General features: G+C 49.3%; 47 protein-coding genes, 1 tRNA gene and 1 riboswitch. Of the genes, 18 read left to right on the top strand and 30 right to left on the bottom strand.

Translation table 11 applies throughout. The features are described from left to right. The first annotated feature begins 160 nt into the window (after positions 1–160). The 3 genes from A3GK_RS0102480 (at position 161) to A3GK_RS0102470 (ending at position 3,349) form a co-directional block, all read left to right on the top strand. Positions 161–469, top strand: coding sequence for a DUF4286 family protein (locus A3GK_RS0102480; protein WP_018027954.1), 309 nt, complete (start codon positions 161–163; stop codon positions 467–469). Beyond that, entirely contained in the window at positions 466–1,407 is a 942-nt protein-coding gene (rsmH, locus tag A3GK_RS0102475; protein WP_018027953.1) for a 16S rRNA (cytosine(1402)-N(4))-methyltransferase RsmH, read from the top strand. The genes A3GK_RS0102480 and rsmH overlap by 4 nt, the downstream gene beginning before the upstream one ends. Before the next feature lie 375 nt (positions 1,408–1,782). Beyond that, a riboswitch (cobalamin riboswitch) is annotated at positions 1,783–1,981 on the bottom strand. A 153-nt stretch (positions 1,982–2,134) separates the two neighbouring features. Then, a complete protein-coding gene (locus A3GK_RS0102470; protein ID WP_026161668.1) occupies positions 2,135–3,349 on the top strand; it encodes an L-serine ammonia-lyase, iron-sulfur-dependent, subunit alpha in 1,215 nt (404 codons plus the stop codon). Positions 3,350–3,411: 62 nt separating this feature from the next. On the opposite strand, the gene A3GK_RS0102465 is transcribed toward A3GK_RS0102470, so the two are convergent. The 6 genes from A3GK_RS0102465 to A3GK_RS0102440 form a co-directional block, all read right to left on the bottom strand. After that, entirely contained in the window at positions 3,412–4,020 is a 609-nt protein-coding gene (locus A3GK_RS0102465; RefSeq protein WP_018027951.1) for a lysine exporter LysO family protein, read from the bottom strand. Next, the gene (locus A3GK_RS0102460; RefSeq protein WP_155799413.1) at positions 4,017–4,286 is read right to left on the bottom strand and encodes a LysO family transporter; all 270 of its coding nucleotides are present in this window, start codon (positions 4,284–4,286) and stop codon (positions 4,017–4,019) included. The genes A3GK_RS0102465 and A3GK_RS0102460 overlap by 4 nt, the downstream gene beginning before the upstream one ends. Before the next feature lie 223 nt (positions 4,287–4,509). Next, positions 4,510–6,729: a HEAT repeat domain-containing protein gene (locus A3GK_RS0102455; RefSeq protein WP_018027949.1), complete on the bottom strand. Its 2,220-nt coding sequence runs from the start codon at positions 6,727–6,729 to the stop codon at positions 4,510–4,512. A 19-nt stretch (positions 6,730–6,748) separates the two neighbouring features. Further along, a complete protein-coding gene (locus A3GK_RS0102450) occupies positions 6,749–8,305 on the bottom strand; it encodes a DUF6850 family outer membrane beta-barrel protein (protein WP_018027948.1) in 1,557 nt (518 codons plus the stop codon). Between the two features lie 4 nt (positions 8,306–8,309). Further along, positions 8,310–9,575 (bottom strand): DUF4876 domain-containing protein, encoded by a 1,266-nt coding sequence (locus A3GK_RS0102445; RefSeq protein WP_018027947.1) that lies wholly within the window; start codon positions 9,573–9,575, stop codon positions 8,310–8,312. Between the two features lie 9 nt (positions 9,576–9,584). Continuing rightward, a complete protein-coding gene (locus A3GK_RS0102440; protein ID WP_026161666.1) occupies positions 9,585–12,395 on the bottom strand; it encodes a TonB-dependent receptor in 2,811 nt (936 codons plus the stop codon). Positions 12,396–12,558: 163 nt separating this feature from the next. Between A3GK_RS0102440 and A3GK_RS0102435 the strand changes: the two genes are divergently transcribed. Continuing rightward, positions 12,559–13,677 (top strand): 4-phosphoerythronate dehydrogenase, encoded by a 1,119-nt coding sequence (locus tag A3GK_RS0102435; protein ID WP_018027945.1) that lies wholly within the window; start codon positions 12,559–12,561, stop codon positions 13,675–13,677. Continuing rightward, positions 13,677–14,879, top strand: coding sequence for a glycosyltransferase (locus A3GK_RS0102430; RefSeq protein ID WP_018027944.1), 1,203 nt, complete (start codon positions 13,677–13,679; stop codon positions 14,877–14,879). Before A3GK_RS0102435 ends, A3GK_RS0102430 begins: the two co-directional genes overlap by 1 nt. Positions 14,880–15,252: 373 nt before the next feature. Here the strand turns inward: A3GK_RS0102430 and A3GK_RS0102425 are convergent, their stop codons facing one another. The 15 genes from A3GK_RS0102425 to A3GK_RS0102355 all read right to left on the bottom strand — a co-directional run bounded on the left by A3GK_RS0102425 (position 15,253) and on the right by A3GK_RS0102355 (position 29,770). Next, positions 15,253–16,098, bottom strand: coding sequence for a 3-hydroxybutyryl-CoA dehydrogenase (locus A3GK_RS0102425; protein ID WP_018027943.1), 846 nt, complete (start codon positions 16,096–16,098; stop codon positions 15,253–15,255). A 32-nt stretch (positions 16,099–16,130) separates the two neighbouring features. Then, positions 16,131–16,898, bottom strand: coding sequence for an enoyl-CoA hydratase-related protein (locus tag A3GK_RS0102420; protein ID WP_018027942.1), 768 nt, complete (start codon positions 16,896–16,898; stop codon positions 16,131–16,133). A 1-nt stretch (position 16,899) separates the two neighbouring features. Beyond that, a complete protein-coding gene (locus A3GK_RS0102415) occupies positions 16,900–17,907 on the bottom strand; it encodes an electron transfer flavoprotein subunit alpha/FixB family protein (protein ID WP_018027941.1) in 1,008 nt (335 codons plus the stop codon). A gap of 9 nt (positions 17,908–17,916) precedes the next feature. Beyond that, positions 17,917–18,705, bottom strand: coding sequence for an electron transfer flavoprotein subunit beta/FixA family protein (locus A3GK_RS0102410; protein ID WP_018027940.1), 789 nt, complete (start codon positions 18,703–18,705; stop codon positions 17,917–17,919). Between the two features lie 25 nt (positions 18,706–18,730). Then, positions 18,731–19,870, bottom strand: a complete 1,140-nt coding sequence (locus A3GK_RS0102405; protein ID WP_018027939.1) for an acyl-CoA dehydrogenase — start codon at positions 19,868–19,870, stop codon at positions 18,731–18,733. A gap of 39 nt (positions 19,871–19,909) precedes the next feature. Continuing rightward, positions 19,910–20,578, bottom strand: coding sequence for a 3-oxoacid CoA-transferase subunit B (locus A3GK_RS0102400; protein ID WP_018027938.1), 669 nt, complete (start codon positions 20,576–20,578; stop codon positions 19,910–19,912). A gap of 37 nt (positions 20,579–20,615) precedes the next feature. Continuing rightward, positions 20,616–21,410, bottom strand: a complete 795-nt coding sequence (gene kamE / locus A3GK_RS0102395) for a lysine 5,6-aminomutase subunit beta (protein ID WP_018027937.1) — start codon at positions 21,408–21,410, stop codon at positions 20,616–20,618. Then, positions 21,407–22,975, bottom strand: a complete 1,569-nt coding sequence (gene kamD / locus A3GK_RS0102390; protein ID WP_026161664.1) for a lysine 5,6-aminomutase subunit alpha — start codon at positions 22,973–22,975, stop codon at positions 21,407–21,409. The genes kamE and kamD overlap by 4 nt, the downstream gene beginning before the upstream one ends. Positions 22,976–22,977: 2 nt before the next feature. Next, on the bottom strand, positions 22,978–24,360 hold the full coding sequence (gene kamC / locus A3GK_RS0102385; protein ID WP_018027935.1) for a lysine 5,6-aminomutase reactivase ATPase KamC: 1,383 nt from the start codon (positions 24,358–24,360) through the stop codon (positions 22,978–22,980). Further along, positions 24,347–25,375 (bottom strand): lysine 5,6-aminomutase reactivase subunit KamB, encoded by a 1,029-nt coding sequence (gene kamB, locus A3GK_RS0102380; RefSeq protein WP_018027934.1) that lies wholly within the window; start codon positions 25,373–25,375, stop codon positions 24,347–24,349. Before kamB ends, kamC begins: the two co-directional genes overlap by 14 nt. Positions 25,376–25,414: 39 nt before the next feature. Then, entirely contained in the window at positions 25,415–26,680 is a 1,266-nt protein-coding gene (gene kamA / locus A3GK_RS0102375) for a lysine 2,3-aminomutase (protein WP_018027933.1), read from the bottom strand. A gap of 91 nt (positions 26,681–26,771) precedes the next feature. Further along, positions 26,772–27,818, bottom strand: a complete 1,047-nt coding sequence (gene kdd / locus A3GK_RS0102370) for an L-erythro-3,5-diaminohexanoate dehydrogenase (RefSeq protein WP_018027932.1) — start codon at positions 27,816–27,818, stop codon at positions 26,772–26,774. Between the two features lie 53 nt (positions 27,819–27,871). Beyond that, positions 27,872–28,699, bottom strand: coding sequence for a 3-keto-5-aminohexanoate cleavage enzyme (gene kce, locus A3GK_RS0102365; protein WP_018027931.1), 828 nt, complete (start codon positions 28,697–28,699; stop codon positions 27,872–27,874). A 6-nt stretch (positions 28,700–28,705) separates the two neighbouring features. Further along, a complete protein-coding gene (gene kal / locus A3GK_RS0102360; protein WP_018027930.1) occupies positions 28,706–29,107 on the bottom strand; it encodes a 3-aminobutyryl-CoA ammonia lyase in 402 nt (133 codons plus the stop codon). Positions 29,108–29,125: 18 nt separating this feature from the next. Beyond that, positions 29,126–29,770: a CoA transferase subunit A gene (locus A3GK_RS0102355; RefSeq protein WP_018027929.1), complete on the bottom strand. Its 645-nt coding sequence runs from the start codon at positions 29,768–29,770 to the stop codon at positions 29,126–29,128. 804 nt (positions 29,771–30,574) lie between these two features. On the opposite strand from A3GK_RS0102355, the gene rpmH reads away from it, so the two are divergent. Both rpmH and A3GK_RS0102340 read left to right on the top strand, forming a co-directional pair. Next, positions 30,575–30,715 carry a 50S ribosomal protein L34 gene (rpmH, locus tag A3GK_RS11165; protein ID WP_021903222.1) on the top strand — a complete coding sequence of 47 codons (141 nt, stop codon included), beginning with the start codon at positions 30,575–30,577 and terminating at the stop codon, positions 30,713–30,715. Between the two features lie 150 nt (positions 30,716–30,865). Then, the gene (locus tag A3GK_RS0102340; protein ID WP_018027927.1) at positions 30,866–32,191 is read left to right on the top strand and encodes a DUF2130 domain-containing protein; all 1,326 of its coding nucleotides are present in this window, start codon (positions 30,866–30,868) and stop codon (positions 32,189–32,191) included. Positions 32,192–32,553: 362 nt separating this feature from the next. Here A3GK_RS0102340 and A3GK_RS0102335 read toward each other — a convergent pair whose 3' ends face one another. Together A3GK_RS0102335 and A3GK_RS0102330 are read right to left on the bottom strand one after the other, a co-directional pair. Then, positions 32,554–33,045 carry a hypothetical protein gene (locus tag A3GK_RS0102335; RefSeq protein ID WP_155799412.1) on the bottom strand — a complete coding sequence of 164 codons (492 nt, stop codon included), beginning with the start codon at positions 33,043–33,045 and terminating at the stop codon, positions 32,554–32,556. A gap of 183 nt (positions 33,046–33,228) precedes the next feature. Next, positions 33,229–34,071, bottom strand: coding sequence for a class I SAM-dependent methyltransferase (locus A3GK_RS0102330; protein ID WP_018027925.1), 843 nt, complete (start codon positions 34,069–34,071; stop codon positions 33,229–33,231). A 141-nt stretch (positions 34,072–34,212) separates the two neighbouring features. Between A3GK_RS0102330 and A3GK_RS10955 the strand changes: the two genes are divergently transcribed. After that, the gene (locus A3GK_RS10955) at positions 34,213–34,926 is read left to right on the top strand and encodes a hypothetical protein (RefSeq protein WP_155799411.1); all 714 of its coding nucleotides are present in this window, start codon (positions 34,213–34,215) and stop codon (positions 34,924–34,926) included. A 333-nt stretch (positions 34,927–35,259) separates the two neighbouring features. On the opposite strand, the gene nifJ is transcribed toward A3GK_RS10955, so the two are convergent. Next, positions 35,260–38,823 carry a pyruvate:ferredoxin (flavodoxin) oxidoreductase gene (gene nifJ, locus A3GK_RS0102320; protein WP_018027923.1) on the bottom strand — a complete coding sequence of 1,188 codons (3,564 nt, stop codon included), beginning with the start codon at positions 38,821–38,823 and terminating at the stop codon, positions 35,260–35,262. A gap of 46 nt (positions 38,824–38,869) precedes the next feature. Then, complete coding sequence (locus A3GK_RS10295; protein ID WP_162138130.1) at positions 38,870–40,072, bottom strand: AAA family ATPase; 1,203 nt, start codon at positions 40,070–40,072, stop codon at positions 38,870–38,872. 238 nt (positions 40,073–40,310) lie between these two features. Between A3GK_RS10295 and A3GK_RS0102310 the strand changes: the two genes are divergently transcribed. Further along, positions 40,311–40,997: a Crp/Fnr family transcriptional regulator gene (locus A3GK_RS0102310; protein WP_018027921.1), complete on the top strand. Its 687-nt coding sequence runs from the start codon at positions 40,311–40,313 to the stop codon at positions 40,995–40,997. A gap of 83 nt (positions 40,998–41,080) precedes the next feature. Here the strand turns inward: A3GK_RS0102310 and A3GK_RS0102305 are convergent, their stop codons facing one another. Continuing rightward, complete coding sequence (locus A3GK_RS0102305) at positions 41,081–43,081, bottom strand: LTA synthase family protein (RefSeq protein WP_244860714.1); 2,001 nt, start codon at positions 43,079–43,081, stop codon at positions 41,081–41,083. Positions 43,082–43,302: 221 nt separating this feature from the next. Here A3GK_RS0102305 and A3GK_RS0102300 point away from each other — a divergent pair. The 8 genes from A3GK_RS0102300 (at position 43,303) to A3GK_RS0102265 (ending at position 53,390) form a co-directional block, all read left to right on the top strand. Then, positions 43,303–43,389, top strand: a tRNA-Ser gene (locus tag A3GK_RS0102300). Between the two features lie 109 nt (positions 43,390–43,498). Then, positions 43,499–44,779 (top strand): serine hydroxymethyltransferase, encoded by a 1,281-nt coding sequence (gene glyA / locus A3GK_RS0102295; protein WP_018027919.1) that lies wholly within the window; start codon positions 43,499–43,501, stop codon positions 44,777–44,779. A gap of 656 nt (positions 44,780–45,435) precedes the next feature. Then, a complete protein-coding gene (locus A3GK_RS0102290) occupies positions 45,436–46,590 on the top strand; it encodes a 1-deoxy-D-xylulose-5-phosphate reductoisomerase (protein WP_018027918.1) in 1,155 nt (384 codons plus the stop codon). Between the two features lie 10 nt (positions 46,591–46,600). Then, positions 46,601–47,920, top strand: a complete 1,320-nt coding sequence (gene rseP / locus A3GK_RS0102285) for an RIP metalloprotease RseP (RefSeq protein WP_026161663.1) — start codon at positions 46,601–46,603, stop codon at positions 47,918–47,920. Between the two features lie 9 nt (positions 47,921–47,929). Further along, positions 47,930–50,320, top strand: coding sequence for an endonuclease MutS2 (locus A3GK_RS0102280; RefSeq protein WP_018027916.1), 2,391 nt, complete (start codon positions 47,930–47,932; stop codon positions 50,318–50,320). Positions 50,321–50,355: 35 nt separating this feature from the next. Then, positions 50,356–50,922, top strand: a complete 567-nt coding sequence (locus tag A3GK_RS0102275; RefSeq protein WP_018027915.1) for a DUF4924 family protein — start codon at positions 50,356–50,358, stop codon at positions 50,920–50,922. Then, positions 50,912–51,823, top strand: coding sequence for an SDR family oxidoreductase (locus tag A3GK_RS0102270; protein WP_018027914.1), 912 nt, complete (start codon positions 50,912–50,914; stop codon positions 51,821–51,823). Before A3GK_RS0102275 ends, A3GK_RS0102270 begins: the two co-directional genes overlap by 11 nt. After that, on the top strand, positions 51,810–53,390 hold the full coding sequence (locus tag A3GK_RS0102265; protein WP_018027913.1) for a peptide chain release factor 3: 1,581 nt from the start codon (positions 51,810–51,812) through the stop codon (positions 53,388–53,390). Before A3GK_RS0102270 ends, A3GK_RS0102265 begins: the two co-directional genes overlap by 14 nt. Before the next feature lie 80 nt (positions 53,391–53,470). Here the strand turns inward: A3GK_RS0102265 and A3GK_RS0102260 are convergent, their stop codons facing one another. From A3GK_RS0102260 to A3GK_RS0102245, 4 genes are read right to left on the bottom strand one after another with little or no spacing between them, the layout of a single operon-like run. After that, positions 53,471–54,349, bottom strand: coding sequence for a nucleoside phosphorylase (locus A3GK_RS0102260; protein WP_018027912.1), 879 nt, complete (start codon positions 54,347–54,349; stop codon positions 53,471–53,473). A 54-nt stretch (positions 54,350–54,403) separates the two neighbouring features. Then, positions 54,404–55,435 (bottom strand): flotillin-like protein FloA, encoded by a 1,032-nt coding sequence (gene floA, locus A3GK_RS0102255; RefSeq protein ID WP_018027911.1) that lies wholly within the window; start codon positions 55,433–55,435, stop codon positions 54,404–54,406. Continuing rightward, positions 55,432–55,917 carry an NfeD family protein gene (locus A3GK_RS0102250; RefSeq protein WP_244860713.1) on the bottom strand — a complete coding sequence of 162 codons (486 nt, stop codon included), beginning with the start codon at positions 55,915–55,917 and terminating at the stop codon, positions 55,432–55,434. Before A3GK_RS0102250 ends, floA begins: the two co-directional genes overlap by 4 nt. 35 nt (positions 55,918–55,952) lie before the next feature. After that, positions 55,953–57,239 carry a hypothetical protein gene (locus A3GK_RS0102245; RefSeq protein WP_018027909.1) on the bottom strand — a complete coding sequence of 429 codons (1,287 nt, stop codon included), beginning with the start codon at positions 57,237–57,239 and terminating at the stop codon, positions 55,953–55,955. A 193-nt stretch (positions 57,240–57,432) separates the two neighbouring features. Here A3GK_RS0102245 and A3GK_RS11575 point away from each other — a divergent pair, with 193 nt between their 5' ends. Next, on the top strand, positions 57,433–57,603 hold the full coding sequence (locus A3GK_RS11575; RefSeq protein WP_018027908.1) for a hypothetical protein: 171 nt from the start codon (positions 57,433–57,435) through the stop codon (positions 57,601–57,603). Positions 57,604–57,671: the final 68 nt, after the last annotated feature.

Raw genomic sequence — 57,671 nt, 5'->3', positions numbered from 1 at the left:
AACTTTTGCTCCTCTCGGGCCTTGTTTTTTTGGTGGTAAGGTACAGGGAGAATAGTCCTCCACTTTCACTCTCTATTGTGTCGAGCAGTATATCGCTTGTGATTCCTATTTGGAGGTTACTAGCGAGTTGGGATTGTGCTTTTTTTGGTACCTTTGGGCTATGAAAGGATATCTATATAATGTGACTATTAGCGGTGATCGTAGTTGTAGTGGCGACCTACTCTACTACGTGGAGCACCGCCTTTTCCCCGCTTGGTCGGAGCGAGAGGGCTGGAGTGCAGCCAAGCTACTCAGGATCCCTACTCCGGTGGAGGATGGTATCTCTGTTGCCCTCCAATTTGAACTCACTTCCCCCGCATTACTTGAGGGGTTTGAGCTAGTTGAAGACCCACTCGTGACCCGTGTACTAGAGTTATATGGTGAGAGGGTTGGATTTTTCCCCACCCTTATGGAGATTATAGGTCGATGAAGAGCGAAGAGGTGATACGGGCGGAAGGGTACCATGTCCCAGTGCTGTGCGAGGAGAGCGTCCAGGCATTAGTCACCGACCCCAATGGTATCTACATTGACTGTACCTTTGGTGGCGGTGGACACTCACGTCGCATCCTAGAGGCACTCTCCCCAAAGGGGCATCTCTTCGGACTAGACCGCGACCCCGATGCAGCCCGCGAGTGCCACATTGAGGATCCACGCTTTACTTTCGTCCGCACCAACTTCCGCCACCTCCGCCACTTTATGGACTTCTACGGTATTGAGCAAGTAGATGGCATCTTAGCCGACCTTGGGCTCTCTAGCCACCACCTAGATGATGAGCAAAGGGGATTCTCCTTTCGCTTCGATGGTCCCCTTGATATGCGAATGAATAGCAAAGGGGGGCAAACCGCTGCAGAGCTGATCACCGCCCTTGATCGCGACCAGCTTGGGGCTCTCCTCGCCACCTATGGCGAGCTCAAGGGGAGCTACCGTATCGCTACACTTCTCAAAGAGGCCTCGGAGCGTGGGCAGCTCTCTACTATTGGAGAATTACTCACCGCAGTGGCACCAGTAGTGCCAGAGAGAGATAAGCAGTCGCTAGCCAAGCTATTCCAAGCTCTCCGAATCGCTGTCAATGATGAGATAGGGGCACTCCACCAGTTACTCAGCGATGGCTGCCAGCTGCTAGCACCAGAGAGGCGATTTGTGGTCATCACCTATCACTCACTCGAGGACCGACCCGTTAAGCACTTCTTCCGCACTGGAAATATTGAGGGTATCCGCCAAACAGACACCTTTGGTGCTCCCATCACCCCCCTCAAACCACTACAAGCCAAGCCCATCCTCCCCTCCCAAGAGGAGATCGCCCTCAATCCTCGTGCACGTAGTGCAAAGCTCCGCATCGCCATTAAGCAAGGGGACTCGGAAGATTAAGCTATTGCCCTAAGCCGCCTCTACTTTTCTTGTAAAACATCTCACACCCACACTTGAGAAAATCGTGTGGTTGAATGACATCTACCCAATAAAAGGAAATGGGCAAATAAAAAGGAAGTGGATGCGAGGCGATGATTGCAAAACCACGACATCCACTTCCAAGAGTGGCTTGAGTGGACACTAAAGGCAGAAGTGTACACTCTCTGCTGCTCCATTGCTGTGCATATCAATGTCGTGAAGCTTCACAGATTCACGCTCATCTTCCTGATCAAATCACCACATCAGCAATCTTAGCCCTCTTCGTGTTGCGGTCAAAGAAAGGGAATTGACTAGACTAAGTCGTTCTGTGGCACCTCTCCAACCCTCGAGAGAGATACAAAATGCACATTGAAGGCAGGTTTTCTGACTTGTCTCCGTCTCCAGCTCCTTCCCATAAGAGACTACTCTCACAGTGGTTTACGCTAGAGCGTTTGGTAAGACTTACAGCAGCGGGACTGTACAGGACTTTCACCTGTTTCCCTTTTAACCTTAATGGTCGAATAACCACCAAAGCACCTTCATACGGCAAAGATAATAACAATTGCTAAATCTACCAAATCACCACCCGCGAATATCTTGGAGTTCTCCTCCTCCCAACCTGACAGAAAAAGCGAATAGGAAGTCACAACAAAAAGTGGTACCTTTGCAGGAAGTTTTCGCATACGAAGAAGCGGTTTATAAAGACAATATGGAGACAATAAAAACAATATATAAGATAGGACACGGGCCATCGAGTAGCCATACTATGGCACCAAGGCGAGCAGCAGAGATGTTTGCCAAGCGATTTGAGGGTAGCCTTCCCAGCCGTTTTAGAGTCACCCTCTACGGCTCTCTTGCCGCCACTGGAAAGGGGCACATGACCGATGTAGCGATCCTCGATGTGCTAGAGCCACTAGCACCGACTAAGATCCTTTGGGAGCCCACGATTGTGCCAGAGTTCCACACCAATGGAATGCTCTTTGAGGCACTCGATGAGAGTGATAAGGTACTCGACGAGTGGAAAGTCTACAGTATCGGCGGTGGCTCATTGGCCAATGAGAGCTTTGATGAGAGCCGCCATGATGAGATCTACCCTCACCACACCCTCACAGATATTATGGTCTACTGCCAGCAGCATCGGATTAACTTTTGGGAGTATGTGGAGCGGTACGACGATCCCTCCGTATGGGATCACATTGCCGAAGTATGGCAAGTGATGAGAGAGGCTGTCCAAAGAGGGCTAGAATCCGATGGAGTACTTCCAGGAGGGCTCAACCTGCGTCGCAAAGCTGGCGAGTACCTGATTCGCGCCAAAGGCTATAAGAGTAATGTCAGTAGCCGTGGACTAGTTTACTCATACGCACTCGCCGTTTCGGAGGAAAACGCCTCCGGTCACGTGGTCGCCACCGCCCCCACCTGCGGTTCGTCGGGTGTGGTACCAGCGGTACTCTACCATCTACAGACCTCCCGTGAGTTTCCCGATCGTATGATCCACCGAGCTCTTGCCACAGCCGGACTGATTGGCAACCTTGCCCGTACCAATGCCTCCATCTCTGGTGCCGAAGTGGGTTGCCAAGGTGAGGTGGGTGTAGCGTGTGCTATGGCAGCAGCTGCCGCCAACCAACTTTTCGGAGGGAGCCTCAATCAGATAGAGTATGCAGCCGAGATGGCGCTTGAGCATCACTTAGGTCTCACCTGCGACCCCATCTGTGGTTTGGTGCAAATCCCTTGCATCGAGCGCAATGCTTTTGCTGCCGCCCGTGCATTGGATAGCAATACCTTCTCCGCCTTCTCCGACGGGTTCCACCGAGTTACCTTCGACCAAGTGGTAGAAGTGATGAAGCAGACAGGGCACGACCTCCCAAGTCTCTACAAAGAAACTTCCGAAGGCGGACTTGCCACCAACTACTGCATCATTCCCTAAGCGGAAGCACACTTAACACATATATATAAGGCGTATCTGGGTCTCCAGGTACGCCTTTATTTTTATCCTAAAGCTAGTTCAATGAAGAGTGTCACCAAGATCGGCACACTAAAGTCACAGACAAAGCCATGGTAAATGGCAGGCACCAAGTACTCCTTACCCGAGGCGTTGAGAATGGCTGGAAGTGTCACATCCATCGTCGTGGCCCCGCCAGCAGCAATAGGGGCAAGAGGACCGAGGTATTTTACCAAGAGCGGAGCCAAAAGGAGTGTCAAGAGCTCACGAAACACATTGGAAAAGAGGGCAATAGCACCTAGCGTAATCCCCAGCTTCTCCGTAATAAGGATACTCGAAAGAGAGTAGTAAGCCAACCCTTGCGATACCGCCAGCATCTCATAGAGCGATTGCCCAAGGAGCAAAGCAGCCACTACCCCACCACACATACTTCCAATGATTGTCAGAAAAGGCAACACCAGTAGACGAGGAGATAGCTGCCTAAATCCCCTGATCGTATCACGATCATTTCCCACACTCAAGCCAACTAAAAACAGGAGCAGATAGAGCAGATAATTCCCCAAGTCCGACTCCACAATAGCAGTAGGAACTAAATCAATGCCCCCCAAGGCGAGCCCGAGGAGAAAGGAACCGAGCAATATAAGATTGGACTTCATACCTCCCGATCCTTTTTAGGACGCCCAAAGAGCCACGCCATCAGTACACTACCTGCAGTAGAGCACAAAGCTACCACCAGAGCAATCCCTACCACCACCAGTATATTGGCCATCTCACTCTGCGAGTGTGCCACCTCCAGCCCCAGCACAAAGAGTAGCAGACAGATCACCACCATCAAAGCAGTGCTAAGTCCCCTAATCCGTCTCCTCCTCAAGAGCCAACCACATACCACCCCCAGTAAAATACAACTAAATAGCTTCCACATCTCCTCACTCACCAATATCAATAGCTCCCCCTTGCAAATCTACCAAAGATTACCCTACCCTCCGCAACCCCATCCAGCCTTTCCTAAAACGCCAGAGGTCTACACCCCACTGTTAGGATCCTATCTTGTGGAAAGTGGTAGCAACCGAAATAAGTATGGTCCCTTGTGGCAGGACAAAAGTGTCGCCACAAGGGATCATAACTATTAGGATACAGCAAAGTACTTAACGAGGAGAGAGCCGCTTGATACTCTTTGCCGCCTCGCGCGAAACGAGCTGTGAAGAATCACCCAGCAAGGTAGAAAGGTGCTCTTTGATTTCTGCAGCTTTGCACGAATAATTATACCAGCCTAGTGCCTCAATACTAGCTACTCTCACCGTCTCGCTATTGGAGGCGTCAAGAGCAATCTTGATCAAGGCTTCAGCTACCCTCGCATCTGGAGAGTTACGGCAGCTACGTATCGCAAATAGCTGTTCTTTCACAGACTTCGCATCCTTGCTCTGAGGCAATAGCTCCTGTAGAAGACGCTCCCGTGCACTCTCAGCTGCCTGCATATCAGAGAGTAGCTTCTCCACCTGACTTGTAGGATATATAGGTGTGCGTGCCACGATGCTACGAAGCTCTTGAGAGAGCCTATTACCATCCATCATTTTGAGAGCACCGCTCTGCTTGAATACGATTCGCTTACAGTGGCTATCCTGCAACAAACTTTCTACTAGCGCTGGAGCCAATGCGTCCGAACCATTCTTTCCTAAAAGCTCAACGCTCATCCTCCGAATAAGTTCGTAGCTATCATGCACCCCCTCCTTGAGCACCTCCACGAAGTTGGCATCATTTATCTCACTCAATAACTTCAGTGCTTCTGTCCGTACAATCAGACTATTTGAGGTACGATAGGCATTGAGGAGCAGATCCGACACTTGTGGGTAATCCATTCGGTATAGCATCTTGAGTGCCAAAGCCTGCAAATCTCCCGATGGCACACGTAGCTGTTGCAACCAGTAATTGGCATCCCTAGCTCTTAGCACCAATTGCTGGCTAAGGTTACTTGGCACTAGCTGGCTATCCGATACGAACCTAAAGGTTGGGTCACCGATAAGGTGGGTTTCAAGGTACATTACCTGCTGATGCCACGAGCCCAACCGCATCCCATTTGCGAGGAGCCCAAGTAGCTCATCTGGCCACTTATCTTGGATCACGTTGACCGAATTGGCTTGGACTGCAAGAGTAGTTCCTTCATTAAAGATATATTCTGCCGAAACGTTTTCATCAAGATGAAATGATCCGTTATAGCATGCATCGAGCATCACAAATCTCGCCGCTGGCGCAATGGCACGGAGGTCATCAATATAGATATCTAGGCTTCTATTGAATAGAGAGTCGGCTGCTTCCTTCTCGGGAGTAAAGGTATCACTGATCCAAGAGATGGGGATATCTAGCTCCTTGGCAACCCTCTGAATCGCTTCATCAGGAGTCTCCCCTTTCCTTAGTCGCCTAGCTCTAGCACGTGCAAATAGCATTATATTCTCCTTAGAGATATCCACACTGCTCCCCTCTCGATATCCATTGATGTATTGATTTTGGGGGGCTCCGTGATGATGAAAGAGCATCACATCGAGATCAGGCTGCTGCACCTCGGTTAGGTAGTAGTACTTTGCGGGGAACTTATCATCATAGTCGATGGCCTTAAAGCGCCCAGTGGGCAGAAACACACCCTCCAGTTGCTCCCTTAGTGCGATTTGCTCTCCTGCCCACGCTTGCTTAGACTCCGAGTTGTAGCCATGGCCACGAGCCATAGTAAGGTGGTCAAGCTTATTCCGAGAGTGGTTAGTTCGCTCCCTCACCACCTTTTGTAGATACTTCGTCAATGACTGGTACTTCGTCTCACCCTCTCTATCATAGGGTCGGATACGTGCCGAATAGATATCGGCCTCTATCCTTTGTGCCCCTTCGCTCGAAAGGGAGTAGAAAAAGAGACCCGGTTTTGCCCCATCATACGGCAGTGGGACAAACTTTAGCCCAAAGCAATCATAGAAACGATCACTGGGCACACTTGAGCGCTCCCAAGGATACCTATTGGGATCCATCTTGAATGCCGATGTGAGATGATGAGCATCTCGGATCATCGCTACAGGTATATCCCCGATCAAGACACACCCCTCAAGTGGAGAGGAGGGGTCTTGATGAAGCTGTTGGAGAAGTGCTCTGATCTCATCAGGGCTACTCCAGTCATGAATAAGGAGATAGGTGCCAAGCCCATCTTGCTCCACCACATCTCGATAGGCATCAACTGCTGCCTTGGCGTTAGCATAGCTCTTACTATCTATCACAATGGCAAATGAAGTGGGAGTGACCACCCTAGGGGTCTCCACCACCTGTGCCATAAGTGATAGTGCACTAATCAATAGGGCGGTTATGCCCAATAATATTCTATTGTACTTCATGTTGTAGGTGTTATAAGTGTTAGAAAAAACAGCCCAAAGAACAAAGTGCAGAGGTACGGTGACCTAGACTTGAATTCAATGGGTGAGAATACCCCAATCTTGCCTTGAGGTATAGCATTGCACGGCTAGAGGATACTGGCTTTTGAGCATAGGAGATAGAAAGAGCCCCCTTCCACAGGTCCGCCACCATATAGTGATAGTCGGGCAGAGTGATATGCTCAGCCACAAATGAATTGACATACTGCCCATTGAGCTCTATATTAGAGTCGAATGCCCAAAGACGACCACCAGTAAAGGAGAGGTCGAGAGTGGGTGTAGAGGGTCTATCAAATACAAATACCTTGCGCACCTCTCCCATAATTGATGCCATTGAATACCCATACTCCGAGTGTGGTAAAATATACTGCTCCGAAGTTTGAGTAACCGCTCCATTCAATCCCAACAACCACTCGTAGGGGTGCTGACTATTCCACGACCATTGATAGGAAGCCTCTAAGTGATTGCGGTGCTTCAAATACCTACCGCTACGAGACAGCTCAATATAGCCTTTAAAGGCTTCTGTATTATCATACTTTACGATGTACTGTATTCCTTTGTGCTTACTCACATCGTAACGCAGAGAGAGAGTATGCTGTGACGGGCTCCCCTTGCTCTGTAGAGTGAGGCCCGCGAAAGAGGCATCTGCAAGGAGAGAACCGGTACGCTGAGGGACGGTAAAGCTAATCTCTGCATCTTCTACAGAGCTCTCAAAACCAAGATAAAACATAGTGCGCCAATCAGTATCAATATTGTACTGCAACTCACCACCCACAGTATTTCGGATGTAATTAGTGACCCGCCCAGAACCGATACGTGCCGTAGCACCCCCCATTCCGAACATCTCATAATAGGGTTGCTCCACATATATATTGATGTTTTGCATCCGGCTCTCCTCTTTGTACGACGCATACTTTAGGAGGAGTGAAAGCTGTGTTTCCTTATTGAAAAAGAGTAGGAGTGATGGCTGTAAATAGAGGGACATCGCATTATTATGTGATCTCACATCCCGTTGCTTGGCACCCTGCTCCGCCGAATAGCCAGCTGCTAGCCCAAAAGATAGGAGGCGATGATATACAGGAGTACCTGCCTTGAACTCTAGCTGATAGAGTTGATTTCTCCAATCACTATGATTTTCATCGGCCACAAAGTATGGGAGGTCACGATAGGGCCGAATCAGTGAAGCATTGTATCCCACCTCTTTGGCGATCTCTCTATCGTACTGAAACCTTCCCCAAAGGTGGTAACCATTCAATTGCACGGCCCCCTCTGCCATTGCCGAAAGGTCGTACAGCTTTTTGCCCTCCATTGCTCTGTGGTAGTCGCCCTTTTGCAATGCTCCTGACAAGCCCACAACGGTATACCTTTGAGCATTCTCTAGTGCCATCCCTGCTGCATTATTATGCATGGCAGATAGCTGCTCGCCCTTCAACTTATCCAATGAAGAGAGGCTATTAACCTCTTGAGCTATAAGGGCATTGGCACACGATAGGAATAGAAGTAGGCACAATAATTGATATCGCTTATGATTGTAGCTCATTTTACTAGTTCTTTTTTAGTGAATGGTTCCATGCTGGCATTTTTGCTCCATATCTCCGAAGCATCGGTGTAACACCTCTATCAAAGTCATTGGTGCTATTATTGGTATCTTGCAAGAGAGGGGTACCATCGGGCCGATGCCCTACTTTCTTTCGAGCCACACCCAGCCCGATGTAGGTATTACCGACATAGGTAATCCCCGCATCTATAAAGCTCGGCATACGCTTAGCATTGATCTTTGTTTCATTATCCACTGCCTCAACGCCATCTAACACATACTCTACAGGTATCTTGGCATAGATTGTGTTGCGCTTATTGCTCAGGTCTTTGGCTTGTAGTGACAAGTCATTGACTGGGTCGTAACTCTCTCCTTTTGGCACCTTGAAGAGCACATACGCACCTCCGAAAACAGTAGTCAAGTACTGCGGCACACGTCCCATTGACTCCTTGCCATCATTAAAGATGTGGATCATATCATACGCCGGCTGATCTGGGAATTTCTTATTAAACATATTGAATTCAAACTCCGAGCTGCTGCCATCAATAGGAGAATTAGGATTGTAAATGCTTAGCTGGTGATTGGCGGCGAACTGGGAAATAACACAGCTCTCACCTGGCTTCAGTGGATACTCCTCGCCTGTGCCTGGAAAGCGCCAAACGCGATCGGTATATAGATACTTTCCAGCATCCTCCTTAGGCCATATAGGCAACTTTGTAGTCGCAGTACCTGGATAAAGGACACAGAAGTAGAGACCGTCAAGGAAGCAGACCTCATCTGAATTATTATATATCTCATAGAACTGGTCTCTGAAATACCGCTTGGGTGAACCACAGTAGTATATTTCCTTGAACACAAGGGGACTCAAACGTCCGTTCAACACCTCTAGCTCTACACGTGACCCATCTTGCAGAAGGGGATAGTTGAGTAGGCTACCATTGGGGTAAGAGACTTCACCATCAGCCCCTACCGTCTCACCAGAGATATTGATAGAGTAAATTCCAGGTAGCACTCCCGATACTTTGGTCTCATGACCCGTCAATGGATAAGAATAAGCCACCTGCTCATATTCATTGATCAGCTCCACCTTTGCACCTGATGCCGAATCAAAGTCGGGGATAGCAGTATTCGCCACAATAGTCACCGAAATAGGCTGCACTAACTCAGTGTTTCTAGCTTGTTCAAAGGAGTTACACCCCATAGAAGAGAGCATTAAGAGGGCTATCAATGACAGCCACCCAAAGGGGTGATGAGTATATTTGGCATTCATCATACTATACTTTTACTTGATAATAATTGTCAACTCAATACCGTAGAAAAAGGCTTTATTTCGACTATAAAATGTACCTGGTCGTCGCTTCGACTCCACCCTCGGATAGCTTCTAAACATATTATTCGCAAAGAAAGAAAGCCGCATAAAGTCGCCAATCTCCTTGGTAAGGTTGAAGTTGAAATTATAGAGAGGTGGAAATAGCTCATCAATATACATACTATCATCTCTATTTCTCAAAAGAGATGAAAACTCAGGCTCCTTTGCACGTGACACATCAAAAGGATATATCTTACCATCTACCTTAGAGATATAGGCAACCGGGATGGTATCGTTACCCATCTGGTAGCGATCCAATTCACGCCATATAGCCTCTGCAGTGAGGGTCAGTACAAGGCCAAGCTCTGGGATGTTATGTGTAGCTCTGATAGAGCTAGTCACCTGTTCATAGATATGCTTTTCCATCCCTTTTTCATAGAGTGCGGTATGGGTACGGTGTGCTCCCGCTTCACTACTTCTACCATCATAGTACTCATAACCATTATTAAAGTTTTTGGACCAAGCCCATGCACCTGACAGCGAAATTGTAGTGCGGATAGCATCAATGCGCTTAAGTGTCAAGTCCCACTCCAGTCCCCTACGGTAAGAAGTCAAGTGGTTAGATGGGCTGTAGTAGGTAGCAAGCACGGGATTAGAGGCAGAGAGCTCAAAACGTGGGCCATCGGCCCCCGCCACACGCTTATACTCATTGTAAATAACTGGCTGGTGCTTTGGAGTAAGCGTATACCCATTATCCATACGCTCATCATAGGCAGTTACCATCAATTTTCCAATAGGTGTCTTAAGGTCAATGCCCACCTCGGCTTTACGATTTGTAGCAATCTCTAGCGATTTATTTTGGGTATCAAATACTCGGGTAGTAGTCATAAAAGCTTTATCCTCAAGGTTGCTAGCCATCTCATTTATATTAATATATTCAAAGTAAGCACGCTCGGGATAGAGATAGAGGAGTGTAGGCATTTTGGCTGTTACTCCATAGGCACCTCTTACATAGAGCCAATTGGGGACTATCTCAATAGAGAGATTGGTACGTGGGGAGAGCTTTCCACCCACGAGGGATATTTGATCCCAGCGAAGACCCGCCTGCCAATTCACGAGGTGACGACCGGCTATCTTCCAACTAAAGTTTTCCTCAGCAAAGAGACCCAGCTCGTGCACAAAAGGGATCTCACGATAGGGACGAGGGCGAAATGTAGCATTATGGGCTGCAATATTACGAAATGGAGGGAACTCTGGTGAGAACTCCTTTCCACGTCCAATATTGCCATCGACTGAATAATTGAAGCCCAATAATATCCGGTGATTAGTAGCTCCTAACTTACCGAAAAATGTTGCCGTTGCGCTAGAGAAAAAACTAAGCTCACGCCCATATAGGTCATAGCGACCTTTGTAATTAGAGGGGAGGTAATGAGCATAGTGAGTCGGATCTACCCCATCATACTTGGTCAGTGGCTTTCCCGAAACATCGTAGAGCACCCTACCTGGCTGATTGGCAATAACGGCACCATCAACATCAGTCATAGAATATGGAGCCGTTGCAGAAGTATAGAGCTGGGTAAGGAAGCTATACTTATCATAATAACTGCCCGACACCACATACTTAATATTCTTCAGCCACCCCTTGTCAATGTTAATAGTACCATTGCTATTCATTGCAAATCTCAGGTTGCGGCCATCCGACTCCAGCTCATTTGCGGCATCATCAGGGTTGCGATCTCGCTTATCGCGTCCGTACCATAAATCCAGAGAGGTATTGGTACGCCATTTGCCATCAAAGAATGTATTCGAATAGAGAAGCTTACCAACCGCCCTAGTAAAGTAATTGTACGAAGAGATTGGCGAGCTAGTATTCCTCGCATATTCGCCACTCACATTGAGGGATCCTCCATTCTTATCAAAAGAAAAGCCCTTGTGAGCAGAGAAGTGGTAAAGATTGGGATTAGTACGTGCCTTGATCACTAAAGGGGCCCGACCCGCCTTGGAGGTAATCAAGACAGCGCCTGAGGTAAGGTCGCCATGAGATACAGAGGGGACACCTCGTACCACCTCTACCGACTCCACACTCTCCAGAGAGAGCAGACGAGTATCAAAGCCACCCGCTGGAGAAGCGCCACCCGATAAAGTCGAGGTGCCTCCTCTTACAGAAGGATTCATCACCTGTAGATTGGCATTATTGGAGATAGGAGCTCCATCCTGCACAATGGCCGTTCCCAAAGCATTGATATTATCATCTCCACCTGCCGAGCGAATAGTCACCTGGCTTGCAGTAGAAAGGGAAGGATTAGTAGAAATACCCCCAGGCAAGAGCGACATTAAATCAGAAAGGCTCACCGCTTGTAGGTGCTCCATTGCCATTGTGGAGATTTTGGATGATGTGGATTGCCCCGCCTTACTGGACTGTGCAGTCACCACCACTTCCTTTAACCTAAAATCCTCATCTCGCATCACAAAGTCGAGCCGCTGATCACCACTCACCACAAGAAGGGTATCAATGGTCACTTTGCCAATAAAGGAAACCGTTAGTCGCACCTTACCCGAAGGCACTTCCTTGATATGATATGCACCATCTACAGAGGTTATCGCACCCATTCCATAAGCGGGAATCGAAACCGTAGCTCCAGGGAGAGGCTCCTTGACACCATTTGAGATTTCGTAAACCGTCCCGCTTAGATGATTCTTAGATTGTGCCCACACATTAGCCGGCAATAGAAGCATCAGAATAAGGAGGATTGGCATATAACGCCACGACACACTTCTAATCATATTTTATTAATTAAACGAATTGTTATTGTTTATTGCAAAGGTAATAAATTCCAGTAACTCTATTCTCCCCTATACTAGGTATATTGATTGGTAAAGGAAGGCGTGGGGATCGGAATAAAATGGTACCTTTGGGGAGAGGAAGGGGGAGGCGCGGAGAAAGCGTATGAAACGGCTTAAGATAGTAGCAGAGAGCTCGGTGCCCTACATTCAGGGAGTGGCGGAAGAGCTGGGGAAGGTGACCTATCTCCCCTCGGAGGAGTTTGCCCCGGAGGCAGTGAAGGAGACGGATTGGCTGATTATTCGGAGTACCACGAAGTGCGGTCGAGCGCTTCTGGAGCACTCTCGGGTGCAGCTGATCACCTCGGCGACGATCGGTTTTGACCACATCGATACCCACTTCTGCCACCAGGCGGGCATCACCTGGTACAATGCCCCCGGCTGTAATGCCGAAGCGGTGGCGCAGTACTTTGCCACTGCCATAGCCCTTAGGGCGGTGGAGTGTGGGTGGGATCCTCGTGGCAAGGTGATAGGAATTGTAGGGGTGGGCAACGTAGGGCGTAGGGTGGCACGAAATGCCCGGGCGCTGGGGATGAAGGTGCTTCTCAATGACCCTCCACGGGCAAGGGCAGAGGGGTCGGCAGGCTTTGTCTCACTCCAAGAGATAGCCACGAGGGCCGATATCATCGCTTTTCACGTGCCACTTATTAAGGAGGGGGAGGATCGGACGGTGCACCTACTAGATGATAGGTTGGTAGATCTACTCCAAAGGAAACCGATCATCATGAATGCTTGTCGTGGCGCAGTGACCGACACCTCGGCCCTACTGAGGGGTTTGCGTGAAGGCAAAATCACAGACCTAGTGATGGACTGCTGGGAGGGGGAGCCCAATATCTCGCAAGAGCTACTGAAGCAGACTTGGCTAGCCACACCGCACATCGCTGGCTTCTCTGCTCAGGGTAAGGCCAATGGTGCACGGACATGCATAGAGCATGGTTTGGAGCACTTCGGACTAAAGCTCAGTAGCTTGGAGCCACTCTACCCAACCCCCTTGAGCGCTCCCCTACTACATCTCTCTAGTGACCAACCTCTATGGGAGGCACTCTTACAAACCTTTGGCATCAGAGGAGTGGATCGTACCCTTAGGGAGCGATCCCAAGAGTTTGAAACCCTTCGGCGAGAATACCACTACCCCTATGAGCCCTCGGAGTACCAGCTCCGGAGATGTGAGATGGGGGAATGGGCAGAGGCAGCACAAGGCATTGGTTTTCGGATAATAGACTGATGAAGATTCTTCTCCTCAATACCTACCCGAGTGGCGGTGGTGCTGCAGTGGCGTGCCAGCGGACAATGGCACTCCTCTCACAGGCAGGGATGGAGGTGCGGATGCTCACCATCACAGAGTTTGGGTGGCAACATCGGGTCAGTTTCCTTGCCGACCTCCTAGATACGCTCCGTGCTGTCGGCTACCAACGCAAAAACCTCTTTCGCTTCTCCACTGCCCGATACGGTCTTGATATTGCCCACCACCCATGGGTGGCGTGGGCGGAGGTGGTTCATATTCATTGGGTACAGCAAGGGTTTCTATCCGTCAAAGGTCTGGCAGAATTGCTCTCCATAAAAGGGAAACGGTTTTTCTGGACCCTCCACGACTTCTGGCCACTCACGGGCGGTTGCCATATCCCCTACTCTATCGGAGCAAATGGCGAGACCTCTTTTTGCCAAAGATTCACCGAGGGATGTGGAAGTTGTCCGCTTATGGGTAGCAAAAGCAAGCAGGACCATTCGAGTAGGCTCTTTCAGGCGAAAAAGGATCTTTCGCTTGAGCAAATACACCTCGTGGCTGTGAGTAATGCGGTGGCAAAAGCGGCCGATGCGTCGCCCCTCTTTAGTAAGAGTGCGATCACGGTGCTACACAATCCGATAGACCTGAAGCGGTTTTGCCCAGATTCGGCTACGAAAAAGCAAGAAAGCAGCCTCTTACTCGTTGCCTCACGCATTGATGATCCCGTGAAAGGACCCGATTTATTAGTGCAAATGCTCCGAGAAGCAAAGGCACTCTCCGAAGAGTGGGCAAGCAGTGCAAGCATCACTTTGGTGGGGCAAATCAAGGATAAGTCTCTACTAGAGCAGATACCAATCCCCTACCGACATATTCCCCGAGCCGAGGGAGAGGAGCTGGTAAAGCTCTACCAAACGGCCTCCACCATCCTCTCCACCTCAAGATACGAGACGCTTGGGCAAACACTTGTGGAAGGCATCGCTTGTGGTACCCCTGCCATCGCCTTTGGCGTAGGTGGGATCCCCGATATCATTCGCCCGGAGAGTGGCAATGGTCAGCTCATTCAGCCATACGACACCACTGCCATGGCTCGTGCCGTGACACACACACCCACTCCAAAAGATAGAAAGCAGATTGCCGACACCGTCTGCTCCTTCGGCATCGACGCCGTTGCCCCCCAGTTGCTCCACCTCTACACCCTCTAACCCCCACCTATTAGGACTTTAGCAAAACTTTAGTTCTTAAATCTGCTTCACGCCTATTTCACCTGCTTATAAGGGGTTCAATACTACAAAATAGAGCAGGTTTCAAAGCACCAAAACCGCCCTTCAGAATCCCTTGATATCCAACAACATATAAAACCGTCAACTGAGATGCAACTAAGCAATCGGTTAGTTGCATCTCAGCAAAAGTTTAGTTGCAACTAACCGATTGCTTAGTTGCAACTAAACTTTTGGCTTCTCAGAACAGAAAATTTTGTACGGTTCATGGACTCCTAAAGTAACAATCGGCAAAAAAAGATGGTGAAGTAGCTCATGAGCCACTCCACCATCCGATGTGGGTATCGTAAGATAAGGGTTACTTGCTGTAGTCGTAGAAGCCTCTACCGGTCTTACGGCCGAGGAGGTTGGCACGAACCATCTTGCGAAGTAGGGTATGAGGGCGGTACTTAGGATCGCCATACTCATTGAAGAGCACCTCCATAATAGCAAGGCATACATCGAGCCCGATGAAGTCGCCCAGCTCGAGTGGTCCCATTGGGTGGTTGGCACCCAACTTCATAGCGGTATCGATCTCCTCTACGGTAGCGACACCATCGGCATATTCACCGATCGCCTCATTGATCATAGGGATCAGGATACGATTGACTACAAATCCAGGGGCTTCATTGACCTTCACTGCCACCTTGCCGAGCTGCTCACAAAGCTGTAGCACGGTGGTGAGGGTGGCTTCGCTAGTGAGCTGGCCAGTGATCACCTCTACCAATTTCATCACTGGTACGGGGTTGAAGAAGTGCATACCGATCACCTTCTCTGGTCGCTTGGTAGCCGCTGCTAGCTCGGTGATAGAGAGAGAGGAGGTATTGGTGGCGATGATCGCCTCGGGCTGTAGGATAGAGCAGAGGTGGGTGAGGATCTCTTTCTTCACCTCCATCTCTTCGCTCACTGCCTCAATCACGAGGTCGGCATCCTTGACCTGCTCAAAGTCGGTAGTGGTGGTGATGCGAGCGAGGATAGCGTCGCGATCCTCTGCGGTCATACGTCCTTTATCTACCTGACGATTGAGCCCCTTCTCCATACGAGCCATAGCTCTGCCTAGTGACTCTGTAGAGCGACCTTTCATAGTCACTTCTAGAGACTTCTGTGCCATAGTCTGTGCTATGCCAGCACCCATGGTGCCATTTCCGAGTACTACGATTTTCATAATATCTTGTTGTTTATTATTGGTTTTGGAATCTAAAACTTTGGGGTCCGCTTCTCTAGGAAGGCACTCATCCCCTCCTTTTGCTCGGGAGAGGCAAAGGCGTTGCTAAAGAGGTGGTTTTCGATGGCGATGGCGGTATCAATATCGGCTTGCAGACCACGCTGGATCGCCATCTTGGAGAGGGCAACGGCGTGGGGTGACTTAGCGGCGATCTCCTCGGCAATCGCTTGGACCGTGGGTAGAAGCTCTTCGGGTGCTACCACTCTATTGACGAGCCCTATTCGAAGAGCCTCATCGGCTGGAATGATGCGGGCGGTGAAGATCAATTCACTCGCCACTCCGGCACCTACTAGGCGTGGTAGCCTTTGGGTACCACTGAAGCCGGGAGGGATGCCGAGCCCCACTTCGGGCTGACCGAACTTGGCCTTTTCGGAGGCGATACGGAAGTCGCACGCCATAGCGAGTTCGCACCCTCCGCCAAGTGCAAAGCCGTTGACAGCGGCAATCACAGGGATGGGAAGGAGCTCTAGCTGGCGAAAGACTTTGGCACCACGCTGACCGAAGGTGAGTGCCTCCTCGGGGGTGAAGTGCGACATCTCGCTGATATCGGCACCAGCGACAAAACTTCGACCCGCCCCAGTGACGATGAGCACGCGGGTGGAGGGGGCTAGATGATTGAGAGCATCGCCGAGCTCCTCGAGCACTCGGGTAGAGAGTGCATTGAGGGCCTCGGGACGGTGGATGGTAATGGTGGTGATTGCCCCATTACCATCCACTTTAATGGTCTGATACTCCATCATCTCAACGCTCCTTATCTTGGAGAGCTTGGAGTTTCTGAGTAAGGATAGGGACGATCTTGTGGAGGTCGCCTACCACGCCGAGGTCGGCTACTTGGAAGATAGGTGCGAACTTATCTTTATTAACGGCGATGATGTACTCACTCTCCTCCATACCAGCCAAGTGCTGAATAGCTCCTGAGATACCAAGGGCTAGGTAGAGGTCAGGGCGAACGGTCTTACCGGTCTGACCTACCTGACGCTCGTGACCGATGATACCAGCATCAACCATAGCACGTGAAGAGGAGACTTCGGCATTGAGGGTCTCGGCCAGCTCTTGTAGCTTGCTGAAGCCATTGCCAGTACCTACGCCACGGCCACCTGAGACAAGTACGTTGGCCTCGGTGATATCAATGAGTGTCTTGGTCTCTGTCTCTTTACGGATCAGGCGAACTCTCTGGCACTTCTCAATATCAAAGGGCACCTCTACCTTTTCTACCACACCCTTACGACTGGCATCGCTTGGCTTACGGCGCATCACGCCTGGACGAACGGTAGACATCTGTGGTCGGCTGTTCTTACAGATGATGGTAGCCATAAGGTTACCTCCGAAGGCTGGACGGGTCATGAGCAGATTGCGTTCCTCATTGATATCGAGTGAAGTACAATCGGCAGTAAGACCGGTGTGAAGCCTTGACGAAAGTCTTGGACCAAGGTCGCGACCAATAGTGGTAGCACCTAGAAGTACGATCTCGGGCTTGTAGGTGTGGACGATATGGCAGATGGCCTCGGCATAGGGCTCTGTGATATAATCCTTGAGGAGGTTGTGATCTACCACCAGCACTCTATCGGCACCAGCATGGATGAGCTGCTCTGAGAGTGGCTCTACCCCCTTACCGAGGAGTACTGCTGTTACCTGCTCGTTGATTGAATCGGCAAGGTCGCGGGCTTTTCCAAGCAACTCAAAGGCAACATTCTGAACGATGCCATTGCGCTGCTCTGCAAATACTAGTATACCTTTATATTGTTCCATAGTCGCTTCTTAAATAATAAATTTCTCTTGCAGTTTTTCTAAGATGATATCGGCAGCCTCCTCTGGGGTCAGCTCTTCGTGGAGTGTACCCATGGCCTTGGCACCCTTGGTAAAGGACTTGTTCACGTTGGTAGGCGATCCCTTGAGCCCTAGGCGAGTCTCATCAACTGGGAAGGAGCCGAAGTTGAGCTCTACAATCTCTTTGTCAAAGGCGGTCATGATGTCGGAGACATTCATGTAGCGTGGCTGGTACGCCGATGCCAAGAAGGTGAGCATGCAGGGGAGGTCTACCTCTAGGTATTCGTGACCGTCCTCAAGGTTTTTCTTGACGGTGAGGGTCTTCTTACCATCATAATCAACATGCTCTACGTAGGTGATCTGTGGGAGGTCGAGCTGCTCGGCAATCTGTGGACCTACCTGTGCGGTGTCACCATCGATGGCCTGACGACCTGCAAGGATCACATCATAAGGCTCTAGCGACTTGATGGCTTGGGAGATGGTGTAGCTGGTAGCAAGGGTATCGGCACCACCAAACTTGCGGTCGGTGATGAGGAAGCCTTTGTCGCAACCCATACCAAAAGCCTCGTAAAGAACAGCCTTGGCCTGAGGAGGTCCCATGGTGATGACATCAACCTCGGCACCGAAGCGATCTTTGAACTGTAGTGCCTGCTCGAGAGCACCCTTATCATCGGGATTCATAATACTTGGTACACCGGTACGGATGAGGGTACCCTTGACTGGATCAAGCTTGATCTCAGTGGTATCTGGAACTTGCTTTATGCAAACTAAAATCTTCATATTTCAGGAATGTATTTACTCGTTTTTACTTCAGTAGATTGGCTGCAATCACCATACGCTGTACCTCACTGGTACCCTCGTAGATCTCGGTAATCTTGGCATCGCGCATCATTCGCTCCACTGGATACTCACGGGTGTAGCCGTATCCGCCGTGGAATTGGACGGCCTTATTGGTCATCTCCATTGCTGTCTCGGCACAATAGAGCTTGGCACGAGCGGCAGGAACGGTGTAGGGCTGGCCGTTGTCTTTGCACCACGCTGCTTTACGAACAAGTAGCGACGCGCACTCGATGCGTGCCTCGAGGTCGGCCAACTGGAATTGGGTATTCTGGAACTTTGCGATACTGCGACCAAACTGCTTACGCTCTTTGGTGTACTTCACGGTCTCCTCCATAGCACCACGGGCAATACCAAGAGCCTGTGAAGCGATACCGATACGACCACCATCGAGGGTCTTCATAGCTACTTTGAAGCCTTGACCTACCTTACCGAGGAGATTCTCCTTTGGCACGATGCAATTCTCCATAATCAGCTCGCAAGTAGCTGAGCCACGGATACCCATCTTGAGCTCCTTCTTTCCTACTGAGAAGCCAGGGAAGTCTTTCTCCACGATAAAGGCAGAGATGCCCTTATTGCCAAGGCTCTTATCGGTCATGGCGAAGATGATGTAGACGTGGGCATACTCGGCATTGGTGATGAAGATCTTATTGCCATTGAGTACGTAGTGGTCTTCCTCCTCTACAGCGAAGGTCTGCTGACCAGCTGCGTCGGTACCGGCATTGGGCTCGGTAAGTCCGAAGGCACCAATCCACTCACCCGATGCGAGGCGTGGTAGGTAACGCTCCTTCTGCTCGGGGGTACCAAAGAACATAATTGGGTCGCAGCAGAGTGAGCTATGAGCTGATACCACTACGCCAGTGGTAGCGCAAACGCGACTGAGCTCTTCTACCGCCATGGTGTAGATCTGGTTGGTAGCTCCAGCTCCACCGTACTCCTTTGGGATGGTGATACCCATAAGGCCGAGCTTGCTCATCTTCTCCACGGTCTCGATGGGGAAGCGCTCCTCTTCATCTATCTCTGCAGCTAGAGGCTTTACCTCTTTCTCTGCAAACTCTCTAATCATCTGCAAGAAGAGTTCTTCCTGAGGTGTGTAATTGAAATTCATAATCAGTATTGTCTATATTATTATTTATGGACTCTATCTTTATTGCTTCATTGGCTGTACGTTTTCGTCGAAATGAAGCTCAGCCTCTGTTGCAGCTTGTATCTCTTCACGACTCACGCCATCGTATATCTCGGTGACCCAAAGACCTTTGCCCTTACGCACCTCAATCACGCACATCTCGGTGACGATCATATCTACCTGTCCCTTGGCAGTAAGTGGTAGGCGGCACTTCTTCAGGATCTTAGGATTGCCCTTGGCGGTGTGCTCCATAGCGAGGATCACCTTTTTGGTACCTACGAGTAGGTCCATAGCACCACCCATACCAGGGGCACGCTTACCTGGGATAATCCAATTGGCGAGGTCGCCCTCTTCATCTACTTCCAAGGCACCTAGTACGCTAACGTCCACGTGACCTCCGCGAATAATACCGAAGGAGGTGGCGCTATCGAATGTAGCCGCACCCGGCACAGTAGTGATGGCACCACCACCTGCATTGATCCAATCGGGGTCTTCCTGACCTGCTTCGGGAGTAGCTCCGAGGCCGATCATTCCATTTTCACTCTGTAGCATCACATGTACGCCTTGTGGCAAGAAGGAAGGAACCATTGTGGGCAGCCCGATACCGAGATTGACCACGTCACCATCCTTTAATTCGAGAGCAACTCTCTTTGCGATGACTTCTCTGACTTGTTGTTTGTCTAATGCCATAATCTTAGTCTTTATAGTATTTGTATTTATCTTGTTTTCAGTTTTGTAGCTCCTGACGCCGTACCATCTCTTGTGCGATAAACGAAGCGACGTCATCGGCATAAGTATTGGCACCAAATCCGGCATCATAGCCTAGTTCCTTGGCAAGCTCGTGGGTGATACGAGGACCACCGCAACAGACGATCATCTTGTCGCGAAGTCCCTCCGCCTCGATCATCTCTATCAGCTCGGTGAGGTTTTGAATATGAACATCCTTTTGCGTCACTGTCTGGGAGATGAGCAGAGCATTGGCACCAAACTCAATCGCCTTAGCCAAAAACTCATCATTGGGCACCTGGCTACCCAGATTGCGTGCCTCGATCATATCATAGCGCTCTAGACCGTAATGCCCAGCGAAGCCTTTCATATTCATGATCGCATCGATACCTACGGTATGTGCATCGGTACCGGTACTGGCTCCTAGCACTTTGATAGGCTTGCCCAAGTGGGTACGGATATAGTCGTCGGTCTCCTCCATCGACATGGTGGTCGACTCCACCTTGGGCACATAGATATTGCTATAATCTACCGTATGGGTACAGCTACCATAGCAATTGAAAAAGGTGTAGCCCTCGGTGAGCTCTTTCGAAAAGACCACCATAGGATTTTGGAAGCCCATCTCCTTGAGGAGCAACTTAGCTGCCTCCTCGGCCTCGGCACCCTTAGGTACAGGAAGGGTAAAACTCAGCTGTACCTTGCCATCGTTCATGGTGTCGCCATAAGGCTTCACCTTGGATAGGTCTAATGTCCTATCAAAACTTTTATCTTCGGTTGAATATAGTCCTCCACTCATAACTTGCCCGCAATCTTATTGTCTTTCATTAGTTCCAAAATAGGGTTGTAGTAGCGCTCCCCTTTGCACTTAACGCCATCCAGACCTTTACCACCATCTTGTGGTCGCTTGATATCCGCAAAGATACCCTTTGAAAGGGCAATAAAGAGACCCTCCTCCTGGATATCCTGCAATAGTGTCAATGCCTTCTCAAGCACATTCTTGGCACGGGTCTGCATGATACCATTCTCCTTAAACTCCACATCGTCGCCGATGGACTTCATGTTGTTGAAGATATAGCGAGCGTTCTCAATTGAGAGATATCGGTCGCTCATAAATGGGGTGTGTATCGCCTCGGTAGGCATACCGAGAAGTTGCAACCCTTGGTGTGTCCAGATACCGATCATATTGAATAGAGCATCTTGGATATGACCTCTAAAGATATTACCGGTCATAAACTTTGTAGGTGGCATATACTTCAATGGTGCCTTAGGGAAGATCTCCCTCGTCATTTGAGCCTGTGCCAATTCATAGAGGAAGCCATTTTCCACGGCAGGATCCATCTCAAAGGCGTGGCCGAGTCCCATCTGCTCTTCTGGGATACCCGCCTTGAGGGCAAATTGCTCGTTGATAAAGTCGGAAGCCAATACCGTATGTGCCTCCTCAAGAGCATCGGCAGTGGTGAGGTAGTTATCCTCACCGGTATTGATAATCACCCCAGCGAAACCATTGATCACACGACTAGTGTACTGGTCCACGATGGTTCGCTTCATATTGATATCCCTAAATAGAATGCCATAAAGGGCATCATTGAGCATCACATCGAGTCCTTCAAAAGCACCCATAATAGCAATCTCAGGCATACAAAGACCCGAGCAGTAGTTACAGAGTCGGATATAGCGTCCTACCTCCTCACCCACTTCATCAAGGGCTTTTCGCATAATGCGGAAGTTTTCTTGCGTCGCATAGGTACCGCCAAATCCCTCAGTAGTAGCTCCGTAGGGGACATAGTCGAGAAGGCTTTGCCCCGTGGTACGAATCACCGCAATGATATCGGCACCTTGGCGAGCTGCCGCCTGTGCCTGCACCACGTCCTCATAGATATTACCAGTCGCAACAATCACATAGAGATAAGGTTGTGGTCCTTCGCCCACCTCCTTGATAAACTTTTCCCTTCTGGCTCTCCTTGCTGCAATTCGCTCCATACCTGCCTTAATATATGGGGCGAGTATATCAGCCACCTCCTGCTCTGAGGCTGCTGGAAACTGTGTCAGCTTTATCTTACCATCCGACACCTCCTCAGCTATCTCCTGAGGCTCCTTTCCCGTAGCAACCATCGCGGATGCTAGATAGAATAGAGCTCCATTGGAGAGTGCATTCTCCTCCACTAGATGCTCCACCACCACATTGGGAAGCGGCACTTGATTTCCATCTACACCATCTATCCCTACAAAGCGACAAAGGGTGCGTTCTACGGCTACCGTCGTATATTCATCTACAAAGGTCTGTACATCCTCAGCAATAGCTCGTGCTGCCCCACGTGCTTGCTCCACCTTTGAGAAGTCAATTCCCACCTTACTTTTCATATTCATTCGATCGTCCTAAAACAGTTGTTGCTTAAGTCCAAAAACTCCTCATCCACCCCAAGTAGTCGAGCAATCCTAAAGGCCTCTCTCGGCACAGACACCTGACTATCTGGCACCAAACTATAATCCATCAGCTCAGCGAGATGTGCCACCTCTACGCCGTGCATATCACGTCCCTCCACAAATCCCCGCACTCTCCACCGCCTTCCTTGCGAGGGCACTCCGCTATAGTGAGTAGTGATCAGTGCCATAGCCCCATACTGCTCTAGTAACTTCACAAGTCCAGAGACAAGGGCATACCCCTCTTCAGGATTGGTAGTACGAGCGGGTTCGTCAATAATCGCAAGGACCTTTTGCCCACTCTTCACCGCCTGGATGATACCATTGAGCCGAATCATCTCTGCTCCAAACGAAGAGAGCCCCAATCGCATATCCTCGCCATCACCGGCTGAATAAAGAAGATGCTCTACCACCACCATGGTAGCAGACTTCGCCAAGACATACATGCCAAACTGCATCATCCCCTGTGCCAGTGCTACCGAGTGCAAAAGCACACTCTTACCACCCATATTGGCACCCGAGATCAAGGTCGGCTCCTCTTCAAACTCTATTGAAACCGGCTGAAAGCGTCCTCCACTCCTCCTTACCTGATCTGCCACCTCGGGATTCACCAACTCCTCCAAATGAGTGGTACCAGAGGAGATAGGCTTTGGCCGACACGCCCGATACCTCACTGCCCAATCAGCCTTTGCCAAAATAGCCGTATCGTGTGCCAGTGCCTTTAATACCATCTCTAGCGAGTCAGCAAAAGGGGCCAACTCCTCAGTTAACCTAGCCCTCACCTCCTCCTCACACTGCGAGAGTTGGGCATTGAGCTCCGCCAAAGGGGTCTCCTCCTTTGTCCGCTCAATCGCTTCTCTTATCTCCTTGAGCCGTGCATCAAAATAATTATCTAGATAAAAGCTAGGCAATCGTTCTTCGCGTGGGTCAAGCACCGATAGCACCCCCTTCAGCGAAGGTCGTTCGGTCAATTGGTAGTGATAATGGGCTTGTAACTGAGCAATCTTTTCATCAATCAGAGCTAGCTTCTTAATCTCAAAGAGGTCTACATCGCTACAGATAGCACCCGTAGCCCTTAGCACCTCAATGGAGCCAGAGATATTCACCACCTCCTCAAGCTGTAGCTGCAAGAGTGGAATCCCCTCAGAAGACTGTATGTAGCCGACGAACTTAGCCACTTCATCGAGTGCCTCTTCAATCTCCTCGCGACTCGTGAGCCAATAGCTATCCAATAGAGCCAAGCGACCTATGCTAGAGGAAAAGGTCATTTCCTCCAGCACATACCTCAGCCCCTTGATATGGTCTAGTGCCTCACGAAATCTCATCACTACATCTCATTATATCATACACTGGCACCTCAAGTGCCTCACTCAGTCGCTCACACATCTCCTCCGAAGGCATCCTAAATCCTGTCGGAGCAACAGGGTTAAAGGTCACCGCCACCAACTCTGCCCGCCGAAGGGTATAGAGCTTTTTGCCACTCGCCAGAAGGCTCCTCACCGCCTGCCCCGAGACAAAAAGCCTCGTAAAGTCGCGGACAATCAGCCCCCGACACCCCTTAGACTGCCGAATACGCTCTAAGAGATTGTCGTGCACCGCCCCAGAGACAAATACCAGTCCCTCCAGTAATTGCCACCGACCATCCTCCCAAAATTGGGAAAGGAGTGCCGACGCATAGCCAGGGTCGAGCACCTCATCACCTACCACCAGGCGTATCCCATGAGTCACCTCCTCAAGTCTACTCGCTAGTAGACGATCCGAAAGCTCCGGCAACTCTATCTGCTGCACCAGTTCCTTGGTGAGCTGTATCAGTCGCTCTGGCTGTGCCGAAAAGGCCGCACCCGTAGCAAGTATCAGCCCATCAGCTACTGCAGGAGAAGCGAGTGACTTCCGAGAGAGTGCCCCATCGATAATCGATAGGTCGGCACCATCTCGTTGCATCACCTCCACCACCTTTCGTAGTCCTTGAGTGGTGGGTGGGCCAGCAATCAGCACCTTGCCCTCACCTCTCGCACGAGCATATATCAGACGCCCAGTAGAAGTGGTATAAACTCGCTCCACTCCCAGCACCTCCGCCGAGAGCTGTTTCTGCCGATAGTAGTGCTCCGCCGTGACAAATAGAGTCCCCTTAGAGAGTGTAATCTCGGGCTTCTCCGTCTGTGTCACTTGGTCGCGTCGCTCCCCCTCTAGCCCTATAGAGGTAAGTCCTACCACCTTATCAGGTGCTTGAGAGGCTATCCGCTGCAGTACATAATTGAGTGTGGCAGTCTTGCCAGTATTCTTGGCCGTCCCTACGATCGAAAGGCTACTGAGTGCTAGTAGTTTTTTGATAAATGGCATACCAGGAATATTGACAAGAGACCGCCTCACCCACGTGAGTTACTTATCCTTATTCTGCTCTCTAATCCTCTTGGTACGCTCCTTACGTGCCAAGTGAGTAGGAGATAGCGATAGATGATTACCGGCAAGGAGTGAAGCTACTCCGTCGCAAGTATCATTACACTCCTCACAGTTGCAAGTACCCTCTTGGTACCCCTCGGGCTCCGTATAAGTGGTAATCACTCCCTCATAATTGCGGAGCACCACACGGCGAGGCGACTGAGAGATAATGTAATTAGGCATCACTGGAATCTTACCACCGCCACCAGGAGCATCCACCACAAAGGTAGGTACACAGTAGCCCGAAGTATGTCCTCTCAAGGCCTCAATGATCTCAATACCCTTGGATACTGGAGTACGGAAGTGGCTAATACCTTGTGAAAGGTCGCACACATATATATAATAAGGACGCACCCTAATCTTTACCAACTCATGCACCAAGTGCTTCATAATGCTAGGGCAGTCATTGATACCACGCAAAAGCACCGATTGATTACCCAGAGGGATACCAGCATTGGCAAGACGCTCACAAGCTAGCTTCGACTCCTCGGTAATCTCATTAGGGTGATTGAAGTGGGTATTGAGCCATACAGGGTGATACTTAGAAAGCATCTGTACCAGCTCAGGAGTGATACGCTGTGGCAATACTACAGGAGCACGCGAACCAAAGCGGATAATCTCCACGTGTGGAATAGCCCTTAGCCTCTGTAGGATATACTCTAGCATCTTATCCCCTACCATCAGAGCGTCGCCACCCGAGAGAAGCACATCACGTACCTCTGTAGCCTGCTCAATATACTCAAGGGCTCTATCAATGCGCTCTCTAGGAGCAGAGGCATCCTTATGCCCAGCAAAACGACGGCGAGTGCAGTGACGGCAATACATTGCACACATATCAGTAATCAGGAATAGCACCCTATCAGGATATCTGTGGGTGAGCCCTGGTACTGGAGAGTCCTCGTCCTCGCTCAGAGGGTCGAGCTGATCCTCAGGACTTACCACCAGCTCCTTAGCAGTAGGCACTGCCTGTTTGCGAACTGGGTCATTAGGGTCGTCGGGATTGATTAGGCTTATATAATAAGGGGTAATGGCCATACGGAGCTGCTTTAGCGTACTGCGTACTCCCTCTAGCTCCTCCTCCGTTAGTGCTACATACTTCTGCAGATCCTCTACCGTTTCAATTCGGTTTTTGAGCTGCCAGTGCCAGTCATTCCACTCCTCATCGGTCACATTAGGGAAGTAGTAGTCTCTTCTACTTTTATTCATAAATAGTATTTTCGGTCGTTATTCTTTATTTGTGGGCAGAGAGATAGGGCAATAGCAGTCTGCCTTATCTCTCTCCACCACAGTTTCATTGTTATGCGTAAAGCTCAGTAAATAGCTTTCTTAGTGGTTCACACTCTCTAAACTCCTGCAGAGTAATCTCGGCATGACCAGCGGTATAGCCATTGCCCACCATCATGGTCACCTGACTTCCTACCCCTTCAGCACCAAGGGCTGCCTTGGTGAAGCTCGTTGCCATAGAGAAGAAGTAGACAATACCATCCCCCTTGGTACAGAGGATACTCGTCATCTCGGTATCAGGGATATTGACATTATTGATGGTGATATCACTCATCTTACCATTGGTCAGCTTCTCCACCTTCTCCATTACAGGTATAGGTTGCGTAGCATCGGCCGAGAAGACCTCGTCACAGAAGCCGAGACGCTTTAGTCTATCCACACTCTCTTGAGAGTAATCAATGCCGATCACCTTACCAGTGACACCAGCACGCTTCTTCGCCTCATAGCAGCAGAGCATACCACTCTTACCACCTGCTCCGATGATCGTAACCGTATCCCCTGGCTTCACTAGCTTAGCCACCTGAGCAGGTGCCCCAGCTACGTCAAGAGCCGAAAGCACCAGATTCTCTGGTAGATCATCTGGAATCTTGGCATAGATACCACTCTCAAAGAGAATCGCCTTACCATCGATATCCACCTGGTCAATCTCAGGGCGGATCTCCTTGATCTTATCTATCCTTAGTGGAGTGAGCGAAAGCGAAACAAGTGTTGCCACCTTGTCCCCTTCCTTCAGGTCGATCTTACCCTTGAGGGCATCACCGATCTTCTCCACCACTCCGAGTAGCATACCACCAGAGCCAGTGACAGGATTGCGATGCTTCCCCTGCTTCTCCACAATATCCATCATGATCTCGGCAATCTTATCCTTATCTCCTCCAGCTTGCTTGGAGATCTGGGTAAAGCTTGCAGAGTCTATATTAAGTGTCTTCACATCGATGAGGATCTCATTATCGAAGATCTCATCCATATTATTGTCCACCTTGTCGGCAGGCTGTGGCAATACCCCTTTAGGTGAAATCACCCTATGGGTGCCATATCTATTTCCTGGTTTCTGAGCCATATATATATATTAATGTCTATTCTATTATTCTTTATATGAGTGTGTCTAGAGAATCACTTACGAGGTGGGAGTGAAAGGATCTCACGTGCCTCATCAGAGGTAGCAATCTCACGACCCAGCTCCTTGGCAATCCGTACCACCTTTGCTACCAACTCGCCATTGGACTTCGCCAATACCCCCTTAGAGAGGTAGAGGTTATCCTCAAAGCCCACACGCACATGGCCGCCCATAGCGATCGCATGTGCTGCGAGTGTAAACTCATGGCGTCCAATCCCTGTAGCGGTCCAAGTAGACCCTTCAGGAAGAGCATTGACGAGCCACAAAAGGTTGGAAACAGAGGCCGATGAAGCACCTGGGACTCCTAGCACAAAGTTAAACTGCATGGGGTGCCCGGGAGCCTCACCACGGCGAGCCATCTGAAGGGCTGCCTCAAGGTGTCCCATATCAAAGCACTCATACTCTGGCTTGATATTATTCTCGAGCATCCGCTTACCAAAAGCCCTCATCATTGGTAGGGTATTCTCAAATACCTCATCACCGAAGTTCACGGTACCACAATCCAAAGTAGCCATCTCAGGCATCAGCTCGGTAGGTTGCAGGCGTTCCTCAGCCGACATACCCACAGCACCTCCCGTAGAGGGGATAATGATAACATCGGGCAATTCACGCAAGATAGCATCCATCACCTCCTTGTAGCGAGCCTTGCTCTGAGTAGGGGTACCATCATCCTCCCGTACATGCACGTGAAGCACAGCAGCACCAGCATCATAAGCACTCTTGGCTTCGCGCACCATCTCCTCAACGGTATAAGGGACCGCAGGATTGTGCTCCTTAGTCACTTCAGCACCACAGATTGCAGCAGTAATGATCAGTTTATCCATAATAGCTTACTTTCCTTTGCGTTGACAGTTCTTGGGCACCACACAAGTACCACTAGCTCTACAAACCACAATAGGCTCCTCCAGCACATCGGCAGCCGAAGCACTGATATCTGTACGAGGGCTGATCACCTTGCGTGCCTCAAAGACCATCTTGCGAGAGGAGTTACCTGCACTCACAATCTCCCCAACAGCCTCAATATAGTCACCAGCATGGACAGGTGCCTTGAACTCTACATTGTCATAAGCCACAAAAAGGCCCTCATCACCATCATTCATAATGAGCAACTCGGTAGCCACATCGCCAAATAGTTGTAGCATACGTGCTCCATCCACTAAGTTACCTCCATAGTGTGCATCACCGCTACTCATGCGGAGGCGGATCATTGACTTTAGATTATTATTCTCCATATATCTAAATATTCTACTTTATTCAATAATATAATCAACCAAAATGCCTGAAGTATGAATAGCCTCAGGAGCAATCTCACCCGTAGGTACCTTATGCTCAATCTCAGCTACTACAGTATCCGCAGCCATTGCCATAAGGGGTTGGAAGTTTTGAGTAGTTCCCTTGTAAACTAGATTGCCCATCTCGTCACCGATACTCCCTTTGATAAAGGCAAATTCGGCTCTTAGTGGCTTCTCAAGGAGGTATTCAACACCATCTACCGTCACCTTTTCCTTACCATCGGCTACAATAGTACCGAGGCCGGTAGTGGTCAATACGCCACCAAGGCCACAACCTCCGGCCCTAATCTGCTCGGCAAGGGAGCCTTGTGGACAGAAGTGGATCGTCAGCTCGCCACTATTCATCTGCTCAGCAGTGTGAGGATTGGTGCCGATATGCGATACATAGAGTTCTTTAACCTGATGATTGGCGATAAGGCGTCCGCACCCTAGCTCGGGATAAGAGGTGTCATTGACAATCATTGTGAGGTCCTTCACCCCACTCTCTACCAGTGCGTCAATGATCTTCTCGGGGGTACCATTACCAAGGAACCCGCCCACCATGATGCTCATACCATCGTGAAACTTCTCTTTAAGTTGAGATAAACTAATACCTTTACTCATAGCTTGATATATTTATTATAGGTGTATTATTTGTCCAAAATCCAAGTTGCAACCCAAGAGACAGACAAGCTCGTACTACCTCCTGAAACCTTCAATAAAAGGGGTGGTTTTTTCTGTGGTACACCCTTTACAAAAGTCCTTTTACAACCGTCCCTCAAAAATACAGAAAAAATTAGTAATTGCCTAAGAAATTGAGCGGATTCGCTCAAAAATTACATTTTGGAGGGGAGAAGAGCTTTTACCACTTGAATAAATATCAAAACCGATACCTTATTCTACAGCCAGTAGCAAGATAGGTAAAAACGGGCGAAAAGCAACAAACTAGAGGAGACTCAAACAGTCTCTAAAATCAGTGCCCTATCAAAGCAAAAGTTTAGTTGCAACTAACCGATCGACGAGTTGCAACTAAGCAAACGCTTAGTTGCAACTAAACTGACCCCCAAATAGAGCTCTGTGTATCAGGTAGTTACAAAAGCACTTTCTCCGCCATTTCAATCCACCCTCTTTCACCCAACTTCTTAGCCCAAAGCCGATAGAAAAAGGACCTCGGCAGAGGTCCCAACAAAGCACCCGTCAGGGTGCCATTCAGATAGCCCCCGTGTCGGAGGGGCAATCTGAGTGGCACCCTGTCGGGTGCTCTTATGCCCATATTGGCTGACGTTCAATCAAATCTAATTCCTATTGTCGGAACTTTCTATCGCGTAATTCCTAATAGAGGTTGGAAAAACCATTTGCAGTTAGCAATAATTTTAGTATCTTTGCCGAACGTTTATTGACAGTAGAACTAAGTAAATACATAAAGCAATGAAGAGGACATATCAACCTTCGGTAAGGAAAAAGAAGAATAAGCACGGCTTCCGTGCTCGTATGGCTACCGCAAATGGTAGACGTGTACTAGCAGCCCGTCGTGCTAAGGGACGTGCTAGACTGACTGTTTCTGAGTAAAATCTAGGAAACAGCAGGACTTCTTCGCATAGGGGAGCACTTATTATAAGAATAGGTGTGTTGAGATGCTATATCTCGACACACCTATTTTTTATGTGATGGTGATGAAATTTGGTATCTTTACGATATCTAAAATTAACCAAGACAAGTATGAAAGAGTTGAAGTGCCCTAAGTGCGGCAGTACATTTACCGTAGATGAGGCGGACTATGCCTCTATAGTGGAGCAGGTGCGGACTGCTGAATATCAGTTGGACCTACAGCAGAGGGTCGAAGAGCAGCGAAAGCAGTGGCAAGCGGAGCAAAAGGCGGCCCAATCGGAAAGCTCTCGCCATTACGAGCAGATGATTTCGCAAAAGGATCAGGAGCTCTCATCTCTCAAGGAGCAACTCAAGAGTAGTGAGGTGGCTCAAGAGAATGCGGTGAACAAAGCAGTGGCCAAGGAGCAGGAGCAGATCGCGAAATTGGAGAAGGAATTAGCAGAAGCCAATGGTCTTCACCAAGTAGCTCTACTGAAGGTCGAGAATCTGAGTAAGAATCAGGTACAGGAAAAGGAGCGAGAAATCGCTGACCTCAAGAATCAGATGGCTCTTGCCAAAAGCGAAGCTATGAATAATGAGAATCGACTTCGTGAGGAGAATGCTACGGAGGTACGGCTACTCAAGGAGCAGGTGGAGCTCTATCGTGATATGAAGGCACGTCTCTCCACAAAGATGGTAGGAGAGACGCTGGAGCAGCACTGCTATACGGAGTATGGGCGGATAAGTATGCTTTTTCCCAATGCCACTTTTGAGAAGGATAATGATGCCTCCTCGGGCTCCAAAGGGGACTTTATATTCCGCGACTATACCGATGATGGGCAGGAGTATATCTCAATTATGTTTGAGATGAAAAACCAAAATGAGACCACCGCTACCAAGCACAAGAATGAGGACTTTCTGGAGAAACTAGATAAAGACCGCAAGACTAAGGGGTGCGAGTACGCCGTACTGGTCTCTATGCTGGAGCTTGATAGCGAGCTCTACAATACGGGCATCGTGAATATGTCGCCGAAGTACGAGCGTATGTACGTGATACGCCCACAGTTTTTTATCCCGATGATCACCATCCTTCAGCAGACCTCTCAAAAAAGCATTGAGTACAAGAAGGAATTGGAGCAAGCAAGGCAACAATCGGTAGATATCACCAACTTTGAGGACAAGCTAAGCGACTTCAAGCAGAAGTTTGGATACAACTACCGGCTAGCCAGCGAGAAGTTTACTAAAGCGATTGATGAGATAGATAAGACCATACAGCACCTCACGAAAGTGCGTGAGGCACTAGTCGGTTCGGAAAACAATCTGAGGCTCGCCAACGACAAGGCGGAGGGACTTACCATCCGCAAGCTAACCTACCAAAACCCAACGATGAAAGCGAAGTTTGAAGAGGAGCGACAACGAAAAGGAAATCTCGCCTCCCTAGAGGAAGACGACGAATAATAGGATTCAGGACCTCGGCAGAGGTCCGATTTGTTGTAGCCCCCGCGTCGGAGGGCGTAGCCCGAACGACCGGGGGTAAGCAAGAGCTCACATATATATTCGACCCCTTGTGGGTCGGACAATATAAGCTAGAACGTTAAAATCAATCCAAGAATAGGTTGTCCGACCCACAAGGGGTCGTAGATTTTGGTCGCCTTATTTACCCCCATTCATCGGCTCTGCGAGCCTCGAATGGGGGCTACAACAAATCGGACCTCCTGCGGAGGTCCTGACCCATAAAAACTCCGATGGATATCATTCGGGAAGCCGCAAAATAGAAGAGGGGCAGGTAACTACTAGTAGCTACCTGCCCCTCACTCTTCTTATTGAATTTTGTCAAATAGTGTCTCCGCAGACATCACTCTCTCTACTATACCATGAGAGGTATAGTACACCTTGCCAGATCCACGGCTCGCCAATAGTGAGGTTCCTCCTCGTAGTTTCTCACCTTGCAACCCAATAGGGGCTACATTTTCCTTGGCACCGTCCATCTTTGCGTAGAGGGTGGCTGTCGTCTCATCTCCATCCAGACAGATAGAGTAGATAGGTGTATCGGTAGCTCTCAAGCTGGCACTATTGCAGGCCCACGCATTGGCTACCCTCGAGGTAGCATCATCTACCGACCAGATGACTAGCACCGCCTTAGGCTCATTGGCCAAAGTCTCAGCTAGATCACAGCCATCCACCACCATACTTGGTATCTGTTCGCCAGGGTTGAGCCCCTTATCGGCACGTCCTGAAATCACTCTCCCTGATAAAAGCCCAAGGGCAACGAGAGTTACCAGCATACCAAGTAGCATAGTTTTTAGTCTCATAAAAGTCTATCTAAATTCCACTTAACCCACCAAAGACACCCTTCACAGGCATCACAGAGGATGGGCCTCCGAGTTTCGGAGCATGGTGGCACTTCACTAAGTACCATCAAAAATCTTGGCAAAGATAGCAAATATATTATATATCCACACCCATTTATACTTTTTTATCAAGTTGTTTTGATCTTATAACGACCTAAAACCAAGAGTATATACCGTTGTATTCCAACGCATTGATGGTATCAAAGCAAGCAGACGAGCAATGAATATATGAGGTTTCATCATATCCAACACTGAGCGACGGCAAAGCACCTTCAGCTGGGGGTGCAAAGCTTCAACCTCGGCGATACTATCATAGCCTGACCTGAATACGGCCTGTGAGTGGCGAAGAGTATCGTGCTTCTGTTGATGCTTCAAAATGGTATTATTCAATAAATCACCCACCAAAGTCACTCTTTCACCAAAAGCGGCATAAAGTCGCTCCAGTAGCTCTCTGATCTCTGCATCGGTGAAATACATAAGTACCCCTTCAATGACCAAAACAATATGAGTGGTAGGTGCCGTCATGCCTTTTAATTGTTCGATAAAATCGGGTGAGGTAAGGTCGGAAGTGACACTCGTAACCCCATTGAGAGGTGGCACCACCTCTTTTCTTATATTCATTACCTCTTTAAGGTCTAGATCCACCCTCGGGTAGTTTGAGAGGGATGAGAGCGTCCGATGCCATCGAGTGTCAAGCCCACAACCAGCATTCACCAACAAGATAGACTCAGGTGAGTGCTCTAAGGCTATTCTCACAGTTTCGCTATCGCAATACCCTGCCCGAACAAGACAGCCATAGTAGCTCATCTTATTCCAGCCACCATATTTATCCCAGTTGAAGTCAATTTGATTAGCGATATCAATAGCTACTCTATCGCCAAGAATTGGGTGAGGGCTCTCAGCATCTTTCCACCTCATCAATAGTGGAATTAAAAGCGTCTCCTCCACCGCATCAAAGTTTATTTTCCTTTTATCTGCCATCATCATCTTATCTTTTCATAAATCCGATTAGCAAAGCTCCCCAAATAGTCGCATTATCACAATACCTACCTAAAGGTATATTGATTGCTGATAATTGTGTACGTTTGGAAAAGTAAGGTAAAACAAGTAGCAGAAGGAGAAACGAGTATGAGTGAAAAAGTAGAGAAGTCCCCTTTTAAGAGGGTGAAGCAATCAATTGAGGAGCTATGGGATGAGTTTGATTTGCATTTCAAGCTGAAGGAGTGGGATGGAAAGCCTTTTGAGCATCCACAGACTGATGAACTGAAAGCGACGAAGGAGCTTTTGGAGAGCCCTAACTACTATGAGATGATCCCAAGTGGCGAGGAGTGTACGAAGGATAATAGTCTCTACCTGACGATTGATCAGCAATGGTTTGATAAGATCGCTTCGGGAGAGAAGGTGGTGGAGTACCGTGAGATAAAGGAGACGGTGATGGGCAAATACCTCGACCTTAGGGAGTCACCACAGGAGCAGATAGTGCTGAACCCTAATCTGGGAGAGGAGTTTGACTTCTCGTTGGATTCCTATAATGATGGAATATTCCTCTTTGTGCCTCGCTACTTTGAGTACCTAAGGCTGGGCGTGGGCTACAACAAGAATAGAGATACGGCGGTGGTGCGGATCAAGGGCATCTGCTTTATGCCTCAAAGAACCTATAAGGGGGATATCTTCAGGTTTGACTATCTGGATGAGAGTGTCACGGAGGAAAAGTATGATGCTGCCATAAAAAAGGGAGGGGAAGCGGTGCAGGACCTGCTCTATAAAGCGGATGGACCAGATACCTACTGGATCATGGCAATCCATCTTGGCGAGGTGGTGGAGCTCAATAGAGGTAAGTGATGCACCTCCCCATGGCGAGCTTTGAGACAGCCTCAGGATAAGCTTTAATACCGCCACAAAGAGGCAATTATCTGAGGAAAAAGGACCTCGGAGAGGTCCTTACCCCATTGGTACCACAATGATCACGGCACGGCAGGCTTATATTAATACTCCCTACCCTCTGCAATTGTACGAGCTGTAAATGTTTCACGTACCAAACAGAAATGTTTCTCGTATGAAATCAAAATACTTCACGTATCAAACAGAAATGCTTCACGTACCAAATATAAAAAGGGCTGGTAGAGAGTGATTCTCTACCAGCCCTTTACTTATTGTGTCTGTTGCTTAACGAGATTACTTCTCCTCAGCTACATAAGGTGCATCAAGATTGAACTCTGAGCGTAGCTTGTACTTGTAGTACCTGCGCTGAGCATCTTGCTGAGCTACTGCGAATAGCTCCTCTGCCTCTTGTGGATACTTCTTAGCAAGTGAGTTGTAACGCACCTCACCCATTAGGAAGTCGTGGAACTTCGACCAATCTGGCTCCTTAGAGTCGAGGCTAAATGGATTCTTACCCTCGTTGATGAGCTCAGGATTGTATCTCCATAGGTGCCAGTAACCGCACTCTACTGCCATCTCCTCTTCACGCTGGCTCTTACCCATACCGGCCTTCAGTCCGTGCTCAATACATGGTGAGTAAGCGATCACTACAGATGGGCCATCAAATGCCTCAGCCTCGCGGATCGCCTTGAGGGTCTGGGCGTGGTTTGCACCCATTGCTACTTGTGCTACATAGATGTAACCGTAGGTGGTCATCATCAGGCCAAGGTCCTTCTTGCGGATACGCTTACCTGAAGCAGCGAACTTGGCAATAGCACCGGTAGGAGTACTCTTAGAGCTCTGTCCACCAGTATTGGAGTAAACCTCGGTATCAAGGATGAGAACATTGACATTCTCGCCACTAGCGAGTACGTGGTCAAGACCACCGAAGCCGATATCGTATGCCCAACCGTCACCACCGATGATCCACTGGCTACGCTTCACAAAGTAATTGGAAAGTGCATCAAGTGTACGGATCTCTGCGTGATTGCTCTTGCGGATCTCTGGGATAATCTTATCAGCGACCTCACGGCTCTTATCAGCATCCTCGCGGTTGTCGTACCACTCACGTAGTAGCTCAACATTGATTGGAGCCTCCTTAGCACCGTCAAGGATATCCTTCACGTAGTGCTCTAGACGCTCACGGAGCTTAAGAGCAGCAGTGTGCATACCGTAACCAAACTCTGCATTATCCTCGAATAGAGAGTTAGCCCAAGCTGGTCCCTGACCACATAGGTTGGTGGTGTAAGGAGTACTTGGAGAAGAAGCAGAGTAGATAGAAGAACAACCTGTAGCGTTGGCTACCATCTGACGAGTACCAAATAGCTGAGTAAGTAGCCTTACATAAGGAGTCTCACCACAACCTGCACAAGAACCGCTAAACTCGAATAGAGGCTTAGCAAATTGAGAGTTCTTCACGTTGGCCTTAACGTCTACTAGGTGTGCCTTGTTGGTTACATTCTTGTAAGAGTAATCCCAAAGTGGCTGTAGAGGTAGCTGGCTTTCGATAGGCTTCATCTCTAGGGCCTTGCCATTCTTATTACCTGGGCAGATATCAGCACAGTTGCCACAACCCATACAGTCAAGCACGTCTACCTGCATGCGGAACTGAAGACCAGCGAATGGCTTACCAATTGCCTTGAGTGTCTCGTATCCCTCTGGAGCATTCTTCACCTCCTCCTCATCAAGTAGGAATGGACGAATAGTGGCGTGAGGACATACGTACGCACACTGGTTACACTGGATACAGTTCTCGATCTTCCACTCTGGTACAAGAGCTGCTACACCACGCTTCTCGGAGTTGGAAGTACCATTCTCCCAAGTACCGTCTTCGCGACCCTTAAATGCAGATACTGGCAGACCGTAACCCTCGCGAGCATTGATCACCCTTACTACATCTCTTACGAATGGGGTGTCGTCTGGGTGTACCTCGATCTCGTCATCTGGAAGGTTAGCCCACTCAGGATTAACTGGAACCTTTACGAGTAGCTCACCACCCTTATCTACAGCTTGGTAGTTTTTGCTTACCACTGCATCACCCTTGTGTCCGTAAGACTTCATGATGAACTTCTTCATCTGCTCTACAGCTAGCTCGTAAGGGATTACACCGGTAATCTTGAAGAAAGCCGATTGCAAGATGGTATTGGTACGGTTGCCAAGACCAATCTCCTGAGCTATCTGAGTAGCATTGATCATGTAGAAGTTGATCTCATTCTGAGCGAAGTACCTCTTCATCTTATTTGGCAGGTGCTTCTCAACCTCATTAACATCCCAGATGCTATTGAGTAGGAAGGTACCGCCTCTTCTCAGCCCCTTAGTAAGGTCATACATACGCAGATAGGCAGGTACGTGACAAGCTAGGAAGTGAGGCTGATTTACGTAGTAAGTACTACGGATCTTCTTATCTCCGAAGCGGAGGTGGCTACAGGTGAAACCTCCCGACTTCTTAGAGTCGTACTGGAAGTAAGCCTGTACATACTTATTGGTGTTGTCACCGATGATCTTGATAGAGTTTTTATTAGCACCTACAGTACCATCACTACCAAGTCCGTAGAACATACACTCATAAGCACCGTTATCGAGCTCTGGATCTTGCTCTACTGGAAGAGAGGTAAAGGTTACATCATCTACGATACCTACGGTGAAGTGATTCTTTGGCTCAGGTAGCTCAAGATTCTTGAATACAGCTACAATCTGGCCAGGAGTGGTGTCCTTACTTGAAAGACCATAGCGACCACCCACTACGATAGGAGCATTCTCGGTACCATAAAGGGCGCTCTTAACATCGCTATAAAGTGGCTCGCCTACAGAACCGCTCTCCTTAGTTCTATCCAATACTGCAATACGCTTCACGCTCTTTGGAATAGCACCTAGGAAGTGCTTTACTGAGAATGGGCGGTAGAGGTGTACGGTGAGCATACCTACCTTCTTGCCTTGGCTATTGAGGAGGTCTACCACATCCTTACACATCTTGGTCATGGAGCCCATGGCGATGATCATATGCTCAGCATCATCAGCACCATAGTAATCGAATAGATGATACTGACGGCCAGTAATCTTGGCAATCTCATCCATATACTCCTGCACTACATCTGGCACAGACTGGTAGAAGATATTGCTAGCCTCGCGAGCTTGGAAGAATACGTCGTCATTCTGTGCGGTACCTCTAGTAGCAGGGCTATCAGGAGCCAAAGCACGCTTGCGGAATGCATAAAGTGCCTCTTGATCTACTAGTGGCTTAAGGTCTTCCATCTGCATCTCCTCGATCTTTTGGATCTCGTGAGAAGTACGGAAACCATCGAAGAAGTGAATGAATGGCACTCTTGTCTTGATAGCTGCAAGGTGAGCCACAGCTGCAAGGTCCATTACCTCTTGTACCGAAGCGGTAGAGAGCTGTGCGAAGCCAAGTCCACGTGCACTCATCACGTCCTGGTGGTCACCAAGGATAGAAAGTGCGTGAGAAGCTACGGTACGAGCAGCCACATGGAATACGCCTGGGAGCAACTCACCAGCGATCTTATACATATTGGGGAGCATCAGGAGTAGACCCTGAGAAGCGGTAAAGGTGGAGGTAAGAGCACCAGCCTGAAGCGAGCCGTGTACTGCACCAGCGGCACCAGCCTCACTCTGCATCTCCTCTACTCGTACACGCTCACCGAAGATATTGAGGCGACCCTCAGCACTCCAAGCATCCACGTGCTCCGCCATGGTTGTAGACGGAGTGATAGGATAGATGGCAGCCACTTCGCTAAACATATAGGCAATATGTGCAGCGGCTTGGTTACCATCACAGGTAATAAATTTCTTTTCTTTAGCCATGTTACTGTCCTTTAATATGGTTGTAAATAATATTGTTTTTATCTCGTTAATATAGTAGTCCAAACATCCAGATAGGCACTCCCGCTATGTCGCCATTCACTTCGTCGCTACAAAGGATATTAAGCGTGTCGGAGGGAGTGCTTCTACGACGCACCCCTTTACAGATAAAACGCACTGGGAGCTTTCCATTGATCACGAAGTCCACACCCGATTCATCGGCTAGATTCACCTCCAGCCCCGCATCTAGCACACTTGCTAGAAAGAGTGTCTTTGCCTCCAAAAGTGGCTGTGGCTCCTCCTCTCTGATCACCCTTAGGATATTGGTATCATTAAGAAAGACTCTATCGGGCTTCTTGGGATACTCCCCACCCTCCTTATATATTAGGCGTATCAGCCGAGCATCGGAGAGATACTTCAGATAGTTCATCACCGTAGCTCTACTGGTATCTATTGCTTCACTGAGAGAAGATACATTCGTCACTCCATCACGCTGCCCGCTCACTAGGTAAAGCAACTTACGCAACTTTGGTAGATAGGTAGGGGCAATCTGACGGATATAAACCAAGTCTACCTCCAACAGCATATTCATATTCTTCGCAAGGTCCTCCGCGAAAAGAACTGCCTCCTCCCGATGTGGATAGTACCCTTTGCCGATGTATCCATCCAAAGCTAGCCACGGATCAACCTGCCGCCTTACCATCTTCTCAATTGACTGATAATCAAAAAAAATCTGGTCAATAGTCACGGTAGGGAGCGAAAGGTTGTAGTGATTATTGAGATACTCACGATAAGAGAACCCGTGAAGGTCACAAATCTTCATTTCCCCCTTGAGCTCTGGATACTCCTCCAGCGTCATCACACTAGATGCGGTGAAGACAATAATCAGCTCAGGTAATTCTTTACGGCATTGCATCAACTCCTCTGCCCAGCCTGGATACTTAAATACTTGATCTAGCAGAAGTATCCGCCCACCTTCGTGGTAAAATCCCTTCGCAAAGTGATAGATTGTATGGCTTGAGAAGTAGAAGTGGTTGAGGTTGACATAAATAGCCCGCTCACCTTTTTGGCTAGTGAGCAGTTGACCCATCTGCATCAATTGGTGCGTCTTACCGATACCGCGTGTACCACGGATACAAATAAGTGGCAACTTTTCGGCAGAGGCAAGGCAGTGTAAAGTGCAATCACGGCTCGAAGCACAGCCCTGTAGACCTGCTTCCGACCGCTCCACGCCCTTCAACTCAAGGCACATATCTCCACTCAGAATGCCATTCATCCGACATAGTATTTATTTCCCACTGCAAAGATACCTCTAAATACTGAATTTGACAACTACAGATTACAGAAAAAGGTATTTAATCACGAAAGACAACCAAGTTCCATTAATTATGCCCTTGAACTAGGATGGGACAAAAAAATAGTCGCCATTATATTATTCAGTCAAATAAAAAATGACTAACTTTGACAAAAATACAAAGTAACCCTACAAGATGAATACAATAACTAGCAAACACTCAGCTCTCCTTGAGTACTTTTGCGGTAGCAAGCATAACCAAGAGGAGCTCGCCGAATTGACAGAAAGACTTCAATGTGCCCCTACTAAGGTAGAGAGATTTCGGTCGGGCCAATTTGTCGCGCATCAAGGCGATTCCATTGACTCCCTCGTGCTACTCACCAAGGGAGTAGTACGTATTGAGGTAGTTTCTCCCACTGGAGATCGGCTCTACACCAATGAGCACGAAGCTCCTTTTCCGCTCATTGCCTCACTTCTCTACTCATCAGAGCAGCGATTTGCCAACGATATCATCGCCGTCAAAGACTGCGAAATAGAATACTATGACCGTGAAATTGTTGAGAAGCTTTTGGAAGAGTGCCCCACCTTCCGCAGAGGTTTTCTCACCTTTAGTAGCAACCTTATCTACGGGCTTAGTCAGCAGCTACAGATATTCTCCATCCGCAAGATCAAGGGAAAGCTAGCTTACTTTATCCTACAAAAGATGGAGCCAAGTGGCTACTTCTCGCTCGACATGAGCGTCACTTCACTTGCAAAGTACTTTGGGGTGACCCGCTCGGCTCTCTCAAGAGTTATTTCAGAATTGGCTAGTGATGGAGCAATCTACTACACCAGAGGGTTTGGCGAAGTACTAGACATAAAGAAACTAAGAGACTCCATCTAACCGCCCCCCAAAAGCTCAAGAAACTACCGCTATCAATGGCTCAAAGCTCATTGATAGCGGTATTCCTTATATATAGGCTTTACTTACTGCTCTGACTCCTTCGGCACCACATCTTTGATGGAGAAAGAGGTTCGATGCACACGGTGATTATAGTCCTGTACAATAGCCTGAAGCAGATGCGTATAATGTGCCACAATAGAGTCATTCGGCATCACGTCAGCTCCAGGCCCCGTTTGCAGGCGAGCTACTGGTGCCTCCACTCTCACTTCGCCATAAGGCGTCATTGCCACAGTCACCTCCTTTGCAAATAGCAGGTACTGATTATAGTAAAAGTTGAGCCCTATATGCTCCGCCTTTTTATCAAAAATATTCGCCCCATAGCTTAGCACAGGATCAGTGATCCCAAGCAGATACAAGAGCGTGGGCAGGATATCGGTATGCTGCACCACATACTCATCAACACAGCCTTTTAGTTTTCCTTGAGGATCAAAGAACGCAATCGGTACCGCCGCCTTACCAGGCAAGCACTGGTATAGAGGTTCATCGCTCACACTAGTATGGTCGGCGGTCAAGACGAAAAGTGTATTCTGGTACCACGGTTCCTCCTTTACCCTTTCAAAGAACTTCTCAAGAGCAAAGTCGGCATACTGCACTGTGCGATGTATCGGCAGACTTCTTCCCTCAAACTTTTCCTCAAACTCATCAGGCAGCACAAAAGGATTGTGATTAGAAAGCGAGAAGTAAAACGCCCCAAATGGCTGCTTCAGACTTTCAATATCCTTAGCCATGGCCAAACTAAATGGCAGGTCATGCACCGCCGACCCCGCCATCCCTATTCGGTCGTTCGCAGCATCGGTATACTCCTTATCATAGCTCTCAGCCGTGTACTGCTTTTCCACCCCCACTCGCTCCAGCATCTCAAAGAAGCCCATCATCCCCTCACGATCACCGTGATAAAACTTCAGGTCATAACCACTATTCTTTAGCGAACGAGGCAGCCCAGTATCGTAGCTGGTATAGTGCTCAAAGTCCTTCTCCAGCCGACTTCGGTTATTAAAAGTAGCTCCAAAAGTAGGCATAGAGATATAAATAGCGGGGAAAGAATCAATCGACCGCTTCCCCGAGGCAAACCCATACTGGGCGTACAAGGTCTCAGGTAAAAGTCGGTCAAGGAATGGAGTGAGGCTATGGCCATTTGAAGTCTCTTTATTGAAGAACCCTACAAACTCCTTAGCCATGCTCTCCATCTGGATAATCACCACATTTCGCCCACGCATAGAGGCAAAAAGGGTATCACTGTCCGAGAGAGGTGCTGCCTTATAATAAGGAGTAAAGTGGCGAGACAATTCTGCCTCAGAGTAAAAGGAATACTCCTGCCGCTCCGAGCCATCCTTCAAAATTGTCACAGGAGAATTAAGCACAATTGGGAACTGCTTAAAATCACTCATATAGCGAGCGCTCAATGCCATCAGATCACTAAAGCTCTTACCACCCAAATACCAAAAAGGCAGCAACACAATCACCAGAATAAGAGGCAACAATCCATCTCGCCACGAAAGAGTATCCCCTATAGGCTTACGCTCAAAGCGAACCATCCGATACCCAAAGACACCTAGCAGTATAATCAAAGCAAAGGCTACCGTCAGAGGCCAGTAATCCACAATAAACTCACCATACAGAGAGCCAAAGTTAGCCCCTTCAAACTCACTGAATACATCGCGATTAATCCGCCTATAGACAAAGGGATAATAGCCCGCATCAGAGATATTGGCAAAAGTAAAGAGTACGTAAGGCACGAAGTAGGCTGCATGCCGCACCCCTCTATACCAACCATATTCCTCTACCCTACTAGGTAAGAACTGGCCCACTCCCACCATAATATAATAGAGCAGAAACCCATAAGCCACCGCCATCATATCCAAGAGCAAGCCCCCCTGCATCAATCTTAGCAATTGCCCCACCCCTATCTCTGAAAAGAGGCTATAATTATAATAAAAGTAGACCAAGCGACACAGCTGCATCATCAATAATGCAAGAATCGTGTGCCAAAGGAGGACTACCCAGCGTTTATTTGTCGTCCACATTCAATACAAATCCTTATTAATTGAGAATGCTCTCCCAATAGAGATACCACCTCATGATAGTACTTCTATAAAAAACATTCCAATAGTCTTCTCTCAAAATTGGCACAAATGTACGAAATAATTCATTTAACGAGACAACACAGACAGTAACGTTCCCAAAAAAGGGCCATAGAATGCTCCCTATTACAGATATTTTTGGTAACATTGCAAATCCATTTATTGGAGAGGTGGCAGAGTGGACGAATGCGGCGGATTCGAAATCCGTTGTAGCACTAGTGCTACCGGGGGTTCGAATCCCTCCCTCTCCGCTAATAGCACTCTGAAATCAACGTCATAGAGCACAACACCGTTTGTGGGAACAACCAATGACTTAAGAGAAATACACAATATTTATACTACTTGCAATTTACAAGAAACATGAAAAGAGACGAGAAGGTATTTGACCTGATTGCACAAGAGAGAGCGAGACAGACAAAGGGTCTAGAGCTTATCGCATCCGAAAACTTCGTGAGCGACCAAGTGATGGAAGCGATGGGAAGCGTGATGACCAATAAGTATGCCGAGGGCTACCCTGGCAAGAGGTACTATGGTGGATGCGAGATCGTAGACCAATCCGAGCAGCTGGCCATTGATCGGCTCAAAGAGATCTACGGAGCTGTCTGGGCCAATGTTCAGCCCCACTCTGGTGCACAGGCCAATAACCCTATTTACCTCACCTGCCTACAGCCAGGAGATACTTTCATGGGTCTCAACCTTGACCACGGTGGTCACCTCACCCATGGGTCTCTAGTTAATAGCTCGGGCATCATTTATCATCCAGTAGCCTACAACGTAAAGGAGAGCGATGGTCGTATTGATTACGACGAGATGGAGAAGCTCGCAAAGCAGCACAAGCCAAAACTCATCGTAGGTGGTGGCTCAGCCTACTCTCGCGAGTGGGATTATGAGCGGATGCGTGCCATTGCCGATGAGGTAGGTGCTATCCTTTGGGTAGATATGGCACATCCCGCAGGACTTATCGCTGCTGGTCTACTCAAAAACCCAGTGAAGTATGCTCACGTAGTCACCTCTACTACACACAAGACCCTCCGTGGCCCACGTGGTGGTATCATCCTCGTTGGCAAAGACTTTGAGAATCCTTGGGGCAAGAAGACCAAGAAGGGTGAGACCCGCACCTTCACTTCACTTCTCGACTCTGCCGTATTCCCAGGGCTACAAGGTGGACCACTAGAGCACATCATCGCAGCAAAGGCAGTAGCCTTTGGCGAAGCACTACAGCCAGAGTTCAAGGATTACCAAAAGCAAGTACTCAAGAACGCCGCTGCTATGGCCGAGACCTTTGTTGAGCTAGGCTATAAGGTGATCTCCAATGGTACCGATAACCACTTGATGCTGGTAGACCTCCGCCAAAACTTCCCCGACCTTACCGGACGTGTGGCAGAGACTGCACTCGGCACAGCCGATATCACCATCAATAAGAACATGGTACCATTTGACACCCGCTCGGCTTTCCAAACTAGTGGTATCCGCGTAGGAGCACCAGCCCTCACCACCCGAGGGCTGAAGGAAGAGGAAGCACGCGAAGTGGTTCGCAAGATCCACCGTGTCCTCACCGCACCTACCGATGAAAAGGTGATTGCCACGGTACGCGCCGAGGTAAATGAGATGATGAGCCACAGACCTCTATTCGCTTGGTAATCCCCCATCACTCATATATATAATATAAATAATTACCCCCGTGAGAAGACCTCTTCTCTCGGGGGTAGCTCTTTTATATCCATACCCAACAAGGGTTGTATGTATTCTTCATTGAGAATGTTGCACAAAGTGCCATTCTCGCACATTTGCTTCAAATGTGCCGAGACTTTGCACGAAGGACGAGATGCAAGGCCTGAGGATGAGGGCAAGGTGCACGCAGGGCACCAAGGCCCCACAGGGCTGAAGGGAGCGTACTTATGTACGTGACCGAGGCCCGAATTCCGAAAGCAACGCAGCAGATCGCCTTCGTGCAACAGTCTCTTATTGATTTCAGTTCAGCTGAAAGGCATCAAAAGCCCATTTATAACTCACTGGAATAAAGCACTATATATTATCGAATATTGAGATGCAACTAAGCAATCGGTTAGTTGCAACTAAGCATTTGCTTTGTTGCATCTCGGCAATTGCTTAGTTGCAACTCAACTTTTGCTTACTTTACCTATCGGTTTATTGCATCATAATTCGCAGTCAAATAGCACTTGCTTCAACATAAAATTTTATCCTTCCTTTTAGAGCAAACGATGAGCTAGATAGGTCGGGAGAATTTGGTAACTTTGTACTTGTCTCGTAGATTGGGGCAAATAGTATAGAAAGATATGAGAAGTGTAACGATACTTGGCTCTACTGGTTCCATTGGCACGCAGGCCCTTGAAGTGGTGGAGCAACATTCTGACCAACTAAGGGTACACGCCCTAGTGGCCAATAATAGTGTGGATGCCTTGGTAGAGCAGGCGAAGAAGTTCGGCCCCGCGGTAGTCGCTATTGGCAATAAAGCACACGAAAAGGAGCTGAAGAAAGCCCTCAAGGGGCTAGATATTGAGGTACTAGCAGGAAGGGAAGCCATCGTGGAGCTGGCAGGCTCTATTGATGCCGATATGGTACTGACCGCTATGGTAGGTTTTGCTGGGTTAGAGCCCACCATCAGTGCCATAGAGAGTGGTCGTACCATTGGCCTTGCCAATAAGGAGACTCTGGTGGTAGCAGGTGAATTGATCAAGCAACTTTGTCGGCAGCATGGGTCACTAATCCTTCCTGTAGATTCGGAGCACTCCGCCATCTACCAATGCCTACAAGGAGAGCAGATGAGTGCGGTGGAGAAGATCTATCTCACCGCTTCGGGTGGTCCCTTTGTAGACCTACCCAAGGAAGCACTTAGCGAGGTGACCCCCGAGATGGCTCTAAAGCATCCCAACTGGAATATGGGACCTAAGGTGACCATTGACTCCGCCACTATGATGAATAAGGGGCTGGAGATGATTGAGGCACACCACCTATTCAATGTACCTGCTAGTGCTATTGAGGTAGTGGTGCACCGCCAAAGTATCATCCACTCTATGGTGGGCTACCGAGATGGCAGCATCAAAGCACAGCTCTCCTATCCCGATATGCGGCACCCTATTGCCTACGCCTTGCTTTATCCGCAAAGGCTAGAGGGAGCTCGCCCACTACTCACAGTGGAGCAGATGAGCCACCTCACTCTGGAAGCACCTCGCCGAGACGACTTCCCTTGCCTCTCACTTGCTTACGAGGCTCTTGAAAGGGGAGGCACTAGTCCTTGTACCATGAATGCAGCCAATGAGGTGGCGGTGGAGCGCTTTTTGCAAGGGAAAATACGATTTACAGACATTCCACGCATCATCAAGCATACCATGGAGGTGGCCCCTGAGCGAAATGCCTCTAGCCTAGCAATCCTTGCGGAGGCAGATGGCCAAGCAAGAGCCATTGCACAAGCGTGGTACGAAGGGATTTAGACGAAAAAATATGGGGATACTACTAAAAGTAATACAGCTACTACTAGCTCTATCTATACTGGTGACGGTACATGAGTTGGGGCACTTCCTCTTTGCTCGCCTTTTCAAGATCAGAGTGGATAAGTTTTTCTTATTCTTTGACGTAGGGGGCAAAGCACTCTTTCGGTTCCGTCCGAAGCGAAGCGAGACAGAATACGGTGTGGGCTGGTTGCCTCTCGGCGGTTACTGCAAAATCAATGGCATGGTGGATGAGTCTCTGGCTCTAGAGGGTCTAGAGAGTGAACCAAAACCATGGGAATTTAGGAGCAAACCAGTGTGGCAACGGTTCCTCGTGATGGTGGGAGGTGTGCTCTTCAATGTACTCCTAGCTATGCTCATCTATGGTGGCATTGCCTACCATTGGGGCGTGGAGAAGCTACCGATGAAGGAGGTGGATAGCTGCTTGAAGTACTCCAGCGTAGGGCATCAAATGGGATTGCAAGATGGCGACCTCCCGGTAGCAGTAGATGGCAAAGAGCTCGCCTACTTTGAGGGCTCCATTCTGCAAGAGATTGCCAATGGGGAGACCCTCACCGTGGAGCGTGAAGGCAAGCGGGTAGAGGTGGCCATTCCAGTGGACTTTATGAGGGCAGTATTGGCGAGCAAAGAGCCCTTTTTCGCCATGGATCTACCGGCTCGCATCGATTCCATTGTGCCGAGTAGTGCAGGGGCTGCAGCAGGGCTTCAGCGTGGTGATGAGATTGTAGCGATCAATGGCGAAGCGATGGATCGGCTCTCCCTGGTACTCCCCAAGATCAAGGAGCTGAGAGGGGATACCATCTCCCTCTCTATCATACGAGGCGGTGCTCAAGAAGAGATTCGCAGTTATGTAGATAAGGAGCAAGGGATAGGCATCGCTTTTACGCCCCCAACGAAACTATTCAAGACCGAAAAACTAGAGTACGGACTATTGGAGTCGATCCCAGTAGGAGTGCGTGAAGCGGGTAAGCAGTTGAATAACTACACCGACCAGCTGAAGTATGTAGCCACCCCCGAAGGGGCACAGAGCCTTGGTGGCTTTGGCACCTTAGGAAGCCTATTCCCTTCCACGATAGATTGGCACGCCTTTTGGGCGATGACCGCTTTTCTCTCGGTGATATTGGCGGTGATGAATATCCTCCCTATCCCTGGATTGGATGGCGGCCACATTATGTTTTTAATCTACGAGGCGATCACCGGCCGAGCCCCCTCACTCAAGTGGCAGACGAGACTTCAGATATTTGGCATGATTTTATTGATCCTTTTGATACTCTATGCCAATATCAACGATGTGATTAGATTTTTACTATAGGGAGGTCAAGTGGCGGTCAATAAAGCATTTGAAATAGTAGAGCAGAAGCTGGAGTTCACTACACTTCGGCACGACCTCTATGCCCTTTGCGATAACGAGGTGAGTCAATTCCTCACGGAGCAGATGGGTTTTATGCAGTCAGGCAAAGCACTTCATAGCCGATTGGAACAGCTCAGTGAGATGCTCCAATTCACGGCATCGGGTGTGGATATCCCTAGCTTTAGGTTTGGTCCGCTTAGAGATGCCCTCCGCTCTCTTCGTCCAGAGGGGAGTTACCTCGAGGTGGAGTCGTTGCGTCCGCTTCGGGAGCTACTCATTGCGGTAGTGGAGACGAAGAGGGCGTTGGCGGAGAATGAAGAGTACCCTAATCTCTCTGAGCTAGCCATGGGTTTGGACGATCTGGTGGACCTGCGACGGAGACTGCACAACCTGATTGATGATGCGGGGGAGATCAAGGATACAGCGAGCAAGGAGCTAAGGGCGATTAGGAGCGAACTACGGCAGTTACAAGGCTCTATTGGGCAAACGATGCAGAGCATCCTCAGAGAGGCCAAAGCAGCTGGTTGGGTGGAGAAAGATGCCACGCCAGCTATGCGAGATGGACGTTTGCTCCTCCCTATTATCCCTTCGGCAAAGCGAGAGATCGGTGGCATCGTGCATGAGGAGTCGTCCACAGGCCGCACGCTCTATATGGAGCCGGAGCGGATGGTGGCGATGAACAATCGGATCCGCGAGAAGCAAAGTGAGGAGCAGAGAGAGATTGTGCGACTACTTAGGGAGTTTAGCAACTTCGTGAGGAGGGATATGCCGATGCTCCAACGCAATTGCCAAGGGATAGGCATTTTGGACTTCAATAGGGCTAAGGCACGACTCGCCAATGGGATGGAGGCGGTAATTCCACAACTCTCCACCGAGGGCGAGATGGAGTGGCAAGTGGCTAGGCACCCGCTCCTAGAGCGTCACTTGAAGTCACTCAATAGGGAATTGGTACCGCTTACTTTGAAACTGAATAAGGAGCAGCGACTGCTCATCATCTCTGGCCCCAATGCTGGCGGTAAATCCATTGCACTCAAGACGGTTGGTCTGCTCCAGTATATGCTCCAGTGCGGATTGGCAGTGCCTATGATGGATCATAGCACTTGCACCCTTTTTGACCAGATATTCCTGGATATCGGCGATGCTCAGTCGCTAGAAAACGACCTCAGCACCTACTCTAGCCATCTACAGGGTATGAAACGGGTATTGCGGGAGGCCACCTCGGAGAGTTTGATACTGATTGATGAATTTGGTTCGGGAACAGAGCCCACGATTGGAGGTGCGATTGCCGAGGCACTCTTGGATCGCTTTCGGCAGATGGGTTGCTATGGGGTGATTACCACGCACTACGGCAACCTCAAGGATTACTCGGAGCTCCACGAAGGGGTGGTGAATGGGGCGATGCTTTTTGATAGAGGGCGGATTGAGCCACTCTATCAGCTATTTATCGGTCAGCCGGGAAGCTCCTTTGCACTAGAGGTGGCGAGGAAGATCGGTTTACCTGGCGAGATCATTGATTATGCCAGTGAATTAGTGGGTAGCGACTATCTGCATCAAGATAAGTACCTACAGGATATTATTCGGGATAAGGCTTATTGGAAGCGGAAACGGGAGGAGGTAAAGCGGCAAGAGCGAAAGCTACAAGAGAAGCAGAGTAAGCTGGATGAGCGATTAGACAACTTCTCGGAAAAACGGAAGATCCTGCTGGCGAAGGCGGAGCAGGAGGCACTGGAAATAGTGAATAGTGCCAATGCAACTGTGGAGCGAACGATTCGGGAGATCAAAGAAGCTAAGGCAGAAAAGGAGCCAACCCAAAAGGCGAGGGCAAAGCTGGAGCGGAAGAAGTCTCATCTCAATCGACAGGCAGAGAAAAAGAGGGCACCAGCCCCCAACAAGAGGGAGCCGATCAAGGAGGGAAGTCGCGTGACCTTTGGCAATGGCAATGAAGTAGGCGAAGTGGTGGCTATTGAGGGTAAGAAAGCACGTGTGCGGCTGGGTAACCTCACCATGACGGTAGATGCCAGCAAGCTACAGCCAACAGAACGAGCCACCTCTGACCTCGTTGCACGGAGGCCTCAGGTGATTGAACAGCAGTCGAGCCAACGACGGCTCAATTTCAAGCCTCAACTCGATTGTAGAGGAATGCGGGTGGATGAAGCCCTTTCGGCAGTGGTTCAGTTTATTGACGATGCCAATCACTTTGGGTACAACCCTATCCGCATCTTGCACGGCACCGGAATAGGAGCACTAAAACAGGCGATTAGGGAGTACCTTCGACAGGATTCTAGGATCGCACACTATGAGGATGAGCTAGTAGACTTAGGCGGTGCCGGGATTACCGTCATCACACTTAGGGATAACTAAGCTCCATTTTATAGGCACAAAGAAGTTAATAGATTATGATAGTAGCAGAACAGAAAAGGAAGGAAAATGTAGCGGAATACATCCTCTATATGTGGCAGATAGAGGATACCATCAGGGCACTTGACTTTGATCTCACCCGCATCACTGAGTATGTACACGAGGGGTACCGACTAGAGAAGCCGATGATGGAGAAGGTGCTACTCTGGTACCTAGAGCTCGCCGATGCCATGAAGGCTGAAGGGATTACCGAGGTGGGGCACTTGCAGCAGCTCAACGACTTGATGGACTCGCTTCAGGAGCTCTCGGGTAAACTACTAAGGGAGCCAACTCAGACACTCTACTCATCGGTCTACTTCCAGACACTTCCCAGCATCATACAGCTACGCGACCTGACTGGCACCGACCAGATGGGCGAGGTGGAGACCTGCTTTGTAGGCATCTACGGTTATCTAACGCTCAAAGCAAGAGGCGAGGAGGTGACCGAAGCGACAACGGAGGCCATCAAACAATTCAGCACATTCCTAGCTATGCTCGCCGATCGTTTTCGCGAGGTAGAGGAGGGCAACCTACAACTTAGTGGGGAGGAGGAAGATGAGGAGTAAGAGAGTTTGGCTCACAGGAGCTAATGGTCTTCTGGGCACGGCCATTCAGGAGGTGGCTAGAAAGCACTACCCAGAGCTGGAGATACTCCCCACCACAAGGGAGACGCTCAATTATTCTAGCGAGGAGGAGATTGCTGACTTTGTGGCAAAGAACCAACTGGATATAGCGGTCAATTGCATCGCCTTTACCAATGTCGATGCTGCTGAATGCCAGTACAGTGAGGCACTTCTTGCCAATACCTCCATACCTTTGGCACTGGCCAATGCCCTCGGCACGATACCGCTGATACATATCAGTACCGACCATATCTTTGGAGGTGACCGAACGCCACGAAAGGAGCCCTACAAAGAGGAGGATATCCCGATGCCGGCCAATAGGTACGCGCTCACCAAGTTGATCGGCGAGTATGCGGTACACTACCACAAGCAGAATGCCTATATTCTTCGTACCTCATGGCTTTATGGTCCTGCCAAGTGGCCACACAAGAGCTTCTACAAAAGCATATTGAGCAATGCCCAAGCGGGTAAACCGCTTAGGGTGGTAACGGATGAAGTGAGTACTCCTACCTCTGTCTTTACCTTGGCAGAGGTTATCTTGGAGATCGCGAGTGAAAAGCAAGGGCCATTGCCTTTCGGCATCTACCACGTTGCGGACGTTGGACCTGCTTCTAGGCATACTTTTGCGAGCAAAATTGTGGAGCTTTTACCACCCGATACCTTAGTAACCGTAGGGAAGTGTACCCAAGCAGATTGGGCACTCCCCGCATTTCGCCCACACTTTAGTGCCCTCTCGACTGAGAAGATATCACACTTCTACCCCACACTCATCCGCCCATGGCAGGAGCGACTACAGGAGATTTACAATTACGACATTCAAGGAACAACTGATGAAATACAATAAGGAAGAGATATCAAGGAGAAGAACCTTTGCCGTCATTGCACACCCCGATGCTGGTAAGACGACACTCACCGAGAAGCTACTGCTCTTCGGAGGAGCGATACACGTAGCAGGGGCGGTGAAGAGCAATAAGATACGCAAGTCGGCAACCTCCGACTGGATGGAGATTGAGAAGCAGAGAGGCATCTCTGTCGCCACCTCTGTGATGGGCTTTGAGTACGAAGGGTACAAGGTAAATATCCTAGATACCCCTGGTCACCAAGACTTTGCCGAGGATACCTATCGTACGCTGACCGCCGTGGACTCGGTAATCATCGTGATTGATGGTGCGAGAGGTGTGGAGCTACAAACTAAGCGACTGATGGAAGTCTGCCGTATGCGTAAGACGCCCGTGATTGTCTTTGTGAATAAGATGGACCGAGAGTCGCAAGACCCCTTCGACCTTCTCGACGAGGTGGAGCAAGAGCTGCAAATCGCTACCACCCCACTCACCTGGCCTATCGATTCGGGTGACCGCTTCAAAGGAGTTTACAACATCTATGACAAGGAGCTAGAACTCTTCTCGGGAGCCGATAAGTCGCATGTCTCGGAGCGTATGGAGGTGGATCTCGATTCACCCGAACTGCTCAACTACCTGAGCGAAGCACAGGCAAAGCGACTGAAGAACGACCTGGAGATCATCGAGGGAGTCTACCCAGAACTCAATGAGGAGGAGTATCTAGAGGCCTCCCTTGCTCCTGTCTTCTTTGGCTCAGCACTCAATAACTTTGGTGTGAAAGAGCTGCTGGATACCTTTGTGCGCATCGCCCCATCTCCACGAGCTACCAAGGCTGAAGAGCGAGTGGTAGACCCTTACGAGGAGCCCTTCACCGGCTTTATCTTTAAGATACATGCCAATATGGACCCCAACCACCGCAGCTGTATCGCCTTTGTAAAGGTCTGCTCAGGTAAATTTGAACGGAATAAGTACTACACCCACGTAAGGCACAAAAAACAGATGCGCTTTAGCTCGCCCACCGCATTTATGGCACAGAAAAAGGAGATCGTTGATGATGCCTTTGCGGGGGATATTGTAGGTCTTCCCGATACAGGTAACTTCAAGATTGGCGACACCCTCACTTCGGGGGAGGTGCTCCACTTCAAGGGACTGCCTAGCTTCTCACCAGAGATGTTTAAGTACATTGAGAATGCCGACCCACAGAAGCAGAAGCAGCTCCAAAAGGGATTGACTCAATTGATGGACGAAGGGGTAGCACAGATGTTTACCAACGCCTTCAACGGTCGCCGTATTGTGGGTACTGTAGGGCAATTGCAGTTCGAAGTAATACAGTACCGCCTTCTCCACGAGTACCAAGCGAGCTGTCGTTGGGAGCCAATTAATCTCTACAAAGCTTGCTGGCTCTCTTGCGACAAACCCGAAGTACTAGAGGAGTTCAAGAAACGCAAGATGCAGTATATGGCCGTGGACACGCAGGGACGCGATGTCTATCTTGCCGATAGTGCCTATCTACTGAATATGGCGAAAGAGGAGTTCCCCGATATCACCTTCCACTTCACGAGCGAGTTCTAACTAGCGAACAGCATTCATAAGAAACCCCGACCCATCATAGGATAGGTCGGGGATTCTATTATATAGTACCTTTAGTCGCTTTAGATACGGTCAAGCACAAGCTGTACAAGGCCTTCGATAGTGCCCTTGTACTCGGTATTCATCGTCTCGCTCTTACGACCAGCAATAATCGTACAGATAGTCAGCACTCGGTGCCCTAGGACAGCACCTAAACCCGCCAATGCCGAGCTCTCCATCTCAAAGTTGGTCAGCTTCACCCCATTGTGCTCAAAGTTGATGATCTTCTCATTGAGCTTAGGATCCGCTAGCTTGCCACGAAGGCGACGACCCTGTGGTGCATAAAAACCATTACAAGCAATCGTCGCTCCTGGCACTACTCCTCCTGGAGTCACGAACTGCTCAATCATATCCTTTGGCGCTAGGACAGCATAAGGCTTTAGCCCATTAATCTGCCACTCTAGTTGCTTCATCAGCTCCGCTTCAAAAGCCTTATCGCACACCTTGTCCCGATCGGCATAGAAGTGGAGTACCCCATCAAAGCCAATCGCATAATTGGCAGCTACAAACGAGCCGATAGGGGCGAAGTCTTGCAAACCTCCCGAAGTGCCAACACGCACAATTGTCAGCTCCTTATGCTCATCCTTGGCAGTACGCGTTTTGAAATCAATATTGGCAAGTGCATCTAGCTCATTCAGCACAATCTCGATGTTATCACTTCCAATACCATGAGAAAGGGCAGTGACCCGCTTCCCCTTATAGGTACCAGTGATGGTGTGAAACTCACGGCTAGAGACATTGACCTCCACACTATCAAAGTGCGAAGCAATCATATCCACTCTCGAGGGGTCACCACAAATTACTAGCTTATCCGAGATATCCTCAGGACGCAAATGGAGATGAAAAATAGTGCCATCATTATTGATGATCAATTCCGACTCTGGTATAATAAATTTACTCATAATACTTCATTTAATGGGCGCTTGGCAAGGGTAACTTTCCCCGCACCCAGTTCATTATTTCTTCTTCTTATCTTCGTCAATAGCACCCATAGGCTTATGCTCCTTCTCATTACCCGTAGGACCAGCTATTGCTTCACGCATCGAGGTATCCGCCTCGATATTCTTCATCTTGTAGTAATCCATAATCCCTAGGTTACCACTACGGAACGCCTCCGCCATGGCGAGAGGCACCTCCGCCTCCGCTTCAATCACCTTAGCACGAGCCTGCTGTGCCAAAGCCCGCATCTCCTGCTCCTGAGCCACCGCCATTGCACGGCGCTCCTCGGCCTTAGCTTGGGCGATATTCTTATCGGCCTGAGCCTGATCCATCTGCAGTACCGCACCGATGTTTCTACCAATGTCAATATCGGCAATATCGATAGAGAGGATCTCAAAGGCGGTACCAGCATCTAGTCCTTTCCGAAGCACCAGCTTACTGATAGAGTCGGGGTTCTCTAGCACTACCGTATGCCGTTCGCTCGAACCGATAGAGCTCACAATACCTTCACCTACACGGGCGAGAATCGTCTCTTCACCAGCTCCTCCCACCAGTCGCTGTATATTGGCACGCACCGTCACACGTGCTTTGGCGATCAATTGGATACCATCCTTTGCCACAGCGGTTACAGGAGGAGTATCGATCACCTTAGGATTCACCGACATCTGCACTGCATTAAATACATCTCTACCTGCGAGGTCAATCGCCGCCGCCATCTTAAAGGATAGGTCGATATTGGCCTTATTGGCAGAAACAAGGGCATGCACCACCTGCTCCACATGGCCACCAGCGAGGTAGTGCGCCTCCAGCTCATCACGCGTCAGGTCGAGTCCCGCCTTGTGTGCCTCCACCATCGCCTTAGCGATCACATGAGGTGGCACATTACGGATACGCATCAAGAAGAGTTGCAATAGCGAGATACGCACTCCCGAGGCACGTGTCGATACCCACAATAGGATCGGGAAGTATCTCAGGAATAGAGCGATAAGGATCAGGGCTATTACTATAGCTATCACTATCCCTATCAGACTTGGAGAAATTGGATTCATAACTTTTGCTCTTTATTATTTCGTTTTACAAAGACCTTATTATACCGAATATCAGATATAACTATCGGCTCCCCCTCATTGATAAAACCCTCCTCCGACTCCGCTTCCACTAGGGTGCCACCCCCAAGGCGGATAGTACCCACAAGGGCTAGCCGGCTCTCCGCCACCCCATAGGCACCACGCTCCACCCCCTCAGGAAGCTTCACCGCCACCTCATCAACCGAATCCTTAAGAGCCACCTTTTGGATAAATTTGTTGCGGCTCAGCAGGTAAAACCCTACCACAAAGAGTACCACCGAGAGCAGTGCATAGAAAATGGCCATACTCACCATACCCTCTGCAAATAAGAAGTACTCCATAGCGATAAATCCTCCTGCACCTATGATGCCCATAAGTCCCAACCCTGGGATAAAGAAAATCTCCGCTAGCACCAGTGCTGCCGTCACCACAGCTACCAAAATGACCAAGAACGTCAACATCATAATTTATAGCTCTTAAGTAGTTTAATATCCATTCATCACTCACCACCCCTCCAAAGCCGAATGATCTCATTGCGAAGTGTAAAAAGCCGAGTCCGATACCCCTCACTCTCCTTCTCCAGCGAAAGCACTTCTTCCTTCAACTGAGTCGCAGTTCCACCCCTACCCAGCTGTAATCTCAACGCCTCCAAAGAGGCCTCACACTCCTTCAAAAGCTCCTGCACCTTCAGGTACTCTGCTACCAATCCCTCCGGCACCTGAGACCCTTGCAACCTCTGCTTATAGATCGCATCGTCTCCCACCCAAAAGAGCGGTTTCTCACCATTGCCTAGCATTGATTGGGTAGCTACAGCTTCCTTCTTACGGGGCTTCAGCTCACTGCCTAGCCACCTCGCCACTTCACGGAGATTCTCCCCCTCGTAGCGAGCCAACGTGCTAGGGGCAAAGCACCACAGACGGAGGCTATCCCCCCACGCCTCTCGGGCACTCACCATCCAGCCTACGTCCTGCTCCTCATCCACAATGTAGCAGAAGTCGTCCATCGGACTATTGAAAGGCAGCATCAGTTGCGTAGGCACCAAAAGCATCCCTTGTGCTCGGTCGTACCGACTCACATAGAGGTCCTTACCGCCTAAAGTATGTTGAGGGACCTCCCCTTTTTCCTCCTCCAAGGAGAAGTAAATCGTAGTGCCGTCACTCCCCACAAAGGGATAGCTGATTTGGCACCCCTCAGGAAGCCCATTCACCCTGACCACTTCGGGGTTTGCCTCGTCCCAACGCCCATCACCCAATTGATGATAGATATAAAAGTGGGGCACACTATCCGCATCACTCCCCACCTGCCAACGGCTCTTCCCATCGGGCGAAAGATAGGCACCCTCTTGCACCTCACCGAGATAGCTTGTCTCATGTTGCAAACGCTTCCAAACCTCTGCACGAGGTGCCACAAGGGTATCTAGCGTCGCCACCACACGGCTATTGGAGAGTAATCGCTCCACCAGCTCCAGATGCGCCACTACCTCGCCACGCTTGGCACGCTCCTCCTCCCCTCTCAGCCGAAGCCCTTCATACTGCTCCAGTCGCTCCCGAGCCGTCTCCAACCGGTAATCATTGATCGCCGAGAGCGTTGCCAGCCTCAGAGTCTCCGCACGGCGTTGATCTCTACGTGAAAGAGAATGGTACCAATGTTCCACATCGGCATAACGGCCCTCACGATAGGCGACCACCGCCTGGTCGTACGGAGAGAGTGGCCTCGTAGGTGGCTCCTCTGCCACCAAGCCCACACTCCATACCAAGAGCACCAATATCAATAGGTTTCTTTTCATCCTTCTCTACACAACTTATCTTATATCCCCAAAGATACCTATTTTACACCAATCTCACAAGGAGCCAATACACCAGCCGACCACAATCTCCACCTCCCCATAGTAGGTGAAAAGCTCGCTGAGTAAAACAGCAAAAATGCCCCTTTACAGAGAATGTTGCACAAAGTGCCATTCTCGCACATTTGCTTCAAATGTGCTGAGACTTTGCACGAAGGATGAGATGCAAGGCGCTGAGGATGAGGACGAAGGGAGCGTACTTACGTACGTGACCGAGGCCCGAATTCCGAAAGCAACGCAGCAGATCGCCTTCGTGCAACAGTCTCTTTACAATCAACTGAAATCCAACACCATACAAGGGCACTAGCCGAGATGCAACTAAGCAATCGGTTAGTTGCATCTCCACTTTTGCTCTACTACGCTATAGCCCATTTA

This window comes from Porphyromonas somerae DSM 23386, from assembly GCF_000372405.1.
GTDB classification, from domain to species: Bacteria; Bacteroidota; Bacteroidia; order Bacteroidales; family Porphyromonadaceae; genus Porphyromonas_A; species Porphyromonas_A somerae.
The sequence above is the reverse complement of the archived record's forward strand: the minus strand, read 5'-3'. Positions and strand labels throughout refer to the sequence as shown.

Excerpts from the sequence above, each read along its gene's own strand:
- A3GK_RS0102480 (WP_018027954.1), top strand. The coding sequence starts at position 161 with ATGAAAGGATATCTATATAATGTGACTATTAGCGGTGATCGTAGTTGT.
- rsmH (WP_018027953.1), top strand. The coding sequence starts at position 466 with ATGAAGAGCGAAGAGGTGATACGGGCGGAAGGGTACCATGTCCCAGTG.
- A3GK_RS0102470 (WP_026161668.1), top strand. The coding sequence starts at position 2,135 with ATGGAGACAATAAAAACAATATATAAGATAGGACACGGGCCATCGAGT.
- A3GK_RS0102465 (WP_018027951.1), bottom strand. The coding sequence starts at position 4,020 with ATGAAGTCCAATCTTATATTGCTCGGTTCCTTTCTCCTCGGGCTCGCC.
- A3GK_RS0102460 (WP_155799413.1), bottom strand. The coding sequence starts at position 4,286 with ATGTGGAAGCTATTTAGTTGTATTTTACTGGGGGTGGTATGTGGTTGG.
- A3GK_RS0102455 (WP_018027949.1), bottom strand. The coding sequence starts at position 6,729 with ATGAAGTACAATAGAATATTATTGGGCATAACCGCCCTATTGATTAGT.
- A3GK_RS0102450 (WP_018027948.1), bottom strand. The coding sequence starts at position 8,305 with ATGAGCTACAATCATAAGCGATATCAATTATTGTGCCTACTTCTATTC.
- A3GK_RS0102445 (WP_018027947.1), bottom strand. The coding sequence starts at position 9,575 with ATGATGAATGCCAAATATACTCATCACCCCTTTGGGTGGCTGTCATTG.
- A3GK_RS0102440 (WP_026161666.1), bottom strand. The coding sequence starts at position 12,395 with ATGATTAGAAGTGTGTCGTGGCGTTATATGCCAATCCTCCTTATTCTG.
- A3GK_RS0102435 (WP_018027945.1), top strand. The coding sequence starts at position 12,559 with ATGAAACGGCTTAAGATAGTAGCAGAGAGCTCGGTGCCCTACATTCAG.
- A3GK_RS0102430 (WP_018027944.1), top strand. The coding sequence starts at position 13,677 with ATGAAGATTCTTCTCCTCAATACCTACCCGAGTGGCGGTGGTGCTGCA.
- A3GK_RS0102425 (WP_018027943.1), bottom strand. The coding sequence starts at position 16,098 with ATGAAAATCGTAGTACTCGGAAATGGCACCATGGGTGCTGGCATAGCA.
- A3GK_RS0102420 (WP_018027942.1), bottom strand. The coding sequence starts at position 16,898 with ATGATGGAGTATCAGACCATTAAAGTGGATGGTAATGGGGCAATCACC.
- A3GK_RS0102415 (WP_018027941.1), bottom strand. The coding sequence starts at position 17,907 with ATGGAACAATATAAAGGTATACTAGTATTTGCAGAGCAGCGCAATGGC.
- A3GK_RS0102410 (WP_018027940.1), bottom strand. The coding sequence starts at position 18,705 with ATGAAGATTTTAGTTTGCATAAAGCAAGTTCCAGATACCACTGAGATC.
- A3GK_RS0102405 (WP_018027939.1), bottom strand. The coding sequence starts at position 19,870 with ATGAATTTCAATTACACACCTCAGGAAGAACTCTTCTTGCAGATGATT.
- A3GK_RS0102400 (WP_018027938.1), bottom strand. The coding sequence starts at position 20,578 with ATGGCATTAGACAAACAACAAGTCAGAGAAGTCATCGCAAAGAGAGTT.
- kamE (WP_018027937.1), bottom strand. The coding sequence starts at position 21,410 with ATGAGTGGAGGACTATATTCAACCGAAGATAAAAGTTTTGATAGGACA.
- kamD (WP_026161664.1), bottom strand. The coding sequence starts at position 22,975 with ATGAAAAGTAAGGTGGGAATTGACTTCTCAAAGGTGGAGCAAGCACGT.
- kamC (WP_018027935.1), bottom strand. The coding sequence starts at position 24,360 with ATGAGATTTCGTGAGGCACTAGACCATATCAAGGGGCTGAGGTATGTG.
- kamB (WP_018027934.1), bottom strand. The coding sequence starts at position 25,375 with ATGCCATTTATCAAAAAACTACTAGCACTCAGTAGCCTTTCGATCGTA.
- kamA (WP_018027933.1), bottom strand. The coding sequence starts at position 26,680 with ATGAATAAAAGTAGAAGAGACTACTACTTCCCTAATGTGACCGATGAG.
- kdd (WP_018027932.1), bottom strand. The coding sequence starts at position 27,818 with ATGGCTCAGAAACCAGGAAATAGATATGGCACCCATAGGGTGATTTCA.
- kce (WP_018027931.1), bottom strand. The coding sequence starts at position 28,699 with ATGGATAAACTGATCATTACTGCTGCAATCTGTGGTGCTGAAGTGACT.
- kal (WP_018027930.1), bottom strand. The coding sequence starts at position 29,107 with ATGGAGAATAATAATCTAAAGTCAATGATCCGCCTCCGCATGAGTAGC.
- A3GK_RS0102355 (WP_018027929.1), bottom strand. The coding sequence starts at position 29,770 with ATGAGTAAAGGTATTAGTTTATCTCAACTTAAAGAGAAGTTTCACGAT.
- rpmH (WP_021903222.1), top strand. The coding sequence starts at position 30,575 with ATGAAGAGGACATATCAACCTTCGGTAAGGAAAAAGAAGAATAAGCAC.
- A3GK_RS0102340 (WP_018027927.1), top strand. The coding sequence starts at position 30,866 with ATGAAAGAGTTGAAGTGCCCTAAGTGCGGCAGTACATTTACCGTAGAT.
- A3GK_RS0102335 (WP_155799412.1), bottom strand. The coding sequence starts at position 33,045 with ATGAGACTAAAAACTATGCTACTTGGTATGCTGGTAACTCTCGTTGCC.
- A3GK_RS0102330 (WP_018027925.1), bottom strand. The coding sequence starts at position 34,071 with ATGATGATGGCAGATAAAAGGAAAATAAACTTTGATGCGGTGGAGGAG.
- A3GK_RS10955 (WP_155799411.1), top strand. The coding sequence starts at position 34,213 with ATGAGTGAAAAAGTAGAGAAGTCCCCTTTTAAGAGGGTGAAGCAATCA.
- nifJ (WP_018027923.1), bottom strand. The coding sequence starts at position 38,823 with ATGGCTAAAGAAAAGAAATTTATTACCTGTGATGGTAACCAAGCCGCT.
- A3GK_RS10295 (WP_162138130.1), bottom strand. The coding sequence starts at position 40,072 with ATGTGCCTTGAGTTGAAGGGCGTGGAGCGGTCGGAAGCAGGTCTACAG.
- A3GK_RS0102310 (WP_018027921.1), top strand. The coding sequence starts at position 40,311 with ATGAATACAATAACTAGCAAACACTCAGCTCTCCTTGAGTACTTTTGC.
- A3GK_RS0102305 (WP_244860714.1), bottom strand. The coding sequence starts at position 43,081 with ATGTGGACGACAAATAAACGCTGGGTAGTCCTCCTTTGGCACACGATT.
- glyA (WP_018027919.1), top strand. The coding sequence starts at position 43,499 with ATGAAAAGAGACGAGAAGGTATTTGACCTGATTGCACAAGAGAGAGCG.
- A3GK_RS0102290 (WP_018027918.1), top strand. The coding sequence starts at position 45,436 with ATGAGAAGTGTAACGATACTTGGCTCTACTGGTTCCATTGGCACGCAG.
- rseP (WP_026161663.1), top strand. The coding sequence starts at position 46,601 with ATGGGGATACTACTAAAAGTAATACAGCTACTACTAGCTCTATCTATA.
- A3GK_RS0102275 (WP_018027915.1), top strand. The coding sequence starts at position 50,356 with ATGATAGTAGCAGAACAGAAAAGGAAGGAAAATGTAGCGGAATACATC.
- A3GK_RS0102270 (WP_018027914.1), top strand. The coding sequence starts at position 50,912 with ATGAGGAGTAAGAGAGTTTGGCTCACAGGAGCTAATGGTCTTCTGGGC.
- A3GK_RS0102265 (WP_018027913.1), top strand. The coding sequence starts at position 51,810 with ATGAAATACAATAAGGAAGAGATATCAAGGAGAAGAACCTTTGCCGTC.
- A3GK_RS0102260 (WP_018027912.1), bottom strand. The coding sequence starts at position 54,349 with ATGAGTAAATTTATTATACCAGAGTCGGAATTGATCATCAATAATGAT.
- floA (WP_018027911.1), bottom strand. The coding sequence starts at position 55,435 with ATGAATCCAATTTCTCCAAGTCTGATAGGGATAGTGATAGCTATAGTA.
- A3GK_RS0102250 (WP_244860713.1), bottom strand. The coding sequence starts at position 55,917 with ATGATGTTGACGTTCTTGGTCATTTTGGTAGCTGTGGTGACGGCAGCA.
- A3GK_RS0102245 (WP_018027909.1), bottom strand. The coding sequence starts at position 57,239 with ATGAAAAGAAACCTATTGATATTGGTGCTCTTGGTATGGAGTGTGGGC.